The sequence below is a fragment of the Geomonas paludis genome, from assembly GCF_014193585.1.
Classification (GTDB): domain Bacteria; phylum Desulfobacterota; class Desulfuromonadia; order Geobacterales; family Geobacteraceae; genus Geomonas; species Geomonas paludis.
This window is the reverse complement of record NZ_BLXY01000006.1, coordinates 173015-215022: the sequence shown is the minus strand read 5'-3', so window position 1 is coordinate 215022 and position 42008 is coordinate 173015. Positions and strand designations below refer to the sequence as shown.

Sequence of the window (42008 nt, the reverse complement as noted above, 5' to 3'; positions counted from 1 at the left end):
AACCGTTCGGGCTGTGAAGAAGAGGACATGGCGTTTTACGCTTTGCGACGGGCTCGAACCCAAGACGCGAACAAACTGCCATGTCCCGGAACAGAAAATCTAGCTGCTTGATCGTAAACATACAAGACGCTAAGAGAGCCTAACGTCGCTAATGCCCTCTCCCTCTGGGAGAGGGTGCCCGAAGGGCGGGTGAGGGAGATGCCACGAAGGGGATCATTGCCTATTGCGGCGCCCTCACCCCGGCCCTCTCCCCGAGGGAGAGGGGGATGGGCATCTTAGCGGAAGATCACTGCTAGTCAGGTTTGTTTTTGCCTCCTTTGCGCCTTTGCGGCTTTGCGTTAAAAAATTGGGGTTTTCACCTCTGCATAATCGTTGACATCCGCAACGCAGTCGTTAAATATGCTGCTGTCCGCAATTCACATGAGAGAGGAAAGGAACCTGCCATGCCGACGGTACTGGTGATAGAGGATGAGAGGGATCTGGCCGATCTGGTGGCCTTCCACCTGGAACAGGAGGGATACCACTGCCTGATCGCCGGAGACGGCAACACCGGGTTGACCGAGGCGCGCCGCCACCGGCCGGACCTGATCCTGCTCGACCTGATGCTGCCGGGAATGATGGGGACCGAGGTGTGCCGCCTGCTCAAGGGGGGCGAACAGACCAGCTCCATCCCCGTGATCATGCTGACCGCCAAAGGGGAAGAGATCGACCGGGTGGTCGGCTTCGAGATGGGGGCGGACGATTACGTGGTGAAGCCCTTTTCCACCCGGGAGCTGATGCTCAGGGTGCGCGCCGTGCTGCGCCGCGGCGGCGACCGGGGGGGCAAGGGGACCCAGCTCACCCTGGGGGCCCTGCGCATCGACACCGAGGGGCACCGCGTGGAGGTGGCGGGCGAGGAGGTGCAGCTTACCTCCACCGAGTTCAAGCTGCTGATGAACCTGGCCGAGCGGCCGGGGCGGGTGCAGAGCCGGGAGGTCCTGCTGCAGAACGTGTGGGGCTACAACTACCTGGGCGACACCCGCACCGTCGACACCCACATGACCCGCCTGCGCACCAAGCTGGGCGTGGCGGGGGAGATGATCAAGACGGTGCGCGGCTTCGGCTACAAGCTGGAGGAGGCATGAGGGGGGGCTTCCGCTGGAAGCTGATGGGGTCCTACCTGGCCCTGGTGCTCTTCCTGGGCGCCGGGCTCTACCTCTACCTCTCCGGGAGCCTGGAGCGCTCCATGACCAGGGACACGCGCGCCCATCTCCAGGACCAGGCGCGGGTGGCTGCGCTGGTGGCGCTCAAGGAGATCCGGGAGCTGGACCGCGACGCGCCGGCCCTGACCGCGTCGCTGGCCAAGGCCATCCGTTCCCGGGTGACGGTGATCGCCGGCGACGGGCGCGTGGTGGCGGATTCCGGGCTCGACGCCTCCCAGGTGTCCCGGCTGGAGAACCACGGGCACCGACCCGAGGTGATCGACGCTTTACGGGAGGGAATAGGCAGCGCGGTCCGCTACTCGGCGACCCTGCACATCGACATGCTCTACGTGGCGGCTTCCTTCGGCAACCAGGGGGTAATCCGCCTGGCGCTGCCGCTCTCCGAGCTGGAGGCGGCCAAGCAGCGCCTGAGAAAGAGCCTGGGCGCGACCCTGGCGGTGGCGGTGCTCGCCTCGCTTCTTTTTTCCTACTTCCTCTCCAACATAAACTCCAGGAAACTCAGAAAACTCGCCGCCGGCGCCAACCGCATCGGCCGCGGCGAGTTCGGCACCCGGATCGCCGTCAGCGGGCACGACGAGTTGGGCGAACTGGCGCGGGTGATGAACGAGATGTCGGGGCGCATCAGGCAGCAGCTGGAGCAGATCTCCTCGGAGAAGGGGCAACTGGACGCCATCCTGGAAGGGATGGGGGAAGGGGTGATGGTGACCGACCGCGAGGCGACCGTGACCCTGGTGAACGCCGCCTTCTGCACCCTTTTCGGCACGGGGCCGCAGGTGGCGGGGCGCCCGCTTCTGGAGATCAGCCGGCATCCGGACCTGCATGCCGCCTGCCGGGAGGTGCTCTCCGCGCGCAGCGAGCGGCACCAGGAGATCTCGCTTACCGGCGGCAGGGAGGCCCTGGTGCACTGGGTGCCGCTCTTGGAGGATGGGGAGCTGGCGGGAGCGGTGGCGGTGTTCCATGACATCACCGCACTGAAGCGGGTGGAACGGGTCCGCCGCGATTTCGTGGCCAACGTCTCGCACGAACTGCGTACGCCGGTGACCGTGATCAAGGGGTACGCCGAGACCCTGCTCTCCGGCGCGCTGGCGCAGGACCCGGCGCGGGGCGAGCGCTTCCTGCAGATCATCCTGAACCACGCCGAGCGCCTCTCCGGCCTGGTGCGCGACCTTTTGGCGCTGTCCGAGCTGGAGAGCGGCGAGGTGGGGCTGAAGCCGGAGGCGATAGCGGTGGCCGACGCGGCGCGCCATGCCCTGTCGCTGGTGGCGCAGCGGGGCGAGGAAAAAGGGGTCGAGCTCAGGTGCGGGGACGGGCTGGAAGGGGTGGCGGTGCGGGCGGACCGTGCCCGGCTGGAGCAGGTGCTCATCAACCTTTTGGACAACGCCATCAAGTACAGCGAGCCGGGAGGGACGGTGGAGCTCGCGGCGCGGCGCGAGGGGGAGATGGTGCGCCTTTCCGTGCGCGACAGCGGCATCGGCATCCCCGAGAAGGACCTGCCGCGCCTGTTCGAGCGCTTCTACCGGGTGGACGAGGCGAGAAGCCGGGACAACGGCGGCACGGGCCTTGGCCTCTCCATCGTGAAACACATCGTCCAGGCCCACGGCGGGACGGTGGCGGTGCAGAGCGAACCGGGTAAGGGCTCCGTCTTCTCGTTCACCATGCCGGTTGCATGACAGCTTTCCCCTACCTTCCCCCCCGCGTGAGCCGCACGTTTCGGACGTGATGGCACCTTCCCCCACCCCCTAACCCCCTCCCGCAAGGGGAGGGGGAACTAAGGCGGCAGATCCCGGAGATCACCGCTGCACCTTCCGGCTGCACCTTCCCATGAGTTCGGGTTTGACTCCGTTCTAATTGCTATTACAGTTGAAGAGTTCGTTTTTTGCTGCCATGTCCCTGTGATCTCGGCCCGCCCGCGGCGGTGGCCGGCGCGTGACCATGAACGGCTCCCACGACCCGCTTCCCGACAACCTACGCTGGCACGAACTCCCGGTGCCGGAACTCCTTGAGCGCCTGGGGACCACCGCCGCCGGGCTCTCCTCACCGGAGGCCGCGTCCCGCCTCTCCCGCTACGGCCCCAACACGATCCGCGCTGCCGCGGCAAAACCGCTCTACCTGAAACTGCTGGCCCATTTCACGCACCTGATGGCGCTCCTGCTCTGGGCCGGCGGCGCCATGGCCTGGCTGGGCGAGATGCCCCAGCTTGCCCTGGCCATCTGGTCCGTCGTCTTCATCAACGCCATCTTCTCCTTCTGGCAGGAGCATCGCGCCGAGCAGGCGGTGGAGGCCCTCAAGCGGCTCTTGCCGGCCCACGCGACCGTGCTGCGCGACGCGGCGGAGCGGCTGGTCCCGGCCGAGGAACTGGTCCCGGGGGACCTGGTGCGGGTGAACCGGGGGGACCGCATCTCGGCCGACGCGCGCCTCATCGAGGAATGGGACCTGCGCGTGGACCAGTCCACCCTCTCCGGCGAGTCCCACCCGGTCAGGAAGACCGCGGACCCCCTGCCGGGACAGGCCCTTTCCCGCCCCGAGCTTCCCAACCTGCTGTTCGCGGGGACCTCGGCCGTGGCCGGCACCGGCACCGCGGTCGTCTTCGCGACCGGCATGGCCACGCAGTTCGGCCGCATCGCCCACCTCACCACCCAAACCGCGGAAGCCCCGTCATCCCTGCAGGTCGAAATCAACCGGATGACCCGGGTGGTCACCGCGCTGGCACTGGCCATCGGAACGCTCTTCTTCGCCCTCTCCGTGGCGATATTGGGGCGCGAGCTGCATACCGGGTTCATCTTTGCCGTGGGGATGGTCGTCGCCTTCGTTCCCGAAGGGCTCCTCCCCACCGTGACCCTTTCCCTGGCCATGGCCGTGCAGCGCATGGCGAAGCGAAACGCCCTGGTGAAGCGGCTTTCGTCGGTGGAGACCCTCGGCTGCTGCACCGTGATCTGCACCGACAAGACCGGGACGCTGACCCAGAACGAGATGACCGTGCGCGAGCTCTGGAGCGGAGGATTCGGGGGCGTCGTGAGCGGTGTCGGCTATGCCCCGCAGGGGACCATCGCCGCCGCCGGGGGAGGGGAACTGCCGGAAAGCGCGGGGGTGGGCCGGCTTTTGCTGGCCGCCGCCCTGTGCAACGACGCACGGCTGCTGCCGCCGGAAGGGGAGGGTGCCGTGTGGAAGGTGCTCGGGGACCCGACCGAGGCGGCGCTTCAGGTGGCGGCCCGGAAAGGTGGGGTCGATCCGGTCCTGGAGTCGTCCCGGTTGCCGCGCCTGCGCGAGATCCCTTTCGACTCGGTGCGCAAAAGGATGGCCACCATCCATCGGGAAGGGGCGGGCGAGACCGCCTTCGTGAAGGGGGCTCCGGCGGAGGTGCTTTCCCTGTGTACCTCGATGGTGCGGGGAGGGCCCGTGCCGTTGACCCCGGAGGCAAGGGACGAGGTGCTGCGGCAGGTGGACGGCTATGCCCGCAAAGGCTACCGGGTGCTGGCCGTGGCCGAGCGGAGACTCGATGCCCAGCTTGCGGAGTACACGCCGGAGTCCGTGGAGCGTGACCTGGTATTCCTGGGGCTCATGGCGATGCACGACCCGCCGCGTGCCGAGGTGGCGGACGCGGTGCAAAAATGCCGCGAGGCTGGCATCCGCATCGTCATGATGACCGGCGACTACGGGCTCACCGCCGAGACCGTGGCGCGGCGCATCGGGGTGGTGCGCCACGGGGAGGAGTGCCGGCTGGTCACCGGGGCCGAGTTGGACGGCATCGAGGAGCAGCACCTCCCCGCCCTGTTCTCGGGACCGGTCATCTTTGCCCGGGTGGCCCCGGAGCACAAGCTCCGCCTGGTGCAGGCCCTGCAGGGGCAGGGGGAGATCGTGGCGGTGACCGGCGACGGGGTCAACGACGCGCCGGCGCTCAAGAAGGCGGACATCGGCGTGGCCATGGGGGTGACCGGCACCGAGGTGGCCAAGGAGGCGGCGGACATGATCCTCCTCGACGACAACTTCGCCTCCATCGTCAACGCCGTCGAGGAGGGGCGCGCCGTCTACGCCAACATCAGGAAGTTCGCGACCTACATCCTCACCAGCAACGTTCCCGAGGCCTGGCCCTTCATCCTGCAGATCCTTTTCAACATCCCTTTGCCGCTTACCGTGATGCAGGTGCTGGCCATCGACCTGGGCACCGACATGCTGCCGGCGCTGGCGCTCGGGGCCGAAAAGCCGGAGCCCGGTGTCATGGAGCGTCCGCCGCGCTCGCGCCGGGAGCGCCTCGTCAACCGCCCCCTTTTGCTGCGGGCGCTGCTTTGGCTGGGGTCGCTGCAGGCGCTGATGTGCCTCGCCGGCTTTTTCATCCTCTACGCGAGCTACGGCTACACCGACCTGCTGCACCTCCCCCGTCCGGACCTGCTCCCTTACCGCGAGCGGCTACTCACCGCTCCCGGCGAGGTGTACGTCATGGCGACCACCATCTTCCTGGTCGGCGTGGTCTGCGCCCAGGTCGGCAACGCCTGCGCCTGCCGTACCGAGCGTATCTCGGTCTTCGCCATCGGGCTTTTCAGCAACAGGCTCCTGCTCGGCGGGATCGTCGTGGAACTGGTGCTTTGTGCCCTGATCGTCTACCTGGCGCCGCTTAGGCACGTTTTCGAACTGGGGCCGCTGCCGTCCCGGTTCTGGCTGGTGACCCTTTGCTACCCGGTGTTGCTCCTGCTTAGCGAGGAACTGCGCAAGTGGTGGCTGAGAAGCAGGGAAGCAGGGCGCTTACCTGGAGGTGCGTCATGAAGGTGATAGTGATCGGTTGCGGCAGACTGGGCGCCGCCCTGGCCGAAGAGTTGTCCGGGCGCGGCATCGAGGTGGCGCTGGTGGACCGGGACCCGGCGGCGTTCCAGCGGCTTTCCCCCGGCTTCACGGGGAGCCGGGTGGCCGGCCCGGGGCTGGACCGCGAGGTGCTGGTGCGCGCCGGGATCGAGAGCGCCGACGCGCTGGCCGCGCTCACCGCCAGCGACGAGGTGAACGCGGTGAGCGCGCGGACGGCCCGGCTTTTGTTCCGGGTGCCCCGGGTGGTGGCCCGGCTCTACGACCCGGGGCGGGCCGAGGCCTACCGGCGCCTGGGCATCCCCACCATCTCGCACGTCACCTGGGGGGTGGGGCGCATCGTGGAGCTTTTGTGCTACTCACAGGTGGAGCAGGTGCACAGCCTTGGGGGGGGCGAGGTGGAGCTGGTGCAGGTCGAGCTGCCGCACCTTCTTGCCGGCCGCAGCGTCCAGGAGTTGAGCCTCATGGGAGAGATCATGGTAGTGGCGGTCACCAGGCAGGGGAGGACGCTGATCCCCACGCCGGGGACGCTGTTCCGGCCCGGGGACCTGGTGCACCTGGCCCTGCTCACCTCGTCTTCGCAGCGGCTGAAGCACCTGCTCGGCCTGGCATAAGGAGGGCTCCATGTTCGTGATCATCGTGGGAGGTGGCAAGGTGGGGGCGCACCTGGCCCGGCTCTTGTCGCGGGGGGGGAAGCGGGTGCTGCTGATCGAGGAGCGGCGCGAGTTGTGCGCGGAGCTCTCCGGCGACCTGGAGGGGGTGCGGGTGCTTGAGGGGAGCGGCTGTGACCCCGGGCTCCTGGAACGGGCCGGCGTGCGCGAGGCGGACGCGGTGGCGGCGGTCACCGGGACGGACGAGGTGAACCTGGTGGTGGCGGGGCTCGCCCACGCGGAGTTCGGGGTGCGCCGGGTGATCGCGCGGGTGAACGACCCGAAGCACCTCTGGCTGTTTACCCCGAAGCTGGGCGTGGACGTGGCGCTGAACCAGGCCGACATCCTCTCGCACCTGATCGCCGAGGAGATGTCGCTGGGCGAGATGATCACCCTTTTGAAGCTGAGGAAAGGGGAGTACTCACTGGTGGAGGAGAAGGTGCATCCCCGCTCCGGTGCGGTGGGGCGCTCCATCGTGGAGCTCGCGCTTCCGGCCGAGAGCGTCGTCGCCGCGGTGATCCGGGGAGGGCGGCTGATCGTGCCGCGCGGCAACCTGGTTTTCGAGCCGGGGGACGAGGTGCTGGCGCTGGCGCACGCACGGGAGATCCCCAAGCTGTCGGCCCTGTGGGGGGCGCCCCAGGCGGGCTAGTCCGTGCCGGCCGCTGCCGGGAGCACCTCCCGCAGCACCCGCGCGACTTCCTGCACCGTGTAGGGTTTGGCGAGCGTGGCCCGGAAGCCGTGCTGTTTGTACTCGGACATCACCGGGTCGTTGGAGTAGCCGCTGGAAACGATCAGGCATGCCTGCGGGTCCAGCTCCAGGATGCGCTGCGCCGCCTCCTTCCCCCCCATCCCGCCGGGAATGGTCAGGTCCATGATCACCGCGTCGTAGCGTTCCCCGTTTAGCCGCGCCGCGCGGTACAGCTCCACCGCCTCGCTCCCCTCGCAGCAGGTGGTCGGGGTGTAGCCGAGCTGCTCCAGCATGGCGCCGGTGAGGTCCCGGATCAGTTCCTCGTCGTCCATCACCACCACGCTCCCTCCCCCGGGAGGGGCGTGACTGCTCTCCTGCTCCTTGGCGAGCTGCGCGGCGCTCTGCCCCAGGGAGGGGAGATAGATGGTGAAGGTGGTGCCGCTTCCCGGCGTGGAGTCGGCCAGGATCAGGCCGCCGTGCCTGGTGACGATGGAGTGGGTGGAGGCGAGGCCGAGGCCGGTGCCGCTGGCCTTGGTGGTGAAGTAGGGATCGAAGATCTTCTTCAGGTCGCTCTCCGAGATGCCGCACCCCTCGTCGCTGAAGTCCAGCCGCACGTAGTGCCCCGGCGCGAGCCCGAGCCGGTTCTCCGGCTCCAGGAGCTCGTTGCTCCCGGTGATGGTCAGGGTGCCGCCGCCGGGCATGGCGTGCACCGCGTTGATGATGATGTTGTTGAAGGCCTGGTTCATCTGCCCTTCGTCCGCCTCGACGATGTCGAGGGTGTCGGCGATCTCGATCCTCCCCTTGACGTTGGTCCCCCGCAGCACCAGTGACAGCGATTCGGCCGCCAGCTGCTTCACCGAGAACACCTTCTTGATGGGCTGCCCGCCGCGCGCGAAGGTGAGGAGCTGCCCCGCCAGTTCCGCCGCCCGCTGGCACGCCTTCTCCGCCTTGTTGAGCGGCCCCTTCGCCTTGTGCTCCTTTTCCAGCACCATCTGGGCGAAGCTGATGTTGCCCACGATGCCGGTCAGGATGTTGTTGAAGTCGTGGGCGATGCCGCCGGCCAGGACCCCCAGGCTCTCCAGCTTCTGCATGTTGAGCATCTGCGCCTCGATGCGCTTGTTCTCGCGGTCCAGGCGCTTCTCCTCGGTGATGTCCTGCACCATCACCAGCAGGTGCGCCCGCTCCTCGACCTGGAACCGGCTCAGGTAGCTGCGCAGGGTGAGTTCCTTGCCGAATGTCGACTGCAGTTCCCGCTCCAGGGCCCGCGGCGTGCCGTCGGCAAGAACCAGCCCCGCCTGCTCCAGCATCCCGCCCTCCCCGCCCCAGGAGGGGAGTTGCCTGAAGTTCTGCCCCAGCAACTCGGCCACGCTCCCCCCGAGGATCTCGGCCGCGGCCTGGTTCGCCCTGATGCAGTTGCCGCTGTCACCGTCGAAAACCACGATCCCCATCGGGGACTGGGCCAGGAGCGTTTCCACCAGCATGAGCGCCTTGCCGCGGGCCTGTTCCGCCTCGATGCGGGCGGTGATGTCGGAGATGATGCCGACCAGGGCCCGAAGCGACCCGTCCGGCGCCTCGAGCCGCCTGCCGGAGAGGTAACCCCAGAAGCTTCCGCCGTTGCCGCTCAGGTAGTGGCGCTCGGTGCTGGCGTGACTGACCTCGCCGGCCATGAGTCGGCGCATCAGTTCGCTCCCCGATGCCAACTGGTCCGGGTGCAGATGGCTGGTGTAGCTGGAGCCGATCAACTGTTCCATGCTGCAGCCGAACATCTCGGCCATGCGGTTGTTGGCGAAGCGGATCACCCCCTGGGGGTCCACCATGACGATGCCGGCCTGAAGGGTCTCGAAGGTCACCCTCAGTTGCTGCTCGCTCTCCTTGAGGGCCGCCTCGGCCGACTTGCGCTCGCCGATTTCGGCCTGGAGCACGGTGTTGAGCTGCCGGAACTTCATGACGATGGCACACAGGAAGGCGATCACCGCGGCGCAGATGAGCAGCGCGCCCAGGAGGAATCGGTAGTTTCCGCCGGGTCTGGGATCGTAGATGATGCCGGTAGGATCGAACCCCGGCGGGAGCATCCCCATGCCGCCAAAGGTTTCGGCGATGTGGCGCCAGCGGGTGGGACTCTGGTAGCCGACCTCGACCAGGGTGGGCTGGATCAGCGCCTCCATCTGGTTCGCCTCGAACATGAGCCAGTCGCGGCTGCGCTCGCGGGAGTACTTGGCCAGGATCAGGCCAGCGATCTCATCCTTGTGGGACAGGGCGTAGCGCCACCCCTTGAGGCTGGCCTCCCGGAAGGCCCGCACCAGCGCGGGGCGCGAATTGATGTTGGAGCGGGTGGTGAAGAAGTTGTCGCCGTAGAAGTCGATGCCGTAGGTGAGCGGGGAGAAGGCGAGGTAGGGCTCCCCCGCGCGCTCCAGGATGTAGGGTTCGTTGAAGCTGTAGGCCATCATCACGTCGGCCTTGCCGGCGATGAGGTCACGGGCGTCGCCGCGGTGCTCCACCTTGACGATGTCCTTCTCTTCGATGCCGTTGTTCTTGAGCAGGGTGAGCATGTCGCCGTGCTGGTTGGAGTACATGAAGCGGCGACCCTTCATGTCGGCGACCTTCTGGATACCGGTCTTGCGCGGGGTCAGCAGTATGGCGGGTGAGTGCTGGAAGATCTGGCCCAGCACGACGAGGTCGTCGCCGTGGGCCCGGTGCAGCAACAGGGCCGAGGTGCCCACGCCGAAGTCGGCGCGCCCCGAGGTGACCGCGTTCTCGACCTCGACGTCGGGGCCCCCTTCGCGGATGGTGACGTCGAGCCCGGCCTCGCGGTAGAACCCCTTCTCCAGCGCCGCGTAGTAGCCGGCGAACTGGAAGTGGTGCAGCCACTTGAGCTGGAGGGTGACGCGCTCGTTGGCCCGGGCGGGGTGCGCCAGCGCGAGCAAAAGGGCCAGCGTGAGCAGGGTGGCCCACCCCCTGCGACCGGCTCGTTGGGCAGCTTTCATGGTGCGGTCCTCGTGGGGCGCAAGCGGTCGTCGCGCGCGCCATTCAGGGGGTGTTGCAGTAGTCGGCCAGGTAGCCGCGGATACGGTCCACGTCGTCCCGGGCCTGGTCGGGTTCTTCGCGCATCAGCTCCATCAGGAGGGCGATGCAGCCGCTGTCGTCCACGTCGTGGTCCACGAACTTGACACCGAGCAGTGTGTCGCTGACGTGCACCACCTCGGTCCAGATCTGCAGCGGGGGGCGGAGGTCGGGGTCGGCGTCGAGCTGGATGCGCAACAGGCAGCCGGTCCCGCCGGAAAGCGCGGTGGTGCGGCGCAGGTGGAGCAGGGCGCCGTTGAAGGAGATGTTTTCCAGGACGCCGGTGAGGCACTCGCCGTGATGCACCAGTTCGACCCTTTTCGAGGAGGAGGCCCGGTAAAACTGTCGCAACTCTGTCATAGGGTACAGACCTTTGGTAAACAGGATGAAGTGTTCAGTTTCATCATCGGAAAAAACGTTCCTGCTCTTGAGCACTTTTAGCGGGAAAAGTATTTCACCGGGCCGGTACAGCTTCGGTCAGGACAATGAGCCGGGCATGCCGGGGCATTATGCCATGCATCGGTGGTATTAAGCTACGCTATTTTGTCGAACCCGGTCCGGGCCTGATCGTCGCCCCTTTTCTTCTGCTATCGGCCCGGATGAAGAACGGCAATTGTGCTTGAAACTGCCGGTGCCATCTTGTATAAGAAGCGTGGCCTGCCTATCTCTCCAACAGCGAGGCAGGCTCCCCGTTGTCACCCACCTTAACGTCCGGTTCCCGACTGCGGACACCTTACGACTTGAAGTTTTTGATACGGCCCTGCCGCAGCTGCGGCGGCAGCCTGGAGCAGCGTCGATGGGATACGCCGAGGCACGAGAGTACCGCAAGCCACCTTGCTACCTTTGGGGCCCCTCCTCGTTGTTGCTGCTTGCCGTGCTGGTGCGGCTCGGCTATTTCCCGGCAGTGCTTCTCTACGGCTACCTGCTCGCGAGCCTGGCGGCCTTTCTCCTGTATGCCCTGGACAAACGGGCCGCCGCCGCCCGGCGGCGCCGGGTCCGCGAGCGTACCCTGCACCTGGCCGCCCTGTGCTGCGGCTGGCCCGGGGCGGTCCTGGCGCAGCGCCTGCTGCACCACAAGACGCAGAAGGGTTCCTTCCTGGTGCTGTTCCGCCTGACAGTTTTCGCCAACGCCGCGGCGCTTGCCCTGTACGGCTGGGCGCGGGCGGGCGGGTAACCGGAGGGTGGTGATCCCCTCTCCCTTCGGGAGAGGGTGCCCGAAGGGCGGGTGAGGGCTGTGCCGGGTGCTGCCATTTTGCCCTTGGCAATTCCCCTCACCCTAGCCCTCTCCCAGGGGGAGAGGGGACGTGGACGGATGCGGTGCAGGATCATGTCATGTCGTTGCTGCAATGAAATGAAACCCGTCGTGGAGGGATAGTGCCAGGTCCAGATCAGCAGGGGATGGAATACGGGATGTTCACCAACCCGGTACAGGGGGAGCAGCGCTCGCTGTACCGGGAACTGGTGCAGGTGAACCGCAAGCTGGAGCAGAAGGTCCAGGAGCTGAACCAGGCCCAGCAGCGCCTCATGGAGTACCGCAAGGTCTTCGAGTGCACCGGCGACCTCATCTACGTGTTCGACCGCGACTACCGCTACCTGATGGCCAACGAGGCCTACCGCGACTGCCGCAAAAGTCTCTTTCCGGACCTGATCGGCCGCACCCTCCCCGAGGTGATCGGGACCGATACCTTCGCCCGGGTCAAGCCGCAGATCGACGCCTGCTTCGCCGGCAACGAATTGAGCTACGAGGACAGCCACCACTACGTGGACAAGGGGACGCGCGACCTGCTGGTCACCTTCTCCCCCGTCTTCGAGGGGGAGCGCGTGGAGCGGGTCGCCTGCCTGATCAAGGACGTGAGCGAGCGCAAGCATCTGGAGGAGCAGCTCAGGCAGTCGCAGAAAATGGAAGCCATCGGCACCCTAGCCGGCGGTATCGCCCACGACTTCAACAACATCCTCACCGTCATCGCCGGCTACGCCTCGCTGATCCAGATCAACGGGGAGGAAAGCGAAGCCGCGGCCATGGCCGGGGAGATACTGTTCTCGGTGGAGCGGGCCGCGGAGATGACGCGGAGCCTCCTGGCCTTCAGCCGCAAGCAGGAGGTGCACCTGGAAACGGTGGACCTGAACCTGCTGGTGGCGGAGTTGCACAAGAGCCTGGCGCGGCTGATCAGCGAGGAGATCGAACTCGTGGTGCGGGTGTCGGGGGGGGAGGTGTGCTGCGTCGCCGACCGCGGCCAGCTGGAGCAGGTGCTGATCAACCTTGCCGTGAACGCCCGGGATGCCATGCCCGGAGGGGGCATCCTCGAGATCTGCACCGGCATCGCGGAGCTGGAAGACGAGGAGGTTGCCCCCGGCCGCTACGCCCTGATCACCGTCTCCGACAACGGCACCGGGATGGCGAAGGAGGTGCAGGAGCGCATCTTCGAGCCTTTCTTCACCACCAAGGAGGTGGGCAAGGGGACCGGCCTGGGCCTCTCCTCCAGCTACGGCATCATCAAACAGCACAACGGCGCCATCCGCATGCACAGCGAATGTGGGACCGGCACCAGCTTCCGGGTCTACCTTCCCCTGTCCGGGGAGCGCCCCAGGGTGGAATCCGACGGGAGCGAGGGACGCCTGGGTGCCGGCAGCGGCACGGTGCTCCTGGCCGAGGACGAAGAGACGGTGCGCGACATGACCCGGCTCCTCCTGGAGCGCCACGGCTACCAGGTGCTCACCGCACGCAACGGCCAAGAGGCGCTGGAACTGTACCGGCACAACCAGGGGCGCGTGCAGGTGCTGTTGAGCGACGTGATCATGCCGCGCATGAACGGCAGGGAACTGTGCGAACAGGTGCGGCAGCTGGCGCCGGGGCTCCCGGTCATCTTCATGAGCGGTTATCCCGCCGACGTCATGTCCGAGAAGGGCCTTTGCGGTGGCGGAGCGTACCTGCAGAAGCCGGTCAAGCCCGAAGAGTTGTTGGGGGCGCTGCGGCGCGCGCTCTGCGTTTAATGCCCTCCTGGAGAGAAGGGGGACCGGCTCCGCCAGGTGCCGGTCCCCTTTGCCCGCTGAGCTGAAAGGAGCGTTCCGCTAATGGGACAGGCACCTCACGGAGCCTGTCCCTTCTGCTTGTCCCTTCTGCCCGACACCGTCCGGCTAATAGACCTCCGTCATTGCCTCAAACTTCCATTTTCCTTACCTCCCCTGTCGTATCAGTCAATAACAGTCCCTTGCACCGAATAATTTAACGGCTACACTCTTAGCGTTTTGCTTTTGTTCATCCTGCTTGATTTCCAATGGCGCTATGCCTTCCCAGCCAGTGTGGTGACTGTCTTTCACCGGGCTGAGTCGCCATTGTTACTGTATTGGTAGCTTCTAATAGTTTGCGGGCGGCAATCTGAATAAATTTGACTTCCGTCAAATCTTTTCCTGACCGTTTCGTGCATGAATGACACCCATTTCGAGGCTGCAATCGGCGCTGGATGCCGGAATCTCTACCCATCACAGAGGAGGAAAACGATGCTCAAGAAGAATGTGGCTGTGACTGCGGCAATCGCCGGGGCGATCGCGCTCTTGTCGATCCCCGCCCTGACCACGGCGGCCAAAAGCAAGCCGGTGCAGGTTGCCAACGACGGCAGGGCCAAGTGCTACGACTGTCACGACGAGGTGAAGGCGCTCAAGGAGGGCTCCAAGCACGCCAAGCTCTCCTGCAAGGTGTGCCACGACAAGCTGGACGCCCACATGAGCGACCCGGAGAAGAACAAGCCGGTCACCACCATCGATGCGGCGTTGTGCGGCAAGTGCCACAAGGCACAGTACGACAGCTTCTTCGAGGTGAACTACGAGGCCCAGGCCAGGAAGGAGAAGGGCACCCCGACCGGGCGTTCGCCGTTGCAGGACAAGCTCCTGGCCGGCCACGGCTTCACCTTCGAGCACGCCGAGCCGCGGGGCCACGCCTTCATGGTCATCGACCAGTTCGCCGTGGACCGCTTCCAGGGCGGCCGCTTCCAGTTCAAGAAAGGGTGGCAGGGCGTGACCTCCACCGGCAAGACCTGGGACGTCCTGACCGACACCGGCAAGAAGCTCCCGGAAACCGCCATGGCCGGCAACCCGACCTGTATCCAGTGCAAGACCTCCGACCACCTGCTCAAGTGGAAGTTCATGGGTGACAAGGATCCCAAGGCGAAGTGGGACCGCACCTCCAACATCGTCGACGTGGCCAAGGACACCAACAACCCGGTGGGCTGCGTGCACTGCCACGACCCGCACGGCACCCAGCCGCGCGTGGTGCGCGACGCGCTGATCCAGGCCATCGAGAAGGATCCCAAGGGGAACATCTTCGCCAAGAACGGCGCCACCGACCTTAAGGTGATCGACTTCCGCGGCTTCAGAAAGATCGGCATCATGCAGAAGACCGACTCCCGCATGATGTGCGCGCAGTGCCACGTGGAGTACAACTGCAACGCCGGCACCCAGTGGAGCGACGGCAAGCCGGTGAAGTACGACGACCTGCGCACCAACCACTTCCCGCTCAAGAACTCGCTGCAGCTTTTAAAGCACTACCAGGACCTGAACTTCTTCGACTTCAAGCACGCCATCACCGGCGCGCGCCTGATCAAGTTCCAGCACCCGGAGGCGGAGACCTACGCGGGGAGCGTCCACGACAAGGCGGGGGTGCAGTGCCACCAGTGCCACATGCCGCAGCAGAAAGGGAAGGACGGCAAGAAGTTCTCCACCCACGGCGTGATCCGTCCCAAGAACCACGTCAAGGAAGCCTGCCTTGGCTGCCACCCGAAAGACAGCGTGGCCAAGAAGAGCTACGAGATCGACGCGGTGCAGAACTACGTCAAGGGCAAGATGCGCAAGGCCGAGTACTGGCTGGGTCAGCTGATCGATACCTATGCCGCTGCGCAGCGCATGGGCGTTGCCCCGACCGTGCTGGACGAGGCGCGCGCCAAGCATGAAGAGGCGCACGTGCTCTGGGAGTACTGGACCGCCGAGAACTCCGACGGCTTCCACAACCCGGATCTCGCCCGCGAGTCCCTGACCGGCTCCATCGCCGCCGCCAAGGCCGGCGTCAAGATCCTCAACGACGCCATGACCGTGGCGAAGAAGGACGAGCCCAAGAAATAGCGGCGACTGCAGCCGCGCGTAACAGGAAAGCCCCGCCTCCTCAAGGAGACGGGGCTTTTTAATTGGTTGATCCCACCCAGTACAGTCACAGAGATTCTTTTTTCCCGGCACAGCGGAGGGGGGGCACTGATGAAACTGGTCAATTGACAATAGTTAGAGAAAAATAATCCAGTTAACGTAAACGCTTATTCAAGGAATGGAAGTGAGCTTCCGATAAACCCCCTCATGGGAGCTTTGGCAGCACGTGCTTCGCTAACCTCTATCCCCCTGTCAGGAGCGTTCTATGGCTTTCACCTTCTTCATGCGCGACCAGCCCACACTGGAGTACGCCGCCGACCACATGATCGGCTACGCGATGGGCAGAAGCCGGATCAAGATCTGGGACGCCGGCTGCGCGCTGGGGCAGGAGACCTACACGCTGGCCATGATCCTGGCGCGGAAGATGAACTCCTTCGGCTTCAAAAACCTGCGCATCGACGCCACCGACTACGACAGCGCCAACAACTTCGGCGACGTGGTCAGGGCGGCCACCTACCCCTACGAGGAACTGCAGCGCACCCCCGCTGACCTCTTCCAGGACTATTTCGAACCCGCCGATAAGCCCGGCCAGCACCGGGTGGTGCAGCTTCTGCGCGACCGGGTCAACTTCCAGTACCACGACCTCCTGTCACTGAAAGCTCCCGGCAGCGACTACTGCCTCGTGGTCTGCAAGAACGTGCTGCTCCATTTCCAGTACGGCGAGCGGGTCGAGGTCTTCAAGGTGTTCCACCAGGCTCTCGCCCCCGGCGGTTACCTCGCCACCGAGAACACCCAGAAACTGCCCCGGGAGGTGTCTCATCTCTTCGAACAGGTGGTGCCCGACGCCCAGCTGTTCAAGAAGATCGGGGGATAGCATGAAGGTCACCCGCCCAAGAAGAGCACCTGTCGGGGGCGGAGCCGGTCGAGGGGCGGATCGGTACTGAGGAAGATCCCGCCCGGTACTGAAAGCGCAGCAAACCTGAAATGACAATCCCCACTCTGACACAGACGCCCCCGTGGCGGTTGTGGCGCCGGGTGATAACGCGGAAACAAGGAGGCAGACATGAGGTGGTTTTACGATTTGAAGCTGGGCGCGAAGTTAATGACCGGGTTCATCACGGTCGCCATCGTCGCAGGGGTGGTCGGGTATTTCGGCATCAGGGAGATTCATGTAATCGAGGCCGCCGACACCAAACTCTATGAGAAGGTCACCATTCCCATCGCACAGTTGCAGGACATCTCCACCTCCTTCCAGAGGATGCGGGTGAACCTGAGGGATATGATGGACACCTCCGGGGCGGAGCAGCAGGAGAAGATGGGCCGGATCGTAAAGTTCCGGGAGAATATCAACACCGTTGCAGCCGAGTTCGAGAAGACCATCATGACCGACGAGGGGCGCAAGCTCTTCGCGGAATTCAAACGCACCCGCACGGTCTACGGTCCCCTGGTGGACCAGATGATGGCGCTGACCAAGGAAGGCAAGATTGCCGAGGCTCAGGCGATCATGAGGGGAGCCGGAAGCAAGGCGTCCCGCGAGGAGCAAGCCGCCATCGAGGCTCTCGTTGACGCGAAACTGAAGCAGGCGAAGCTGACCGCGACGGACAACGCAGAGGTGGCCAAAACCGCCTCGAACACCATGCTGATCCTGATCGCCGTCGGCGTCCTGCTGGCCATCGGCCTTGGCCTTTTCATCACCAGGATCGTCCAGAAGCAGCTCGGCGCCGATCCCAAGGAGGTGGGCGAGGTCGCCAACCGCGTCGCCGCCGGCGACATGACGGTCGTCATCGACCTGAAAGGGAAGCACGAGGACAGCGTCATGGCCGCCATGCAGAAGATGGTGGATTCCATCAAGGCGCTGGTCGCCGACGCCAACATGCTGGCCGAGGCCGCCATCGCCGGCAAGCTCGCCACCCGCGCCGACGCCTCCCGGCACCAGGGGGACTTCCAGAAGGTGGTGGCCGGGGTGAACGACACCCTGGACGCGGTGATCGGGCCGCTGAACGTGGCGGCCGAATACGTGGACCGCATCTCCAAGGGGGACGTCCCGCCGAGGATCACCGATAGCTACAACGGCGACTTCAACGAGATCAAGAACAACCTCAACGTCTGCATCGACGCGGTCAACGCACTGGTTGCCGATGCCGGCATGCTGTCGCAGGCCGCGGTGGAGGGGAAGCTCGCCACCCGCGCCGACGCCTCCAGGCACCAGGGTGACTTCAGGAAAATCGTGACCGGCGTGAACGACACGCTGGACGCGGTGATCGGGCCGCTGAACGTGGCGGCCGAGTACGTGGACCGCATCTCCAAGGGGGACATCCCCCCCAGGATCACCGACAGCTACAACGGCGACTTCAACGAGATCAAGAACAACCTCAACGTCTGCATCGAGACCCTCGACGCCCTCATCGCGGACATGAACAACATGTCGACCCAGCACGACCTGGGCGACATCGACGTTCAGATCGCGGCACAGAACTACCAGGGGGTCTACCGCCAGATGGCCGCCGGGGTGAACACCATGGTCAACGGCCACATCGCCGTGAAGAAGAAGGCGATGGCCTGCATCGCCGAGTTCGGGCGCGGCAACTTCGAGGCGGAGCTGGAGCAGTTCCCGGGCAAGAAGGCCTTCATCAACGACACCATCGAACAGGTGCGCGCCAACCTGAAGGCGCTCATCGCCGACGCGGACATGCTGGTGCAGGCGGCGGTCGCCGGCAAGCTCGCCACCCGCGCCGACGCCTCCAGGCACCAGGGTGATTTCCGCAAGATCGTCGCGGGCGTGAACGACACACTGGACGCGGTGATCGGGCCGCTGAACGTGGCCGCCGAGTACGTGGACCGCATCGCCAAGGGGGACATCCCGCCCAGGATCACCGACAACTACAACGGCGACTTCAACGAGATCAAGAACAACCTGAACAACTGCATCGACATCATGAACAACCTGCTGGCCCAGGCGGACAAGGTGGTGCAGGCGGCGGCCGAGGGGAGGCTGGACGAGCGTGCCAACGCGGAACTCTTCATCGGCGGCTGGAAGGAACTCGTGGTCGGTGTCAACAACATCGTGACCAACATCGTCAACCCGCTCATGGTGACCGCGGAGTACGTGGACCGCATCGCCAAGGGTGACATGCCCCCGGCCATCGTGACCGAGTACAAGGGGCAGTACAACCTGATCAAGACCAACCTGAACGTGCTGATCGACGCCATCAACAGGATCACCGACGCGGCCAAGGAGGTCTCCAACGGCAACCTGATGGTCACCCTGAAGGAGCGCAGCGCCCAGGACGAGCTGATCCATGCCCTCTCCGCCATGGTCGGCAAGATCACGGAGGTGGTCACCGAGGTGAAGGTGGCGGCGGACAACGTCGCTTCCGGCAGCGTGCAGCTCTCCGCCAACGCCCAGTCCATGTCGGAAGGGGCCTCGCAGCAGGCGGCCGCCGCCGAAGAGGCCTCCTCCTCCATGGAGGAGATGAGCGCCAACATCAGGCAGAACGCGGACAACGCGCAGCAGACCGAGAAGATCGCGGTGAAATCCGCCGACGACGCCAAGGAAGGGGGCAAGGCGGTGGCCGAGACGGTGCAGGCCATGAAGGACATCGCCGGCAAGATCTCCATCATCGAGGAGATCGCGCGCCAGACCAACATGCTGGCCCTGAACGCCGCCATCGAGGCCGCCCGCGCCGGGGAGCACGGCAAGGGGTTCGCGGTGGTGGCTTCCGAGGTGAGAAAGCTCGCCGAGCGGAGCCAGGTCGCCGCCGGCGAGATCTCCGAGCTCTCGGTGTCCAGCGTCGAGGTCGCCGAGCGCGCCGGGGAGATGCTCTCCGCGATCCTTCCGGACATCCAGAAGACCGCCGAACTGGTGCAGGAGATCAACGCCTCCAGCAAGGAGCAGGACACCGGCGCCCAGCAGATCAACAAGGCGATCCAGCAGCTGGACCAGGTGATCCAGCAAAACGCCTCGGCCAGCGAGGAGATGGCCTCCACCGCCGAGGAGCTCTCCTCGCAGTCGGAGCAGCTGCAGTCCACCATCTCCTTCTTCAAGGTGGACGTATCGGCGCGCGAGCGCCACGCGGCGCCCCGGCAGCTCACCAAGTCGGCGTCGAAAAACGAGGTCAAGCAGCTGAAGCAGAGGTCCTCGGCGCACGCGAAGAGCGCCATGGGGCACGACCTGGTCATGGCCGACATGGACGGCGACAGCGACTTCGAGAGGTTCTAGAACAGAAGGAGGGGGGCGGCCCAAGGGCCGCCCCTCAAGGTGAGGACGTATGGAAGCGGCACAGGTGAAGGTCTCCAGGAAGAAGGAGCGCACGGTGGTCACCTTGTCCGGTGAGATGATCATAGCCAACGTGGGTGAACTCAGGCAGCGCCTTTTGCAGGCGTTCGCGGCGGGCAAGCCGGTGGAGCTCTGCGTGGCCGGGGTGACCGGCATCGACGTGACCGGGCTGCAGCTTCTGTGCAGCTGCCACAGGACCTCGGTCGACCGGGGCATCCCCTGCACGGTAACCGGCCATAACGAGGCACTGGCGGCCATAGCGGAGGTGGCAGGGATGCCGCGGCTCAAGGGATGCGTGACGGATGTCGACGGGACCTGCTTCTGGCGCACCGACACGGACATGGTGACGCTATGAGTGATGCTTTTGCCCAGGCATTCAAGGACGAGGCCCGCGAGCTTTTGGCCGACCTCGAGGAGGCGCTGCTCGAGATGGAGGAGAACCCTGCCGACCTCGGCCTGGTGGGACGGGTGTTCCGGACCATGCACACCATCAAGGGGTCGGGCGCCATGTTCGGCTTCGACGACATCGCCTCGTTCACCCACAACGTGGAGACCGTGTACGACCTGGTGCGCAACGGCGAACTGGCGGTGAGCAAGCAACTGGTCAACCTGAGCCTCGCCGCGCGGGACCGCATCCTCGCCATGCTGGAGGCTGCCGAAAGCGGCCAGCCGGCGGATGCGCAGCGCAACGAAGAGGTGATCCGGGGCTTCAAGTCCCTGGTTCCCGGACGGGCGGGGGACGCACCGGAACCCGACCGCAAGGTAGCGCCGGAGGAGGCCGCCCCGGCAGCGCCCATGGTCACCTACCGCATCCGTTTCAAGCCGGAGGGGGGAATCTTCGCCAGCGGCGTCAACCCGCTGAGCCTGTTGCGCGAGCTGCAGGAACTGGGGCCGTGCCGCATCGTGGCCAACACCTGCGAGATGCAGACCCTGGACGCGCTCGATCCCGAGCTCTGTTACCTGTACTGGGACGTCATCCTCTCCACCAGCGCGGGGCGGGACGCCATCGACGACGTCTTCATCTTCGTTGTGGACTGCTGCGAACTGACCGTGACGGTCGTCGACGACGGCACCGACGAGGCTGCCGGCGGCTACAAGAAGCTGGGCGAGATCCTGATCGAGCGCGGCGACCTGACGCCGCAGCAGATGGACGAACTGCTGGGCAAGCAGAAGAAGTTCGGCGAACTGGCGCTGGAGGCGGGGCTGGTCAACGCCGCCACCCTCACCTCGGCCCTGGTGGAGCAGCAGCACGTAAAAGAGATGCGCCAGGAACGGCAGTCCCAGGCCCAGACCCAGGAGGCGGCCTCCAGCATCCGGGTCAGCGCCGACAAGCTGGACCTTTTGGTGAACCTGGTAGGGGAGCTGGTGACCGTGCAGGCGCGCCTGAGCCTGGTGGCCCAGGAACTGAAGCGGCACAGCGAGCTGGTCTCGGTGGCCGAGGAGGTGGAGCGTCTCACCAACGATCTAAGGGACAACGCGCTCGACATCAGGATGCTCCCCATCGGCGCCACCTTCTCCAAGTTCAAGCGGCTGGTCCGGGACCTTTCCGCGGAACTGGGCAAGGAGATCGAGTTGACCACCGAGGGGGCCGAGACCGAGCTGGACAAGACGGTGATCGAGAAACTGAACGATCCCCTGGTGCACATCATCCGCAACAGCATCGACCACGGCGTGGAGACGCCCGAGGCACGGATGGCCAAGGGCAAGCCCAGGAGCGGCAAGATCCACCTGGCGGCGGTGCACTCCGGCGACAGCGTGCTGATCACCATCCGCGACGACGGCGCCGGGCTCAACGTGGACGCGATCCGGGCCAAGGCCATCGAGCGCAAGATCATCCCGCAGGGAGCCGACCTCTCCGACCGCGAGATCTGGCAGCTCATCTTCGCCCCCGGCTTCTCGACGGCGGCCAAGGTGACCAGCGTCTCCGGCCGCGGCGTCGGCATGGACGTGGTCAAGCAGGCCATCGAGGGGCTGCGCGGCAGCATCGACGTGAAGAGCGAGCCCGACCGGGGCACCTGCATCACGCTCAAGATCCCGCTCACCCTGGCCATCATAGAGAGCCTGCTGGTGCAGATCGGCAAGGACCGCTTCGTCATGCCGCTGGCCATGGTGGACGAGTGCATCCTGCTCACCGAGAAGGAGATCGAGCAGGGGCACGGGCGCGACCTACTGCTGGTGCGCGAGCAGCTGGTGCCGTACGTGCCGCTCAGGAAGATGTTCCGCATCCAGGGCAAGGCCCCGGCGATCCAGCAGGTGGTCATCTGCCAGCTGGAGGGTAAACGGGTCGGGCTCGTGGTGGACTGGGTGATCGGCGAGCACCAGACCGTGATCAAGTCCCTGGGGCGGATGTACCAGCAGGTCGAGGGGATGTCCGGCGCCACCATCCTGGGCGACGGCTCGGTGGCCCTCATCCTCGACATCCCCGCCATCTTCAAGGCGGCGGAAAAAGAGCCGTAACGGCGGACGGCCCTGGGGCAGGGGAGCACCTTGTGGCTGGACAACCTGATCCGTCTTGTGTACTATAAGCCGCATTTTAGTCATTGCTTCCCTCCCTTATTGCCTCGCTACCCAGGCGACGTTCTGGAGTTTGTGCGTGAAGCGCGTTATCGGACGCCTTTTCATCCTGCTGGCCGTGCTCTGGCCCGGTCTGCTCGCCTTCCAGATTCCCCCTGCCTCTGCTGCCCAGCAGACGGTGCGCATCGGCGCGTTCAACTTCTACCCCGGCATCTTCCAGGCCAAGGATGGCAGCATCCAGGGCTTCTACGTGGACACCTTGGCCGAAATCGCGCGCCGTGAGGGATGGCGCATCGAATACGTCTACGGCGACTGGACCGAAGGGATCTCCCGCATCAAAAACGGCGACCTCGATCTCATCACCAGCGTGGCCTGGACCAGCGAGCGCGCCCAGTTCCTCGACTACGGCAAGGTGCCGCTGCTCACCGTCTGGGGTGAGCTCTACGTCCAGCGCAATTCCAACCTGAACAGTATCAAGGACGTCGCGGGGAAGCGGGTCGCGGTGATGAAGCGGGACTTCAACGGTGCGAGCTTCCGCAACATGGTGCAGAAGTTCGGCATCACCTGCCACTTCGTGGAATACGGCAACTTCGAGGAGATCTTCCAGGCGGTGGTCGCGGGGCGGGTCGATGCCGGCGTGGTCAACAACACCTTCGGCGCCGCCAAGCAGTACCAGTACGGGCTGGTCTCCTCCGGCATCATCTTCAACCCCTTCGACATCTTCCTCGCCACCGGCAAGGGGCGCAACCCGCAACTCATCGCCACCCTGGACCGCTACCTGGCCACCTGGCGCGGCACCCAGGGCTCACCCTATCACAAGGCGCTGGAGCGCTGGTCCCACGGCGACGCCGCTGCCCTGCACGCGGTGCCCCCCTGGCTGGTCCCGACCCTGGTCGGGCTGGTGCTGTTCCTGGCCGGCGCCGGGGTGTTCATCATCCTGCTCCGCCTCCAGGTGCGCAAAAAGACCTCCGAGCTGGTCCGGCAGGCCGCGGACCGGAAGATGATCGCGGATACCCTCTTCTTCATCAACGAGTGCGGAGCCAAGCACCGCGCCGACGAACTCCTGTACGGCATCAACCGTTACCTGGCCGATGCCCTCGATGCCGACTACGCCTTCGTGGCCCAGCTCAACCCGGACGGGCGCTCGGCCCGCACCCACGGCTTTTATGCCCGCTCGGGGGGGTGCAGCGATATCACCTACCGCCTGGCCGGCACTCCCTGCGACAACGTGGTCGGGAAGAGCACCTGTGTCTACCCGCAGGGGGTGACGGCGCTCTTCCCGGAGGATGAGATCCTGCGCGACCTGGCGGTGGAGGGGTACGCGGCGGTGCCGCTTTGGGATTCCCAAGGGGAGGGGATCGGCCTGCTCGGTGTCATGAGCCGCTCGCCGCTGCGCAATCCCCCCCTGATCGAGACGCTGCTCGGCATCGCCAGCTCCCGTACCGCGCAGGAACTGGAGGCGATGAACCATCTCGAGGTGTTGAACCTCAAGAAGTTCGCCATGGACAACATGAAGGACGCCGGGTACTGGATCAGCCCGGACGGTACCATCTGCGAGGTGAACGGTGCCGCCAGCGCCATGCTGGGCTACTCCGAGGCGGAGTTCCGGGCCATGACAATCCGCGACCTGCGCCCGGGGTGCGACGACGAGCAGTGGCGGCAGACCTGGGAAGCGCTCAAGGAGCTGGGGGGGCTTCAGTTCGAGGCGACGCACCGGGCCCGGGACGGCCGGCTGGTGCCGGTAGAGGTCACTGCCAACTACTTCAGTTACGCCGGCACCGAGTACGACTACGCCATCGTGCGTGACATCACCGAGCGCAAGAGGATGGAGCAGGCGCTGGAACACCAGCTCTCCCGGCTGGCGGAGCAGAATGCCCAGCAGGCACAGTATATCGCCGAGAAGAAGCGCTCCGAGGAGCTGCTGATCGAGTACCTCAAGGTGATCGAGTGCTCCCGGGACCTGATCTGCGTCCTGGACCGCGACTACCGTTACCGCATGGCCAACGGCGCCTTTTTGCGCTACCGCAACCTCACGGCGGAACAGGTGGTGGGGCGGACCGTGGCCGAAGTGGTCGGGGAGGAGCAGTTCGCCGAGATCAGGCACCATCTGGACGCCTGCCTGGCCGGGCAGTCGGTGCGCTTCGACATGGAGCAATCGTTCCCGGAGCGGGGCGTGCGGGCGGTGACGGTAACCTACACCCCGGTGGATGAGCAAGGGGGGAACACCCGGATCGCCTGCGTGATCAGCGACCAGACCGAGAAGAAACATCTCGAGGAGCAGCTGAGGCAGTCCCAGAAGATGGAGGCCATCGGGCACCTCGCCGGCGGCATCGCCCACGATTTCAACAACATCCTGACCGTCATCGTGGGGTACGGCAACTTCCTGGAGCTGGACGGCTCGCTCACCACGCTGCAGCACGAGCAGGTGGGGCAGATCATCGCCGCCGCCGAGCGCGGCTCCCAGCTCACCCGCGGCTTGCTCACCTTCAGCCGCAAGCAGGTCATGAACCCGCGCAACCTGGAATTGAACGCGCTGGTGGCGCAGGTGCAGACCTTCCTGCTGCGCGTCATCGGAGAGGACGTCCAACTCAAGTTCACCCCGGCTCAGGAGCCGTTGAACGTCTATGCCGACGGCAGTCAACTGGAGCAGGTCCTGATGAACCTTGCCACCAATGCCCGCGACGCCATGCCCGAGGGGGGGACGCTCACCATTCAGACCTGCTGGCAGCAGGTGGACGAGGCCTACGCCCGGTCCCAGGGGTACGGCGCGCCGGGGCGCTACGCCTGCATCATCGTCTCCGACTCCGGCAGCGGCATGGACCGCGCCACCCGGGAGAGGATCTTCGAGCCGTTCTTCTCCACCAAGGCGGTGGGCAAGGGGACCGGCCTGGGCATGTCCATCGTGTACGGCATCGTCAAGCAGCACAAGGGGTTCATCAACGTCTACAGCGAGCCGGGGGAGGGGACCACCTTCAAGATCTATCTCCCCGAGGGCTCCTCCGAGGCCGGCGCGCTCGCCTCCGACCCCGGCCTGGCCGCACCGGCAACGGGGACCGAGACCATCCTGGTGGCCGAGGATGACGCCAGCGTCCGGGGGCTGGTCGATTCGCTGCTCAAGAAGTACGGCTACCGGGTGGTGCTGGCGGTGGACGGCAGCGACTGCGTGGAAAAGTTCCTGGAGCACCGGGGCAGGATCGACCTGATCCTGATGGACGTGATCATGCCGGGGAAAAACGGCAAGGAGGCCTTCGACGAGATCAGGAGGATCGATCCGGCCGCGAAGGTGCTCTACTCCAGCGGCTACACCGCCGACTTCATGAAGACGCGCGGTGTCTTCGACGACAGCGTCGACCTGATCATGAAGCCGGTACAGCCGATGACGCTTTTGCACAAGGTCCGGGAGGTGCTGGATAGGCAAGGCTAAGACTGAGATTGAGACTAAGATTGAGACTAAGATTAAGACTAAGATTAAGACTAAGACTAAGGCTCAGACAGGCAGTCGGAACTGGAAGTAGAAAGGGGCGCCCATATTGGAAGCGCCCCTTTTTTACCGCTTTATCTTTATCTCAATCTTTATCTTTATCTTACTTCTGGTTTATCGCCGCCAGGCGCCAGGGGTTGCTGCCCACCGGCCTGGTGAAGGTCCAGTACTCCTCGAACTTCACCGGCTCGGTCTTGCTTCCCTCCAGCACGGTGCCGCGCTCGTCGGTGGTGTAGTCGAGCAGGTTGGCGTAGATGAGGGCGGTTACGTAGTCCTGCCCCGCCTCCTGCCATACTTCGGCCAGCTCCACGCTGCGCACCGCGATGTTCTCCAGCCGGTTCACCCGCCCCTCGCGCAGCAGGCGCTCGATATCCTGGCGGAAGACCCCCTGCATCTCCGGGGTCAGCAGCGGCGAGAGCGCCTGCAGGTCGCGGTTCATCCACCCACCCTGGATCCTGAAGAAGCTGTCCATCACCTGGTCCTTGAAGCGCCCCTCGTCAAAGCCGGGATCCATCTGGCGCAGGTGCGACAGCCCGGTGTGGACGTCGTCCCGGACCGGTTCCTCGACGCGGTAGGAAGCCGGGATGCTCTGCTGCTGATAGCCGTCGTCGTACCCCTGCGAGCCGTAGCCGGTGGCGACGCTCTGCAGCGGGGTGTTGCCGCGCTTTCTGCGCACCAAGCGGTAGATCATGTAGCCGATGCCGGCCAGGAGGATGATCTCGAAGATCCCGATGCCACCGCCGCCGTAACCGGGGCCACCCGCGCCGGCGAGCCCCCTGAAGAGCATGCCGCCCAGGAGACCGCCCGCGATGCCGCCGGCCATGCTGCGCAAGAAGCCGCCCCCGGCCGAGGGCTGCTGCATCTGCGGCTGCCCCATGCGGGAGGGCGCCGACTGCTGGTAGGGGGTGGACTGGCGATAGGTCGTCCCGGGGGTCGAGTAGCTGCGGGAACCGCGGCTGCCGATGGAGCGTCCCCCGGCTGCGCGGGCATGGGCGCTGGTTTCCAGCACCGTGGCGCTCAGCATCAGGACCGCGGCGAACAGTGCGAAAGCTTTGGCGAAGTTGCGTTTCATGTGGTTTCTCCTGTGTGGTGGTTGGTTCAGTTGCCGGCCAGTTGCAGCGGCTGCATGGGGATCTTCCCGGTCGAGCGGCCTTGGGTGCGCCCCTTGCGGATGCCCTTGGCGAGCCAGAAGCCGATCGCCTCGCGCACCAGGTCAGAAACGTTGAGCGAGGTCGCCTTGGTGAGACGCTCCAGCAGACGCTTCTCCTGGTCGCTCACCCTGAGCGACACCACGTTCTTCAGTACCGGCTCCCTGGTCTCCTTTTTCTTTCTCGGCGATTTTCTCTTCACCTGGGTCATGTATTGTTTCTGTTCCATATTCTCCTCTCCTTTCGGGTACTTGCCCGTTTGCAAAGGGCGCCGTCACAGCACGACGGCGCCTGTGACGGTAAAAAAAAAGACCTTTACCCGGGGCGACTGCTCGCTACAGGTAAAGGTCTTGCCGTTAAAAGAATTAACCTCGGGTCCGGGTGTTGCCACCGTCTTGACGAACCGAAGGTCGGCCATTTCTCCGGCCGATAGCTACTCCCCTTTACAGGGCATGATAATAATAACGCCCCCGCCTGCTGTCAACCCATTTTTACAAAAAAACGTAAACGGCGCCGACGCCGAAATTTGTATTGGAGTCGGTTAATCTTTTGCCGGATTGCTATACAATTGACCGGTTGCCAACCTCCACATCCGGCCGCATGCCTGGCAGACTGCGACAGCAGCGGCAAGGCGGGAGACCGACATGCTCATACCAGCCACCAGCGTAATCCGCTACGCGCGCTACTTCAGGCTCGCCAAGGTGCACAGGGTGCTCGACTACGGGGCGGGCCTTTTGCGCAACGCCCTCTATCTCACCGAACAGGGCTTCGAGGTCTATGCGGCCGATGTGCCGGAACAGGTCAAGGCGCTCGCCGCCCATCCCCAGGCGGGGCGGCTGGCGGGATTGTTGACAGTCGGGGAACTGGCCCAGGCGGGGCTGGCCGTGGACCTGGTGCTGTGCACCTTCGTCTTCAACATTCTGGCCACGCGCAACCGGAAAAAGCAGTACCTCGATAACGTGGTGGCGAACCTGCGCCCGGGCGGCCTGTTCCTGATCGAGGTGAACAGCAGGCAGGACGATATGGCCTGTGGGTCGGTGCTGCAGCACTATTACAGTTGCGACGGCAACGCCAAGAGTTACAACCATGACGAACTGGACAGGCAGTTGTCTCCTTTCGGTTTCGAGCGCGTCTGTCACTATTACAGCAGTCATGCACTGGCGGCACTGTACCGTCTGGCAGAAGCGAAAAAAATCAGACAGCATTTTTGACTTTTAACCGTAAAGAAAGTATAAGAGGAAGCTAAACAGCGGCTGAAATCAGCGTGCGGAGGTATGCATGGCTTTGAAGGACGTCAGGATACTCATCGTCGACGACGAGATATTTTTCCGCCAGGTGCTGCGCGCCCTGCTGGAAAAGATCGGTTTCACGGTGGTCGGCGAGGCCGGCGACGGTGCCGAGGCGCTGGAGCGGTACCGCGCCCTGCGCCCGCATATCGTGATCATGGACATCTACATGCCGGACACAAACGGCATCGAAGCGACCAGGGACCTGCTGGCCCTGGACCCCAACGCCCGGGTGCTGGTGGCCAGCGCTTCCGATTTCGACTGCGACACGCAGGCCGCTCTCGACGCCGGAGCAAAGGGGATCCTGATGAAGCCCTTCGTCCCCAAGGAGATCTACGAAATGATCCGGAAGCTGCTCACCGGCAAGTGACGGGTAGGACGCGAAGCCGCCCGCAGAGCAGATCCGCGGAAGACGCCGACCCAGCGCGGTTTTTTCACGCCGGAGAAAAATTTAGCAGCTGAAGCAGATTTTTGGGTTGACGGGTGCGGAGGGTTTTGCTATAAAACGGATCTCTGCTGAGCGGGAATAACTCAGTGGTAGAGTGCAACCTTGCCAAGGTTGAAGTCGCGGGTTCGAACCCCGTTTCCCGCTCCATACTTACAACAAGGAATCCTTCGGGATTCCTTTTTTTTTGCCCGGCGTCGTCATCCGTCACCGGTCAGTCATGCCGCGAGAGACCTGTTCTGCCTTGGGCGCAGGTGACGTCTCCGGGGGATTCTGCGGGTTGTCCTCGGGGCGGTAGCCAAAGTACAACACGTTGTACAGTGCCTCATGCTCTTTCTCTGTTTTTTCTTTCCCAATTTGAGCGGTACTTCCTTCCAGCGAAGGATCTCGAACACTTCTTCCGTCACGTCCCTTAGCTTCAGTTCAGAGGCATCACATGGGCTGGCAGCAAGTGGGCAGCGCTACTCTTTCCTTGACAACGAGATGGCCAATGAGGTTAATTCTGGTGCGACGCGGCGTTCTGCTTCCGCGCCTATCTCACAGACAAAGGATCAACATGACAACCCTCCCCAAATGTCCCTCCTGCAGTTCCGAATATACCTACGAAGACGGCGCCCTCTATGTCTGCCCCGAGTGCGGCAACGAGTGGCCCCAGGCGGCGCCGGAGGAAACTCCCGCCGAGAATGTCGTGCATGACGCTTTCGGCAACCAGCTCCAGGACGGCGATTCGGTCACCGTGATCAAGGACCTGAAGATCAAGGGCTCCTCGCTGGTGGTCAAGGTCGGCACCAAGGTCAGGAACATCCGTCTCGTCGACGGCGACCACGACATCGACTGCAAGATCGACGGCATCGGCGCCATGCAGCTGAAGTCGGAGTACGTCAAGAAGGCGTGAGTGCCGACCATGTGAAGGCATGAGTGCCGACCATGATCAAAGCCTCCCCTCCGAACAAAAAGAACCCCGACGGTCTTAGCCGCCGGGGTTCCGCTTTTTTCCGCTTTTTCCGGGGACACAGAAAAGGGGAGATGAAAAAGTAGCCTGTCCCCTTTTCTTCCCCTTTTCTTAGCGCTGGCCGGTTACGGTCGATCAAAGAGCGGCATCGCGCATCTCTTCCATCTCGAAGCCGCGGTCCAGGAGGATCACCTCGATCTCCGACCCGGCTGGGTAGGCCGTCTCCGGCGCCAGCTTCATCAGGGCGTTGCCAAGGACCAGCGAGGATAGGCGCCCCGAACTCTGGTTGCCGGTGCTGGAAACCTGGTAGCGCTCTCCGTTTCGGGAGACGATGCCGCGCACGAGGTGCGGGCGCCCCCCCTTGTTGGCGATGGCCTCCTGCAGGGTCGCCTGCACCCGGGGGCGGAAAACCCCGCGGTGACCCATGGCCTTCAGGATGCAGGGGCGCACGAAAAGTTCGAAGGAGACCATGGCGGCGACCGGGTTCCCCGGCAGGGCGAAGATCGGCGTCCCGTTCAGCATGGCGAAGGCGAGCGGCTTGCCCGGCTTCATGTCGACCTTCCAAAAACCGACCTCGCCCCCGAGCTGCTCGATGGCTGCCTTCACGTAATCCCGGTCCCCCACCGAAACGCCCCCGCTTATCACCAGCAGGTCGCACTCAAGGCCCTGCTGGATCTTCTCGCAGGTCGCCTCGAGGTTGTCGGCGGCGATGCCCAGGAGCCGCGGCTCCCCCCCTGCATCGAGTACCTGGGCGGCGAGGCTGTAGCTGTTGCTGTTGATGACCTTCCCCGGCACCGGCATGGAGCCGGGTTCCAGGAGCTCGTCGCCGGTGGAGAGTATGGCGACGCGCGCGCTGCGGTGGACCGGCACCGCGGTGTTCCCCATGGCCGAGAGCATGCCGATCTCCTGCGGGCGCAGCAGGGAACCCGCCCTGATCACGACCTGGCCGCGGCTGATGTCCTCACCGCGCTGGCGCACGTGGCTGCCCGCCTTGACCGGACCGCGCAGCCGGATCAGCTCTCCCTGGTCCTCCACGTCCTCGATGGGGACGACGGAGTCGCACCCGGGGGGGAGGGGGGCGCCAGTCATGATTTTGATCGCCTCACCCGGCGGCACCGGCGTCTCGCGCACCTCTCCCGCGGGCAGGAATCCGGTCACTCTGAGGGTGCCGTCGACGAGCCCGGCATGGTTGAAGGCAAAGCCGTCCATGGCCGAGTTGTCGGCCGGAGGAATGTCCCACGGGGCGATGTGGTCCTCGGTGGTGACCCGGTTCAGTCCCTGGAAACAGGTGACCTTTTCCGCCTGCAACGGATCGATACGACCGAGAATTATGCGTTGTGCTTCCTCGATGCTGATCATGCACCTTCTCCTGTGCCGCATAGGTAGTTGCGCTGCCAGCATGTTGTTCCCGGCCAGCGCCTGTTCTTTGATTTGTTTTAATGTCGGCGTTATACCAAGGCCGTACCACGGTCGCAAGTAAAAAACATCCCCCGCATGGAGTCGCTGCGGAGTCCGCACTTGAAAAAACAAAAGCCCCGGCGACCTGACGTCACCGGGGCTTTTTTGCCTTTGGGGCTGCTACCAGTTCACCGCTCCCACCATCTGCCGCAGCATGATGATCAGGTCGGCGACGTCGATGACGCCGTCGGGAACAGGCCGTCCGTCAGCCCCAAGCGGTGCGACATCGAAGAACCCCTTGTCGCCGTCGGACAGCTGCGCCTGTCCCAGCATGGACCGGTAGGCCGCCTGCACCTCGGGCAGCGTGTAGCTGTTGGTGGCGAAGCTGGCCGCGACCGTGTGCGCCGCGGTCACGTCCTTCAGCACATAGCTGCCGTCGGCGACCTGGCCCAGGCAGTCGCTGCCGTTGTCGGAGAGGGTGGCCAGGTGGAAGCCTGCCTTGGCCGTCATGGTGCAGGTGGCGCTCCCGCCGTGGATGGTCTCGGCCGGGCAAGTGATGGTCCCCTTGTCATCGGCGCTGGTGGCGGTCAAGGGGTAGAAAATGGCGTTGAAGCTGACGGCGACGGTGCAGTCCGCGGTAACCGGGGCGGTGGCGTAGGTCGCACCGGTGAGCATCCCTGCGCAACCGCTGACGGAGGCGATGCGGTAGCCGGTATCAGGCGACAGGGTGAAGCTGGCCACGGTCCCGTACTCTACGGTCTGCACCGTCGCCGGGGTGATCACCCCGTGAACGGCTGCTGCCGGGGTGACCTGGTGCGTGTCGATGCCGAAGGTGGCGCTTACCGCCACGTTCCCGGTCACGCCGGCAAGCACCAGGGGGTTGGCGGAGGAGGTGAAACCGTTGCTCCCGGTCCACCCCAGGAAGTGGTAGCCGGTCGCCGCGACGGCGCTGACTGCGGCGGTGCTGCCGCCATGGTCGACGCTCTGCGCTGCCGTCCCGGTGAGCGTGCCGTGGTCGCCAGCGGTGTAGCTCACGGTGTAGCTGTTGATGGCGAAGGCGGCGCTTAGCGCCATGTTCCCGGTCACACCGGTCAGCACCAGGGGATTGGCGGAGGAGGTGAAACCGTTGCTCCCGGTCCACCCCAGGAAGTGGTAGCCGGTCGCCGGGACGGCGCTGACTGCGGCGGTGCTGCCGCCATGGTCGACGCTCTGCGTTGCTGCCTCGGTGAGCGTGCCGTGGTCGCCAGCGGTGTAGCTCACGGTGTAGCTGTTGATGGCGAACCCGGCTCGGAGGTCGTGGTTGGCGTTGATGGCTGCGAACTGGTAGCTGAACGAGGAGGTCCCGGCGGCGGCCGGCTGGTTCACCGTGTCCACCGTGACGTTGGCGATGTGATAGCTGCTGTCAGCCAGCGCGGTGCAGGAAACCGTCCCGTTGTAGTCGGCGGTGGCAGCCGGGGTGCAGGTGATGCTCCCCCCGCTGCCGCTGGTGGTGGCGATGGTGTACCTGATCGGCGTGAAGGAAGCGCTGATCGAGCAGTTGCCGGTTATGGCCCCGGTCGTGTAGGTGGTGCCGTTCAGGGTGCCGCCGCATCCCGCTGCCGAGGCTACCTGGTAGCCGGTGTCGGGGACCAGGGTGAACGTGGTGGCCCCCTGGTAGGCGACGGTCTGGGGCGATGACGGGATGATCCTGCCGTTGACTGGGCTCGCCGGCGTTACCAGGTAGGTGTCCAGGGCGAAGTGAGCGGTAACCACAAGACCCGCCGCCACGTCGGTCACGGTCAGGGGGTTGGCCGTCGTGGTGACGAAACCGTTGTTTCCGGTCCAGTTCACGAAGTGCGAGCCGGTGCCGGGGACGGCGGTGACCGCCGCTGCGGTCCCCCCATGGTCGACGTTCTGATTGCTGCTCCCGGTGATGCTGCCGTTGCCGTCGACGGTGAAGGTGAGCTGGTAGTTGTTGATGTCGAACGCCACCGCAATGGTGTGGTCGGCGTCCAACGGGCCGAAGGAGTAGGTATAGCTGGTCCCGCCTGCCGTCGCCTGGTTGAGGCCGTCCACGGTGGCCGTGGCGACATGGTTTCCGGCTGTCGCGGTCGCCGTGCAGGATACGGGGGTGCCGAAGCTTGCGCTGGCCGCCGGCGTGCAGCTGAGGGTGCCGCTGCCGGTCGTGGTGGTCGCGATGGTGTAGGTCTGCGGAGTGAACGAGAAGTTCACGGTGCAATCCGCGGTAGCGACACCGAGGTTATAGACGTTGCCGTTGAAGGAGCCCGGTGGGCAGGTCCCGCCGACGCTCCCCGCCAGCAGGTAACCGGGGTCGGGCGCAACGGTGAACGCGGCCGCCGAGCCGTAGGCGACGGTGAGCGGGTTGGCGGAGGTGATGCTGCCGCTGCCGTCGGCTACGGCGGCGCTCAGGGTGACCTGGGCCGGGTTGCGTACCAGCATGACCATCCGGCCGGGGACGGGCGGGGTGTTCCAGCTTTCCGGATAGGCCGCACCGACGGGATGGACGATCCACTTGTAGGCCCCGGCGTAGTTGAGGTCGGTGTCCGAGGTCCAGTAGTAGGTGTGCTGGCCGTTCACGAACCCCTGGCTGTTCAACCAGGCCCCGCCGTCGGCCACGTTCTGGCTGCTGATGCTCAACAGTTCCTTGCGGTTGGGGAGCCGCCACTCTCCCGCCACCGAGCCGTCGCTGAGGCCGCACGAGCCGCTGGCGAAGGAATTGGCCGTGTCCAGCGCCTGTTGCCAGGTGACGCTGCCAAAACAGTTGGCGTTCTGGAGCCAGACCAGGCCGGTCATGGTGTCGGTCAAGGTGCCGTTGCCGTTGTCGGTAAAGCGCGGCGACGGCCACTCGTGGCCGATCTGCGTCTCCCCGTCCATCCCGGTGCCGGTGCAGTCGATCACGGCGCCGGCGACGTCCCAGCAAAGGGTCTGGCCGGTCCGGGGAAGCTGAATGGTGGCGGCTTGGGCCGCGGGTGCCGTTAGTGCCAGTAATAAAACTGCTGAAAGTGCTTTGGTAAACCACATGACGACCTCCTGGATCGTTTCACACCCGAGGACCCGGCGTCTATTCGATGGTCGCGCTGGAGATGGGGGAGAGGCCGGTGATGGTGGCGCCCTGCAGGTCGACAGCCCGGAAGTCGGTAGTTGAGAAGTCTGACGGCTTGGGAAAACTTCCGCTGCTGACGCCGCAATAGATCCTGGCGAACTCGCCGGTGGTGAACCCCGCCGGGGCGCTGCTGGCCAGCACCACCCGCAACGACCCCGCAGTGGTGGAGGTGGCGGGGGTGAGGGTGGTCAGCGTTACCGCGGTCTGGCCAGTGGTCTGTCCCGAGCCGGTCACCACGCCGGCGGCCACAGCGCCATTGGCGTCGGTTGCGACCGTGACACCGGCGGGCAGGCCCAGCGTGACGGACACGCCGGCGATAGCGCTTCCCTGTGGCAGGGTTCCCACCGTCGACAGGGTCACTACCGCACTGGTGGGCTGCACCTGGGGGGGAGGTATGACTATCGTACCGGTGCCGTTGTCCCCTGTGCCGCCACCCGTCCCGCCTCCGCTACCGCCACTGCTGCCGGTCCCGGCACTGCCACCTCCGCCCCCGCAACCGAGGGTCAGCAACAACAAGCACACCAACAAACCGTATCTGAGCATCTGGCACCTCCTGCCATCCGTCGACTCGCGCCGGACGGCCGATTATCGATTAATTGTTCAGCGTCCTCCGCGCACCGGCCACACGAAATGGGTTGCGGTGGCCTTGTCGCTGCCGTTGATGGCGCCGTCGGGCATGTAGACGTAGCGCGCCCGCAGCATGTGGAAAGCATTGGTGGATGAAGACCAGTAGCCGCTGTTCTGAACGTTGTTGAATGGGTGCCCAGTGGGAAGGGCCGGGTTGATGTTGGAGAGATCCACCAGGCTCTCCAACTCGAGGATGTTGGGCAGGCGCCAGTCCCCGGAGACCGAGTTGTCGGACAGGCCGCACGTCCCCGAGTGGAGGTCTTTCGCGACGGTGAGCGCATCCATCCAGAGTTTGGCGGCAAAACAGTTGGCCTGCTTGAGCCAGATCAGTCCGGTGAGATTGTCGGTGACGGTGCCGTCGTTGTGGTCGGTAAAACGCGGCGAGGGGGGCGCCAGTCCCATCTGCAGTTCCCCGTCCTGCCTGGTCCCCGCACAAGGGATCTCCGTCCCGGCGGAATCGTAACAGGCCTTTTGCCCAGTCTTGGGCAGTTGGACCACTCCGGCACCGGCGTCCCGTAGTAGCGGCAATGCCAGGAGCAGCACAGCCGCCGCCAGGCTCAACCACCATTTGCATACCTGATCCGTGATGCTGTTTTTGTGTAGCATGGGCTGTCTCCTTAGTCGCGCAGCAGTGGCGCCAAATGCGAACAACGTCGGGTTGTTTAACGCGCTCTAATGTTACTTGAGATGCCGGACCCGGCAATGGTCACAAGTCACAATTTAGGTAAGTTATTTCCGCACATCCTCTCACCGCGGCAGCGCAGATACGGTCTTGCAAAAAACTGCAGAATCCTATACCTTTGCGGCGCGACAATTCTCCCCGGCGGGGCCCTGCGACCAGGGCGCGCCAAAAGGAACACGATCATGGGCATATTCGGCAAGATGTTCGGCAAAGACTCTGCGGAGAGCAGGGGCACCACACCTGCCAAGGGGGTCACCTTCGTCAACGCGCTGTCGATGCAGGTGCGCGGCGAAATGGAGGAAGCTCTTGCTGCCTACGCCGGCATGGCTGAACGGGACGAGAACGACTTCCTGGCCCTTTTCTTTGCCGCCGCTGTTAAAGCGGGGAACGGGAAACTGGAGGAGGCGGTGCAGGGGCTGCGGGATGTGAGCGCGCGCATCGCCGAAACCGGTGAGAGCATCTCCCGCGTCATCGTGGTCGAACTCTCCAACGTGCTGGCGGACGATGTGGTGACGGTCAAGCGCCCGGCGGTGACCGACCTGGTGGTTTCCTTCGGTGACCTGCTCAAGCAGGAGGGGTACACGCGCGAGAGCGCGGTCTGCTTCGAGATAGCGACCGGCCTTGCCCCGGACAACGCCCACCTGCTGCACAAGCTGGGGGATACCCTGCACGACCTGCGCATCTACGACTACGCCGAGAGCGTGCTCGTGGAGGCGCTCAAGCAGGCGCCTTTCCACTTCGGCGCCCTCTACACCTACGCGGTCCTGTTGCAGGACCTTGGGCGCAACGACGAGGCGATCGCTCATTACGAGAAGGCGGTCAAGCTGGTCCCCACCCACGTCAGCTGCCAGAACAACTTCGGCGCGGCGCTGTTGCGCGCCAACCGCCTGGACGAGGCGCTGGAACACTGCAGCACGGCACTGGAGCTGGACCCCAAGGCGCCGTTGGTAAAGATCAACCTGGGCTACATTTACCTGCTCAAGCAGGACTTCGCTGCCGCCCGCAAGAGCTTCAGCGGCGCCCTCGAGCTCAACGACAGGCTCGCCCCGGCCTACTACGGGCTGGCCTCGGCGGAGCAGGCCCTGGGGGGCGACCCGCGCACGATCCGGGAGCTGTACCAGAAGGCGATCGAGGTGAATCCTTCCATCGCGGAGGCCCACTACGCCCTGGCGAACCTCCTGGCCGCCGACAACGACCCGCAGGCGCTCACCCACTACGCCAACGCCCTGCAGCTGAACAGCTCCCTGCCCAACCTGCGCCGCGACTACGGCTACGCCTGCCTGCAGCAGGGGAAACTCGATGAGGCCCTGGAGCAGTTGAAGCTGGCCGTGATGCTCAACCCCGAAGATGCCGATGCGCGCGATCTCCTGGCCCAGGCGCAGGGTGCGCAAAGCTGAACGCTGATACCGGGTGCACCGCCCGGTTTTTTTATGTGATGATGTTTGAAGGAGGTGTGTGATGTATCGCTCGCTGTTTGTCCTTCTGCCACTTCTAACTGCCTTCGTGGCAGGGCCCGCTGTTGCCGCAGAGCCTGCGGCCGCAAAGGATGCCGTTACTCCCCTGTGGCACCAGACGACCAAAGAAGCCACTCCCGCCCAGGATGTCAAGACCGAGGCCAAACCCGTGGCTGCCCCGGAGGCCAAGCCGGAAGTCAAGCCGGAGACTGTACCGGTAAGCAGGCAGGAGGCCAGGCCGGAGACTCCATCTGCAAGCAGGCAGGACGCTGCCCCGGGAGACAAGCAGGAGCCTGCACCCGGGACCGGGCAGCAGGCGCAACCGGCGCAGCAGCCGGGCAAGACAGCCGCCAAGGAGATCGAGTACGGCACCCAGGAGCAGTACCGCGCCTGCATGTACTCCGAGGATCACATCAAGGATCTGCGCAAGATGCTGGAAGAGCACATCATCCAGAACAACGAGATGATGATGGAGATAAAGAAGCAGGCCGCCGCGCTGCTCGACATGCAGCGCAAACTGGTGATGTCCGATGATGCCCAGGTGGAGGAGTTCAACCGGCGCACCCAGGAACACAACCTCGTGGTCAAAGCGGCCAACGAAGCCACCGACAAGCTGAAGCTTGAACTGGAATCCTTCAACAACAGGTCCATGGATCACAATCAGAACTGCGCTTCGTTGATCGTCAAGATGTCCGACCGTGACGTAGTCATGAAAGAGCGGGCGCCCGCTCCCAAGCAGTAGCTGATGCAGAGGGGGGCAAAGCCAGCTCACAGCAGCCAGCCTCCGTGAACAAGTAAAACGATAGTCCCAGCGAGCCTACTACGGCAGGTCTATTACCATCATTCCACCGTCCCTCCCTCTCCCCCCGGGAGAGGGCCGGGGTGAGGGCGCTACAATTGGCGATCCCCTTGCTCCATGGCAACGCCCTCACCCCTTCCCCTCTCCCGGTGGGCGAGGGGATGTGACAACTTCCCTACCCGCTGAGCCCCTCCCGCAAGGAGAGGGGGGACACCCCACCATTCCCTCATCTGCTTTCAAATTTTTTGATCTCAGTCAATGCGCTTCTCAGGTCTACGCCTAATATCACGTTACCAATGGGTAACGGGGGCGTGACGACAATGACAGAGAGTGAACCCGGCAATGCGGTCTACCGCGCCATATTGACCAGCATGGGCGAGGGGATCATCTTCGCCGACCACACCAACAGGATCGTCTGCGTCAACGCGGCGGCCGAGCAGATCCGCGGCATCGACGCCGCCAACTACCTGGGGCGCGACCTCTTGGCCATCCACTCGCCACCGGCCCGCTCACGCATCGCCGACATCCTGGCCAGCCTCAGAAGCGGGACGCTCGCCTTTCATACCCGGCCTCTCGAGGTCAAGGGACGCATCTTCGAAAACAGCTACTATCCCATCAAGGACGGGGACGACCGCTTCGTCGGCACCCTCATGGTGAGCCGCGACATCACCGAGCGGGAACATCTCAAGGAAGAGAACTCCGTGCTGCGCGACCAGCTCCTGAGTGAATACTCCTGCGGCGGCATGATCGGCCGCAGTCCCGCGATGCAGCCCGTCTTCCAGATGATCCGCTCCACCGCTCCCCTCGACTCCACCATCCTGATCACCGGTGAAAGCGGCACCGGCAAGGAACTGGTGGCGCGCGAACTGCACGGCAAGAGCCGGCGCAGCGGCTCCCCCCTCATCAAGATCAACTGCGCCGCCCTCCCGGAAAACCTGCTGGAATCGGAACTGTTCGGCTTCGAGAAGGGGGCCTTTACCGGCGCCCTCAAGGAGCGTAAAGGGAAGTTCGAGCAGGCCCACCGCGGCACCCTGTTCCTGGACGAGATCGGCGAGCTGCCGCTGTCGGCCCAGGCGAAGCTGCTGCGCGTGTTGCAGGAAAAGACCGTGGAGCGGATCGGCGGCAGCCGCGAGATCCAGGTCGACGTGCGCATCGTCGCCGCCACCAACCGCGACCTGCGCCAGGACGTCGCCGCGGGACAGTTCCGGGAGGACCTCTTTTACCGGCTGAACGTGATCCCGATCGAGCTTCCTCCTCTGCGGGAGCGTCTGGAGGACATCCTGCCCCTGGCCACCGTCTTCCTGTCCCGGTTCGCCGCCGAAATGGGGCGCACGGAGCTCAAGCCCTCCCGGGAGGCGAAGGAGGCCCTGTTGAACCACCGCTATCCCGGCAACGTCAGGGAGCTCAAGAACGCCATGGAACGCGCCACGGCGCTGTGCACCGGCAACATCCTCATGCTCGACGACCTTCCACCCGAATTCCGTTGCGGCGCCTTTGCCGCGCCGGAAGCGGAGGCGCTGCGCGACCCCGTCCAGGGCTCGGTCCTTGCCAGCAAGCTCGACGACCGGGAGGCGGAGCTGATCGAGCAGGCACTGGCGGTAACCGGCCATCGCCGCGCCGAGGCCGCCCGCCTGCTGGGCATCTCGCGCAAGACCCTCTGGAAGAAGATGAAACGTTACCGGTAGGTAACGCCGCGTTACCCACCGGCCACACACTTCTCACTGCCTGTATCCTGGAAACGACGCAATTCTCACGCTTTGTGGCTGCCGCCGGCGTGGCACGCTCCCTGCTCAAGGTAATGTCACATCGTTACCAACCAGAACAGAGGAGAATGTGATGAAGATGCTGCGAGGATGTGTCGCCATGGCGGTGGCGGGAGTGGCGCTGGCGGGAGCCGGTTGCTCCCCGAAGAAGATCGAACTGTCCGAGGTGCGCCCGGCCATTGCCGACGGGACCGTGGACCCGGCCGAGTGGGGCAAGCTCTACCCCAAGCAGTACCAGCTCTGGAAGCAAACCTCCGAGCCGACGCCGGCCGGGAAGAGCAGGTACAAGAAAGGGTGGGACGTCGGTGAGGAAAACCCCGACAAGATCGACGAGTACCCCTTCCTCGCGCTCCTTTACAACGGCTGGGCCTTCGGGACCGAGTACAAGGAGCCGCGCGGGCACTTCTACATGGTGCAGGACCAGCTCGAGGTCGATCCCGGCCGCTACAAGGCCGGCGGTTCCTGTCTGACCTGCAAGACCCCCTACGCCCCCACGCTGCAGAAACAGCTGGGCAGGGACTATTTCGCCCAGCCCTACCAGGAAATCCGCGGCAAGATCCCCAAGGCCGACCAGACCCTCGGCGTCGCCTGCATCGACTGTCATGACAACCGCGACATGTCTCTCAAGATCTCGCGCGGCTTCACCCTGGGCAAAGGGCTGGAGAAGCTGGGCGTCGACCAGTCCAAGCTGACCCGCCAGGATCTGAGGACTCTCGCCTGCGCCCAGTGTCACGTCACCTACAGTATCCCCAAGGATGCCGACATGAAATCCACCGACGTCTTCTTCCCCTGGGACGGGAGCAAGTGGGGCGGCATCACCATCGAGAACATCATCAAGAAACTCAGGAGCAACAAGCCGAGCGGCGAGTGGACCCAGAGCGTCACCGGCTTCAAGCTCGCCTTCATCCGTCACCCCGAGTTCGAGCTCTTCTCCAACAACAGCGTGCACTGGCAGGCCGGCGTCACCTGTGCCGATTGCCACATGCCGGCTAGCGACGTCGCCGGTCAGAAGGTGTCGGACCACCGCATCATGAGCCCGCTCAAGAACGACCTGAAGGCGTGCAAGCAGTGCCATGACGACTCCCCCGAGCAGATGAGGGAGAAGATCTTCGCCATCCAGGACCGGGTCATGTCGCAGTTCATCCGCTCCGGCTACGCCACCGCCACCGACGCCAAGCTGTTCGAGATGGCGCACAAGGCGCGCGCCTTCGGCAAAAAGCTCGATGAAACGCTCTACGCCCAGGCCAAGGACCACTACGAGGAGGCCTTCTACCGCGTGGTCTTCATCGGGGCCGAGAACTCGGTCGGCTTCCACAACCCCGACGAGGCGCAGCGCGTGTTGGGCGACGCCTTGTCCCACGCGGCGGCGGCCGAGCGGCAGTTGCGTGAGCTGTTGGCCAGGGCCGGGGTGGACGTGCCCGCCAAGGTGGACCTGGAGCTGGCGAAGTACCTGAACAACCGCGGCGTGAAGAAGCTGATGTTCAAGGCCGAGCACGAGATCAAGGACCCACTCGCGGGTAAATAGCTTGCCATCGAGGGGCGGCGCCTGGGTGTGCCGCCCCTTTTTTTCTAACCGTGGCCCGGCTCCCCTCTCCCTCTGGGAGAGGGTGGCCGAAGGCCGGGTGAGGGCGCCGGACTAGGGGACTGGCTCCGCCAGGTGCCTGTCCCCTTAGGGCTTGGGTAAGGCGGGGCTAAGCGGAATGGAGCGTTCCGCCCGGCAACACCGGGACTGGGTCCCCCCTCCCCTTGCGGGAGGGGGCTAGGGGGTGGGGGATGGTGCCACCATCGCCGTGCTCCTGCGGCTTCACCCACCCCCCGTCCCCCTCCCGTCAAGGGAGGGGGAGACAAGCTTTTAATTGTTATCAGGAGGTGACTTGTTTATGAAACGACGCCTTTCCGTGGTGATGCGGAGGCAGGTCGCCATCGGCAAGAGGCTGGCGCGGGTGCCGCGCCGCTGCCGGGCCCCTTTGCGCGGCACGCGCGGTCCCATGACGCTTCGCTATGCCGCCTGGAGCTTTGTCAGCGCCATGGCCGGCCTCCTCGCCATCAGCGAACTGACCATCCTGCTCGGGCATCCGCTGCTGATCGGTTCCCTGGGCGCTTCGGCGGTGCTCCTGTTTGGGGCGACCGAGTCGCCGCTGGCGCAGCCGCGCAACCTGGTGGGCGGGCACGTGGTCTCCGCCGTGGTGGCGGTGGTCGTAGTCGCCTTATTGGGATCGACGCCGCTTTCCATGGCCCTTGCCGTCTGCACTTCCATCTTCCTCATGAATCTGACCCACACCACCCATCCCCCCGGCGGCGCGACCGCCCTGATCGGTGTGCAGGGGGCGGTGGGGCCTTCCTTCGTGCTGCTCCCGGTACTGACCGGCGCGCTGATCCTGCTCGTGGTGGCCTGCTTCACCAACAACGTCGTCTATCACCGCTCCTACCCGCGCCACTGGCTGTGACCGGCCCAAAAGTGCTTCAAATAATCCGTACTTTATGATAGTAGGTGAATGCCTTTGGATTTAAACGCGCAACCGCATTGATGTACTAAGGGAGAGGTTACCGGTGATAGCA

30 protein-coding genes and 1 tRNA gene (1 of these 31 cut by a window edge) are annotated in these 42008 nt (G+C 64.7%); 23 read left to right on the top strand and 8 right to left on the bottom strand.

Going from position 1 to position 42008, the window contains the following annotated elements:
- The first annotated feature begins 443 nt into the window (after positions 1 to 443).
- From H7687_RS15185 to H7687_RS15165, 5 genes are all read left to right on the top strand, one after another.
- Complete coding sequence (locus tag H7687_RS15185) at positions 444 to 1124, top strand: response regulator (protein ID WP_183348870.1); 681 nt, start codon at positions 444 to 446, stop codon at positions 1122 to 1124.
- Entirely contained in the window at positions 1121 to 2872 is a 1752-nt protein-coding gene (pnpS, locus tag H7687_RS15180) for a two-component system histidine kinase PnpS (protein WP_183348869.1), read from the top strand. Before H7687_RS15185 ends, pnpS begins: the two co-directional genes overlap by 4 nt.
- Positions 2873 to 3134: 262 nt before the next feature.
- Positions 3135 to 5960: a cation-translocating P-type ATPase gene (locus H7687_RS15175; protein ID WP_183348881.1), complete on the top strand. Its 2826-nt coding sequence runs from the start codon at positions 3135 to 3137 to the stop codon at positions 5958 to 5960.
- Positions 5957 to 6607, top strand: a complete 651-nt coding sequence (locus tag H7687_RS15170) for a potassium channel family protein (protein WP_183348868.1) — start codon at positions 5957 to 5959, stop codon at positions 6605 to 6607. The genes H7687_RS15175 and H7687_RS15170 overlap by 4 nt, the downstream gene beginning before the upstream one ends.
- A 10-nt stretch (positions 6608 to 6617) precedes the next feature.
- Positions 6618 to 7292: a potassium channel family protein gene (locus H7687_RS15165; protein ID WP_183348867.1), complete on the top strand. Its 675-nt coding sequence runs from the start codon at positions 6618 to 6620 to the stop codon at positions 7290 to 7292.
- On the opposite strand, the gene H7687_RS15160 is transcribed toward H7687_RS15165, so the two are convergent.
- Positions 7289 to 10315: an ABC transporter substrate-binding protein gene (locus tag H7687_RS15160; RefSeq protein ID WP_183348866.1), complete on the bottom strand. Its 3027-nt coding sequence runs from the start codon at positions 10313 to 10315 to the stop codon at positions 7289 to 7291. The two genes, H7687_RS15165 and H7687_RS15160, sit on opposite strands and share 4 nt — an antisense overlap.
- 43 nt (positions 10316 to 10358) lie before the next feature.
- Positions 10359 to 10751, bottom strand: a complete 393-nt coding sequence (locus H7687_RS15155; protein WP_183348865.1) for a PilZ domain-containing protein — start codon at positions 10749 to 10751, stop codon at positions 10359 to 10361.
- A gap of 436 nt (positions 10752 to 11187) precedes the next feature.
- Here H7687_RS15155 and H7687_RS15150 point away from each other — a divergent pair, with 436 nt between their 5' ends.
- From H7687_RS15150 to H7687_RS15115, 8 genes are all read left to right on the top strand, one after another.
- Complete coding sequence (locus H7687_RS15150) at positions 11188 to 11565, top strand: DUF1294 domain-containing protein (protein ID WP_183348864.1); 378 nt, start codon at positions 11188 to 11190, stop codon at positions 11563 to 11565.
- 200 nt (positions 11566 to 11765) lie between these two features.
- Positions 11766 to 13382 (top strand): PAS domain-containing hybrid sensor histidine kinase/response regulator family protein, encoded by a 1617-nt coding sequence (locus H7687_RS15145; RefSeq protein WP_246404921.1) that lies wholly within the window; start codon positions 11766 to 11768, stop codon positions 13380 to 13382.
- 507 nt (positions 13383 to 13889) lie between these two features.
- Positions 13890 to 15503, top strand: coding sequence for an ammonia-forming cytochrome c nitrite reductase subunit c552 (locus tag H7687_RS15140; RefSeq protein ID WP_183348863.1), 1614 nt, complete (start codon positions 13890 to 13892; stop codon positions 15501 to 15503).
- Between the two features lie 283 nt (positions 15504 to 15786).
- On the top strand, positions 15787 to 16395 hold the full coding sequence (locus tag H7687_RS15135) for a CheR family methyltransferase (protein WP_183348861.1): 609 nt from the start codon (positions 15787 to 15789) through the stop codon (positions 16393 to 16395).
- Positions 16396 to 16584: 189 nt separating this feature from the next.
- A complete protein-coding gene (locus H7687_RS15130; RefSeq protein ID WP_183348858.1) occupies positions 16585 to 19740 on the top strand; it encodes an MCP four helix bundle domain-containing protein in 3156 nt (1051 codons plus the stop codon).
- 49 nt (positions 19741 to 19789) lie between these two features.
- Positions 19790 to 20152: an STAS domain-containing protein gene (locus H7687_RS15125; RefSeq protein ID WP_183348856.1), complete on the top strand. Its 363-nt coding sequence runs from the start codon at positions 19790 to 19792 to the stop codon at positions 20150 to 20152.
- A complete protein-coding gene (locus H7687_RS15120) occupies positions 20149 to 22254 on the top strand; it encodes a chemotaxis protein CheA (protein WP_183348854.1) in 2106 nt (701 codons plus the stop codon). The genes H7687_RS15125 and H7687_RS15120 overlap by 4 nt, the downstream gene beginning before the upstream one ends.
- Positions 22255 to 22390: 136 nt before the next feature.
- A complete protein-coding gene (locus H7687_RS15115; protein ID WP_183348852.1) occupies positions 22391 to 25735 on the top strand; it encodes a PAS domain S-box protein in 3345 nt (1114 codons plus the stop codon).
- 160 nt (positions 25736 to 25895) lie between these two features.
- Here H7687_RS15115 and H7687_RS15110 read toward each other — a convergent pair whose 3' ends face one another.
- Positions 25896 to 26864: a Tim44 domain-containing protein gene (locus H7687_RS15110; protein ID WP_183348850.1), complete on the bottom strand. Its 969-nt coding sequence runs from the start codon at positions 26862 to 26864 to the stop codon at positions 25896 to 25898.
- A 26-nt stretch (positions 26865 to 26890) separates the two neighbouring features.
- On the bottom strand, positions 26891 to 27169 hold the full coding sequence (locus H7687_RS15105) for a ribbon-helix-helix protein, CopG family (protein ID WP_183348848.1): 279 nt from the start codon (positions 27167 to 27169) through the stop codon (positions 26891 to 26893).
- Positions 27170 to 27584: 415 nt separating this feature from the next.
- Here H7687_RS15105 and H7687_RS15100 point away from each other — a divergent pair, with 415 nt between their 5' ends.
- The 4 genes from H7687_RS15100 (at position 27585) to H7687_RS15085 (ending at position 29566) form a co-directional block, all read left to right on the top strand.
- Positions 27585 to 28151, top strand: coding sequence for a class I SAM-dependent methyltransferase (locus H7687_RS15100; protein ID WP_183348846.1), 567 nt, complete (start codon positions 27585 to 27587; stop codon positions 28149 to 28151).
- Positions 28152 to 28218: 67 nt separating this feature from the next.
- Complete coding sequence (locus H7687_RS15095; RefSeq protein WP_183348844.1) at positions 28219 to 28596, top strand: response regulator; 378 nt, start codon at positions 28219 to 28221, stop codon at positions 28594 to 28596.
- A gap of 150 nt (positions 28597 to 28746) precedes the next feature.
- A tRNA-Gly gene (locus tag H7687_RS15090) sits at positions 28747 to 28821 on the top strand.
- A 406-nt stretch (positions 28822 to 29227) separates the two neighbouring features.
- Positions 29228 to 29566 carry a zinc ribbon domain-containing protein YjdM gene (locus H7687_RS15085; RefSeq protein ID WP_183348842.1) on the top strand — a complete coding sequence of 113 codons (339 nt, stop codon included), beginning with the start codon at positions 29228 to 29230 and terminating at the stop codon, positions 29564 to 29566.
- A gap of 192 nt (positions 29567 to 29758) precedes the next feature.
- Here the strand turns inward: H7687_RS15085 and H7687_RS15080 are convergent, their stop codons facing one another.
- From H7687_RS15080 to H7687_RS15065, 4 genes are all read right to left on the bottom strand, one after another.
- The gene (locus H7687_RS15080; RefSeq protein ID WP_183348839.1) at positions 29759 to 30982 is read right to left on the bottom strand and encodes a molybdopterin molybdotransferase MoeA; all 1224 of its coding nucleotides are present in this window, start codon (positions 30980 to 30982) and stop codon (positions 29759 to 29761) included.
- Between the two features lie 219 nt (positions 30983 to 31201).
- Positions 31202 to 34042 carry an InlB B-repeat-containing protein gene (locus H7687_RS15075; protein WP_183348837.1) on the bottom strand — a complete coding sequence of 947 codons (2841 nt, stop codon included), beginning with the start codon at positions 34040 to 34042 and terminating at the stop codon, positions 31202 to 31204.
- A 40-nt stretch (positions 34043 to 34082) separates the two neighbouring features.
- Entirely contained in the window at positions 34083 to 34667 is a 585-nt protein-coding gene (locus H7687_RS15070; RefSeq protein ID WP_183348835.1) for a hypothetical protein, read from the bottom strand.
- Between the two features lie 57 nt (positions 34668 to 34724).
- A complete protein-coding gene (locus H7687_RS15065; RefSeq protein WP_183348833.1) occupies positions 34725 to 35357 on the bottom strand; it encodes an Lcl C-terminal domain-containing protein in 633 nt (210 codons plus the stop codon).
- 258 nt (positions 35358 to 35615) lie between these two features.
- Here H7687_RS15065 and H7687_RS15060 point away from each other — a divergent pair, with 258 nt between their 5' ends.
- The 6 genes from H7687_RS15060 to H7687_RS15035 all read left to right on the top strand — a co-directional run.
- The gene (locus H7687_RS15060) at positions 35616 to 36830 is read left to right on the top strand and encodes a tetratricopeptide repeat protein (RefSeq protein ID WP_183348831.1); all 1215 of its coding nucleotides are present in this window, start codon (positions 35616 to 35618) and stop codon (positions 36828 to 36830) included.
- 61 nt (positions 36831 to 36891) lie between these two features.
- Positions 36892 to 37629 carry a hypothetical protein gene (locus H7687_RS15055; RefSeq protein WP_183348829.1) on the top strand — a complete coding sequence of 246 codons (738 nt, stop codon included), beginning with the start codon at positions 36892 to 36894 and terminating at the stop codon, positions 37627 to 37629.
- A gap of 377 nt (positions 37630 to 38006) precedes the next feature.
- Positions 38007 to 39371, top strand: coding sequence for a sigma-54 interaction domain-containing protein (locus H7687_RS15050; RefSeq protein WP_183348827.1), 1365 nt, complete (start codon positions 38007 to 38009; stop codon positions 39369 to 39371).
- 151 nt (positions 39372 to 39522) lie between these two features.
- Positions 39523 to 40974 carry an ammonia-forming cytochrome c nitrite reductase subunit c552 gene (locus tag H7687_RS15045; protein ID WP_183348825.1) on the top strand — a complete coding sequence of 484 codons (1452 nt, stop codon included), beginning with the start codon at positions 39523 to 39525 and terminating at the stop codon, positions 40972 to 40974.
- Positions 40975 to 41329: 355 nt separating this feature from the next.
- Entirely contained in the window at positions 41330 to 41896 is a 567-nt protein-coding gene (locus H7687_RS15040; RefSeq protein WP_183348823.1) for an HPP family protein, read from the top strand.
- A gap of 103 nt (positions 41897 to 41999) precedes the next feature.
- Positions 42000 to 42008 carry the 5' portion of a DUF6982 domain-containing protein gene (locus H7687_RS15035; RefSeq protein WP_183348821.1) on the top strand. 378 nt of this gene lie beyond the right edge of the window, so the window shows 9 of its 387 coding nt (coding positions 1–9); its start codon is at positions 42000 to 42002; its stop codon lies beyond the right edge, outside the window.

Coding starts and splice junctions, on each gene's coding strand:
- H7687_RS15185 (WP_183348870.1), top strand. CDS start 444: ATGCCGACGGTACTGGTGATAGAGGATGAGAGGGATCTGGCCGATCTG.
- pnpS (WP_183348869.1), top strand. CDS start 1,121: ATGAGGGGGGGCTTCCGCTGGAAGCTGATGGGGTCCTACCTGGCCCTG.
- H7687_RS15175 (WP_183348881.1), top strand. CDS start 3,135: ATGAACGGCTCCCACGACCCGCTTCCCGACAACCTACGCTGGCACGAA.
- H7687_RS15170 (WP_183348868.1), top strand. CDS start 5,957: ATGAAGGTGATAGTGATCGGTTGCGGCAGACTGGGCGCCGCCCTGGCC.
- H7687_RS15165 (WP_183348867.1), top strand. CDS start 6,618: ATGTTCGTGATCATCGTGGGAGGTGGCAAGGTGGGGGCGCACCTGGCC.
- H7687_RS15160 (WP_183348866.1), bottom strand. CDS start 10,315: ATGAAAGCTGCCCAACGAGCCGGTCGCAGGGGGTGGGCCACCCTGCTC.
- H7687_RS15155 (WP_183348865.1), bottom strand. CDS start 10,751: ATGACAGAGTTGCGACAGTTTTACCGGGCCTCCTCCTCGAAAAGGGTC.
- H7687_RS15150 (WP_183348864.1), top strand. CDS start 11,188: ATGGGATACGCCGAGGCACGAGAGTACCGCAAGCCACCTTGCTACCTT.
- H7687_RS15140 (WP_183348863.1), top strand. CDS start 13,890: ATGCTCAAGAAGAATGTGGCTGTGACTGCGGCAATCGCCGGGGCGATC.
- H7687_RS15135 (WP_183348861.1), top strand. CDS start 15,787: ATGGCTTTCACCTTCTTCATGCGCGACCAGCCCACACTGGAGTACGCC.
- H7687_RS15130 (WP_183348858.1), top strand. CDS start 16,585: ATGAGGTGGTTTTACGATTTGAAGCTGGGCGCGAAGTTAATGACCGGG.
- H7687_RS15125 (WP_183348856.1), top strand. CDS start 19,790: ATGGAAGCGGCACAGGTGAAGGTCTCCAGGAAGAAGGAGCGCACGGTG.
- H7687_RS15120 (WP_183348854.1), top strand. CDS start 20,149: ATGAGTGATGCTTTTGCCCAGGCATTCAAGGACGAGGCCCGCGAGCTT.
- H7687_RS15110 (WP_183348850.1), bottom strand. CDS start 26,864: ATGAAACGCAACTTCGCCAAAGCTTTCGCACTGTTCGCCGCGGTCCTG.
- H7687_RS15105 (WP_183348848.1), bottom strand. CDS start 27,169: ATGGAACAGAAACAATACATGACCCAGGTGAAGAGAAAATCGCCGAGA.
- H7687_RS15100 (WP_183348846.1), top strand. CDS start 27,585: ATGCTCATACCAGCCACCAGCGTAATCCGCTACGCGCGCTACTTCAGG.
- H7687_RS15095 (WP_183348844.1), top strand. CDS start 28,219: ATGGCTTTGAAGGACGTCAGGATACTCATCGTCGACGACGAGATATTT.
- H7687_RS15085 (WP_183348842.1), top strand. CDS start 29,228: ATGACAACCCTCCCCAAATGTCCCTCCTGCAGTTCCGAATATACCTAC.
- H7687_RS15080 (WP_183348839.1), bottom strand. CDS start 30,982: ATGATCAGCATCGAGGAAGCACAACGCATAATTCTCGGTCGTATCGAT.
- H7687_RS15075 (WP_183348837.1), bottom strand. CDS start 34,042: ATGTGGTTTACCAAAGCACTTTCAGCAGTTTTATTACTGGCACTAACG.
- H7687_RS15070 (WP_183348835.1), bottom strand. CDS start 34,667: ATGCTCAGATACGGTTTGTTGGTGTGCTTGTTGTTGCTGACCCTCGGT.
- H7687_RS15065 (WP_183348833.1), bottom strand. CDS start 35,357: ATGCTACACAAAAACAGCATCACGGATCAGGTATGCAAATGGTGGTTG.
- H7687_RS15060 (WP_183348831.1), top strand. CDS start 35,616: ATGGGCATATTCGGCAAGATGTTCGGCAAAGACTCTGCGGAGAGCAGG.
- H7687_RS15055 (WP_183348829.1), top strand. CDS start 36,892: ATGTATCGCTCGCTGTTTGTCCTTCTGCCACTTCTAACTGCCTTCGTG.
- H7687_RS15050 (WP_183348827.1), top strand. CDS start 38,007: ATGACAGAGAGTGAACCCGGCAATGCGGTCTACCGCGCCATATTGACC.
- H7687_RS15045 (WP_183348825.1), top strand. CDS start 39,523: ATGAAGATGCTGCGAGGATGTGTCGCCATGGCGGTGGCGGGAGTGGCG.
- H7687_RS15040 (WP_183348823.1), top strand. CDS start 41,330: ATGAAACGACGCCTTTCCGTGGTGATGCGGAGGCAGGTCGCCATCGGC.